This window comes from Streptomyces sp. NPDC058145, assembly GCF_042884245.1.
Lineage (GTDB): Bacteria > Actinomycetota > Actinomycetes > Streptomycetales > Streptomycetaceae > Streptomyces.
Map to the genome: position 1 here is coordinate 56,655 of NZ_JBHVUH010000019.1, position 57,671 is coordinate 114,325.

Here is a 57,671-nt window from a genome sequence, read left to right on the forward strand (position 1 = left end):
ACCTGTTCGAGTCGTACGCCGTCACCCTGGTGGCCGCGCTGATCCTCGGCAAGGCCGCCTTCGGCGACTCAGGGCTCGCCTTCCCGCTGCTGGTGCCGGCGATCGGTGTGCTCACCGCCATGATCGGCATCTTCGCGGTGGCGCCGCGCCGGGCCGACCGCAGTGGCATGACCGCGATCAACCGCGGCTTCTTCATCTCGGCGGTGATCTCCCTCGTGCTGGTCGCGATCGCGGTCTTCGTCTACCTGCCCGCGAAGTACTCCGAGCTGAGTGGCGTCACCGACGCGGCGATCCGCGCCAAGGACGGCGATCCGCGGATCCTCGCCCTGGTGGCGGTGGCGATCGGCATCCTGCTCGCCGCCGTGATCCAGCAGCTGACCGGCTACTTCACCGAGACCACCCGCCGCCCGGTCAGGGACATCGGCAGGACCTCTCTCACGGGCCCGGCCACCGTCGTCCTCGCCGGCGTCTCGGTGGGGCTGGAATCGGCCGTCTACACCGCCCTGCTCATCGGGCTCGGTGTGTACGGCGCGTTCCTGCTCGGCGGCACCTCGATCATGCTCGCGCTGTTCGCGGTCGCCCTGGCCGGCACCGGTCTGCTCACCACGGTCGGCGTGATCGTCGCCATGGACACCTTCGGGCCGGTCTCGGACAACGCACAGGGCATCGCCGAGATGTCGGGAGACATCGAGGGTGCGGGCGCTCAGGTGCTCACCAACCTGGACGCGGTCGGCAACACCACCAAGGCCATCACCAAGGGCATCGCCATCGCCACCGCCGTCCTCGCGGCGTCGGCGCTCTTCGGGTCGTACCGGGACGCCATCACCACCAATGTGCAGGACGTCGGCGCGAAGCTCACCGGTCCCGGCTCGCCGATGAGCCTGTCGATGGACATCTCGCAGCCCAACAACCTCGTCGGCCTCATCGCGGGCGCCGCGGTCGTCTTCCTCTTCTCCGGACTCGCCATCAACGCCGTGTCGCGCTCGGCCGGTTCGGTGGTGTTCGAGGTGCGGCGGCAGTTCCGCGAGAAACCCGGGATCATGGACTTCACCGAGAAGCCCGAGTACGGCAAGGTCGTCGACATCTGCACCAAGGACGCCCTGCGCGAGCTGGCCACACCTGGTCTGCTCGCGGTCATGGCGCCGATCTTCATCGGCTTCACACTCGGCGTCGGCGCGCTCGGCTCCTACCTCGCGGGCGCGATCGGCGCGGGCACGCTGATGGCGGTGTTCCTCGCCAATTCCGGCGGCGCCTGGGACAACGCCAAGAAGCTGGTGGAGGACGGCCACCACGGCGGCAAGGGCAGCGAGGCCCACGCCGCCACGGTGATCGGCGACACGGTCGGCGACCCCTTCAAGGACACCGCGGGGCCGGCGATCAACCCGTTGCTGAAGGTCATGAACCTGGTCTCGCTGCTCATCGCGCCCGCGGTGATCAAGTTCTCCTACGGTGACGACAAGAACCTCGGCGTGCGGATCGGGATCGCGATCCTCGCGCTGCTGGTCATCACCGTCTCGGTGTACGTCTCCAAGCGGCGCGGGATCGCCGTCGGCGACGACGAGAGCGCCGAGCGGGTCGCCAACTCACCGGACGCGGCGGTGGTTTCGTAGCCCGCTTCCACCGGGCCTGCGCAACGGGCGGGCGGGCGGCACGTGCTGACGTGCCGCCCGCCCGCTGCGTGTGCCGTGCCGCTCCGGCCGTGAGCCTTCTCTCCCATGGTGCAAAGAATCACAAAAGAAGACTTCTGGGGCCTTCGGCATGTGGGGGGTGTCGGTATGCCGTGTAGATTCCGGGGGCCGAGAGCCATGGAAGGGACCGATCCGGTGAACAAGAAGCTCACGGCCGCACTGTCCGGCGGTGCGGTACTGGTAGTGGCGTTGTCGGGATGCGGCAGCAGCAAGGACAGCGGGCCCGACCCCAAGCTGGTGGCCTGGGCCAAGACGGTGTGCGACGCGGTGCCTGGGCAGGACGCCAAGATCAGGGAGGCGAACGCCTCGATCGCCAAGATAGCCACGGACGGCAACCTGCCGCCCAAGACCGCCAAGAGCACGTACGCGTCGGCCTTCCAGGACATGGCCGACGGCTACAAGGGGCTGGCCGCCGCCATCAACAGCGCCGGAGCGCCTCCCGGGGTGGACGGCGGTGCCAAGCGGCAGAAGGACGCCGCCAAGAACCTCGCCGACCTGGCCACGGCCTACGGCGACCTGAAGAAGAAGGTCGACGGGCTCGACACCAAGGACCAGGGCAAGTTCGCCAAGGGCCTGCACGAGGTCGCCGACCAGACGAAGCAGATCGGCGAGCAGAGCAACAGCGGCACGCAGGCGCTGAAGCGGCTGGAGCAGGGCGATGTGAAGGAGGCGATCGCCAAGCAGCCCAGCTGCAAGGTCGCCGCATCGGGCTCCGCCCCCGCGTCGGCCACTACCGGCTGACCTCGCCGACCGCCCGCTCGATCGCCCGCCCGACCGCCCGACGTGGGCGGGCGGCCGGCGTCCGTGGCCGACCGGCACCGGCGCTCCGACGGGCATCGCGGGTCGGCGGACATGGGCGGCCCACCCGCGCGGAGGCGGCCCCGGCCGGCCGCGCCGGGCCACAATGGGGGTGTGACTGACTCCGGCCTCGCCCCCCTGCCCGCCACCGACCGGCCCGACGTCGCCGCACGCCTGCGCGACGCCCTGCTCGCCGCCTCCTTCACCGCCGACGGGCTGCTCGATCTGCTCGGCGCCCCCGCCTACGCGGCGCTGGCCCGCAGTGAGACCGTGCCCGCGCTCCGGGCCACCCGCGGCGACACGCCGCTGGAGACGCTCGTACGTCTCTTCCTGCTCCAGCAACCGGTGCCCCGCGCGCGCGTGGCGGCCGTTCTGCCGGTCGCGGAGGCGCTGGAGGGCGGCTGGCTCAGGCCCGTGGCCGGCGACGAGGTCGCCGCGACCGTGGACGTACGGCCCTACGGCGGCCCCGGCGGCGAGGACTGGTTCATCGTGTCCGACCTGGGATGCGCGGTCGGCGGCGCGGGCGGCATCGGCCGCCGGGACCAGGGAGTGGTCCTGGGCGTCGGCGGCGCCTCCATGACCCTGGCCGGCATCACCGTGCGCACGCCCGTCGCCTCCGCGCTCGACCTCGGCACCGGTTCCGGCATCCAGGCACTGCACGCCTCCTCGCACGCCACGCGCGTGACGGCGACCGACGTCAACCCGCGCGCGCTGCACATCACCGCGCTCACCCTGGCGCTCTCCGGAGCGTCCGCCGCCGACCTGCGCGAGGGCTCGCTGTTCGAGCCGGTCCGGGACGACGAGACGTACGACCTGATCGTGTCCAACCCGCCCTTCGTGATCTCGCCGGGCGCGCGGCTGACGTACCGCGACGGCGGCATGGGCGGGGACGATCTGTGCCGCTTGCTCGTTCAGCAGGCGGGGGAACGGCTCAACGAGGGCGGGTTCGCGCAGTTCCTCGCCAACTGGCAGCACGTCGCGGGAGAGGACTGGCAGGACAGACTCAGGTCGTGGGTGCCGCGCGGGTGCGATGCCTGGATCGTGCAGCGCGAGGTGCAGGACATCACGCAGTACGCCGAACTGTGGCTCAGGGACGCCGGCGACCACCGCGGTGACCCGGCGGAGTACCAGGCACGCTACGACGCCTGGCTGGACGAGTTCGAGGCGCGCAAGGTCAAGGCGGTCGGCTTCGGCTGGATCACCCTGCGCAGAACCGGGGCGCCGGAACCCTCGGTCACCGTGGAGGAGTGGCCGCACTCGGTCGAACAGCCGCTCGGGGAAGCGATCCGGGCGCACTTCGACCGCCTCGACTACCTCCGGGACCACGATGACGCCGCCCTGCTCGAAGGCCACTTCAGGCTGACCGCCGAGGTGGTCCAGGAGCAGGTCGGGCTGCCCGGCGCCGAGGACCCGGAGCACGTGGTGCTGCGCCAGCACCGCGGTATGCGCCGCGCCACGAAGGTGGACACGGTCGGCGCGGGCTTCGCGGGCGTGTGCGACGGCACGTTGAGCGCCGGCCGCATCCTCGACGCGATCGCCCAGCTCGTCGGCGAGGACGCGGTCCTGCTGCGCGACCGCACCCCCGCCCAGATCCGACTGCTGGTCGAGCAGGGCTTCCTGGAACCGGCGCGTTAGACGACCACGGGGCGCGACCGGTGGCCGTGACGGGGCGCGGTCACGTCCACGCGCCCCGCTGCCGCATGCCCGCTCCCCGAGCCGTCGTAGCCGCGTCCGGACCGTCGTCGTATGCCGGTGGCACGGGCCGGAACGCGTCGGTGCCGATAAAACGGCCGGAAAAATACGGGTGCGGTCCCGGCCGAGGTCTGTTCGTGCGTGTTCGATGGCCCAGGAGCCCTCCGTTCACCCCGATGTCGCCGGCCCGTCTCCCGCGCGTGCCACCCTCCCCGCGCTGGGTACGGCGGACGGCGTGGAAGGGGCGGGCGGGGTCATGGAGAGCGGACCGGCGATCTTCGCGGGAGTGGTGTTCGCCCTGTTCGGGGGCGCCCTGCTGGTGTGGACCGGCACTCGGGTACGGCACCGCGAGCCGGTCGCCCAGGATGTGAGCCCGGTCGCATCGGCCACCCTCGCCGGTGCCGTCGCAGTCGTCGCGCTGGGCCTCGCCGCGTACTGCCTGACCCGCCTCTGACGTCGGCGGCCGTGGTACCGCCCCGGTAATGGGAGCGTCACGCTCCGGACAGAGGAGCGGGGGCCGCCGAGGAGTCCGGGCGGCAGGAATGCCGGTAGTCGGGTTACCGTTCGAGTGGCCGTTGTGGGCTTTTCCCGTTTGACACGGGGGCGGGATGTACCGTCACACTCCGCAGCGTCACACGAGCCAGAAGCGCGCCGCGACCCCGGGACGAAGACCGGGGGAGTGGCCGGCGTCGACCGGAGAGAAGAGCGAAGTTGTCCCCGACCAGCGAGACCGCACAGGGCGGCCGCCGACTCGTCATCGTCGAGTCGCCTGCCAAGGCGAAGACGATCAAGGGCTACCTGGGCCCCGGCTACGTAGTCGAAGCGAGCGTCGGGCACATCCGCGACCTCCCGAACGGTGCCGCGGAGGTACCCGAGAAGTACACCGGCGAGGTGCGCCGGCTCGGCGTGGACGTCGAGCACGACTTCGAGCCGATCTATGTCGTCAACGCGGACAAGAAGGCCCAGGTCAGGAAGCTAAAGGACCTGCTGAAGGACTCCGACGAGCTCTTCCTCGCCACCGATGAGGACCGCGAGGGCGAGGCCATCGCGTGGCACCTCCTGGAGGTCCTGAAGCCCAAGGTCCCGGTCAAGCGGATGGTCTTCCACGAGATCACCAAGGACGCGATCCGCGAGGCCGTCGCCAACCCGCGCGACCTCAACCAGCGCATGGTCGACGCCCAGGAGACCCGCCGCATCCTCGACCGCCTCTACGGCTACGAGGTCTCGCCGGTCCTGTGGAAGAAGGTCATGCCGCGTCTGTCGGCCGGCCGCGTCCAGTCCGTAGCGACCCGGCTCGTCGTCGAACGCGAACGCGAGCGCATCGCCTTCCGCTCCGCCGAGTACTGGGACCTGACGGGCACCTTCGCGACCGGCCGCGCCGGAGACCTCTCGGACCCGTCGTCACTGGTCGCGCGCCTGCAGACCGTCGACGGCAGGCGGGTCGCGCAGGGCCGCGACTTCGACTCGCTGGGTCAGATCAAGAGCGCGAACACCCTGCACCTCGACGAGGCGAACGCCCGCGCCCTCGCCGTCGCGCTGGAGAACACCCGCTTCTCCGTGCGCTCCGTCGAGTCCAAGCCCTACCGCCGCTCGCCGTACGCCCCGTTCCGTACGACGACGCTGCAGCAGGAGGCCAGCCGCAAGCTCGGCTTCGGTGCGAAGGCGACGATGCAGGTCGCCCAGAAGCTGTACGAGAACGGCTACATCACGTACATGCGTACGGACTCCACGACGCTGAGCGAGACCGCCGTCGCGGCCGCCCGCGCCCAGGTCACGCAGCTCTACGGCGCCGACTACCTGCCGGACCGGCCGCGTACGTACGCCGGGAAGGTCAAGAACGCGCAGGAGGCGCACGAGGCGATCCGGCCCTCGGGTGACCGTTTCCGCACCCCGGCCGAGACCGGGCTGACCGGCGACCAGTTCAGGCTCTACGAGCTGATCTGGAAGCGGACCGTCGCCTCCCAGATGAAGGACGCGACCGGGAACAGCGTGACCGTGAAGATCGCTGGCGCCGCCGCCGACGGCCGGGACGTCGAGTTCAGCGCGTCCGGCAAGACGATCACCTTCCACGGTTTCCTCAAGGCCTATGTCGAGGGCGCCGACGACCCGAACGCCGAGCTGGACGACCGCGAGCGCCGGCTGCCGCAGGTCGCCGAGGGCGACGCGCTGTCCGCCGAGGAGATCACGGTCGACGGCCACGCCACCAAGCCCCCGGCCCGCTACACCGAGGCCAGCCTGGTCAAGGAGCTCGAGGAGCGGGAGATCGGCCGCCCGTCGACGTACGCGTCGATCATCGGAACGATCCTCGACCGCGGCTACGTGTTCAAGAAGGGCACGGCCCTGGTGCCGTCCTTCCTGTCCTTCGCCGTGGTCAACCTGCTGGAGAAGCACTTCGGCCGGCTCGTCGACTACGACTTCACCGCCCGGATGGAGGACGACCTCGACCGCATCGCCCGCGGCGAGGCACGGGCCGTGCCGTGGCTGAAGCGGTTCTACTTCGGCGAGACGGTGCCGGACAGCGGCTTCACCGCGGGCGCCACGGGCGGCGCGGCCGACGCCGGCAACGGCGACGGGGACCACCTCGGCGGCCTCAAGGAGCTGGTGACCGACCTGGGCGCGATCGACGCGCGTGAGGTTTCCTCCTTCCCGGTGGGCAACGAGATCGTGCTGCGGGTGGGCCGCTACGGCCCCTACATCGAGCGCGGCGAGAAGGACACCGAGCAGCACCAGCGCGCCGACATCCCGGCCGACCTGGCGCCGGACGAACTGACCGTCGACCTGGCCGAGGAACTGCTGGCCAAGCCGAGCGGCGACTTCGAGCTGGGCACCGACCCGGTGAGCGGCCACGAGATCGTCGCCAAGGACGGCCGCTACGGCCCCTACGTCACCGAGGTGCTCCCCGAGGGCACCCCGAAGACCGGCAAGAACGCGGTGAAGCCGCGGACGGCCTCCCTCTTCAAGTCGATGTCGCTGGACACGGTGACCCTCGACGACGCGCTGCGGCTGATGTCGCTGCCGCGTGTCGTCGGCGCGGACGCGGAGGGCGTGGAGATCACCGCGCAGAACGGCCGCTACGGCCCCTACCTGAAGAAGGGCACGGACTCGCGCTCGCTGCAGGCCGAGGAGCAGCTCTTCACGATCACGCTGGAAGAGGCGCTGGCGATCTACGCCCAGCCGAAGCAGCGTGGCCGGGCCGCCGCCAAGCCCCCGCTGAAGGAGCTGGGCGAGGACCCGGTCTCCGGCCAGCCGGTCGTGGTGAAGGACGGCCGCTTCGGGCCGTACGTCACCGACGGGGAGACCAACGCGACCCTGCGCTCCGGCGACAGCGTCGAGGCGATCACCCCGGAGCGCGGATTCGAGCTGCTCGCCGAGAAGCGGGCGAAGAGCCCCGCGAAGAAGACGGCGAAGAAGGCCACCGCGAAGAAGGCCGCTCCCGCGAAGAAGACCACCGCCAAGAAGACGGCGGCGAAGAAGACGACAGCGGCCGCGAAGACCACCGCCAAGAAGACCACGGCCAAGAAGACGACCGCGAAGAAGGCGACGACCTCGAAGGCGACGGCTTCGGGCACGGAGGACTGACATCCGCCGGGCCGCCGGCCGGACCGTCACTCCGGCCGGCCCACGGCTTCGCGAAACGAACGCCCCGGCATCACTTTGGTGTCGGGGCGTGCACACGTCAGGAGTGGTGGGTGTGGTGTCGGCGCCTGCGGATAGGCTGAACGCATGACGCGAGCCGAGCAGCCAACGGCCCCCACGCCCGCACCGGACGACGCCCTGGTCGCGGACTCCCGCGAGCGCGCCGTCCGCTCACTGCTGCGCCGACCGCAGGTGAAGCGCCTGTGGAGCGCGCAGCTCGTGAGCGGTGTCGGTGACTGTCTCGCCCTTCTCGTGCTGATCGTCCTGGTCCTCCAGGCGGCCGTCGCGGAGGGCTCCTTCGGCGGCGGGTACCGGGGCGCGGCGTTCGCAGTGGCGACCGTCTTCGCGGCGCGCATCCTCGCCACCCTGCTCTTCGGCGCCGTCCTCCTCGGCCCGCTGACCGCGCTGACCGCCCAGGAGGGCCCGCTCGACCGCCGCTGGACCATGGTCGGCGCCGACGGCCTGCGGGTCGCGCTGCTGATCGTCGCGCCCCTGTGGATCGACTGGATCCCGGACAACGCCCTCGCCGTCCTGCTGGTGACCGTCTTCGTCACCGGCGTCGCCGAGCGGCTGTGGACGGTGTGCCGGGAAAGCGCGGCCCCCGCCCTGCTGCCCGCCCCGCCCCCGGAGGGAGCGACGGTACGGCCGCTGCCGGACCACCTGGACGCCCTGCGCCGGCTCGCACTGCGCACCGCCTTCCTGGCCGTTCCGCTGGCCGCCGCCGCCCTGGTCGCCGCCGCCCTGCTGAACAACCTGCTCGGTACCGGCGTGGCCTGGTTCGACCAGCACCAGGCGGCCCTCGGCTCCTATGTCGCGGCCGGCCTGTTCGCCGCGTCCCTGTCCGTGCTGACCTCCCTGGAGCTGCCCGACACGCGCACCCCGCGCGCGCGGTCCCCGCTGGAGGGGCTGCGCCGCCCGCGCACCGGCACCGGTGTCGACAAGGGCCGCACCGGCGCCATCCCGCTGCTCGTCCCGGCCTGCGCCGCCGTCGCCGGAGCCATCGCCGCCGCCGTCGCGGTGTGCGTGCTGCACGCCAGGGACCTGGGCGGCGGCCCGGTCCTCTACGGCCTGCTGGTCCTCGGCCTGACCGGCGGAGTCGCCGTCGGCATCCGCACCGCGTCCTCGGTGCTGCCGTCGCTCTCGCGCCGCCGGCTCCTCGCGCTCGCCATCGCCTTCACCGGCATCGCCCTGCTGGCCGCCGGGCTGGTCCCGGACGTCACCACCGTGCTGTTGATCGTCACGCTGGCGGGCGTCGGCGCGGGCATCGCCGCCAACACCGGGCACGCCCTGCTCGACCAGGAGACCGAGGAGTACCGCAGGGCGCGCACCACCGAGCACCTGCACGCGGTCGTACGGGTCTTCATAGCGCTCGGCGCCCTGATCGCGCCCGTCGTCGCGGGGCTGATCGGCCCGCACCGGCTGGAGAACGGCAAGTTCGTCTTCGCACACGGCGGGGCCTCGTTCACGCTGATGCTGGTCGGCGCGCTGCTGCTGCCGGTGGCCGTGATCGTCCTGGCCAAGGCCGACGACCGCTCCGGCGTCCCGCTGCGGCACGACCTCAAGGACGCGCTGCTCGGCGGCGACGACCCGGCCACCGCTCAGGCGGCGGGCGGTTTCTTCATCGCCCTGGAGGGCGGCGACGGCGCCGGCAAGTCCACCCAGGCCGAGGCCCTCGCTGAGTGGATCCGGGCCAAGGGCCACGAGGTCGTGCTGACCCGCGAGCCGGGCGCCACCCCCGTCGGCAAGCGGCTGCGCTCGATCCTGCTGGACGTGTCCTCGGCCGGTCTGTCGCACCGCGCGGAGGCGCTGCTGTACGCGGCCGACCGCGCCGAGCACGTGGACACCGTCGTACGGCCCGCCCTGGAGCGCGGCGCGGTCGTCATCTCGGACCGCTACATCGACTCGTCCGTCGCCTACCAGGGCGCGGGCCGCGACCTGTCCCCGACCGAGGTCGCCCGCATCAACCGGTGGGCCACCAACGGACTCGTCCCGCACCTCACCGTCCTGCTGGACGTCTCGCCGGAGGCCGCCCGCGAGCGGTTCACCGAGGCCCCCGACCGGCTCGAGTCGGAGCCGGCCGAGTTCCACGCGCGCGTACGGGCCGGATTCCTGACCCTCGCCGCCTCCGACCCCGGCCGCTACCTGGTGGTGGACGCCGGGCAGGAGCCCGAGGCCGTCACCACCGTGATCCGGCACCGGCTCGACACCGTGCTGCCGCTGTCCGAGGCCGAGATCAAGGCCCAGGAGGAGGCGCGGAAGAAGGCCGAGGAGGAAGCGCGCCGCAAGGCCGAGGAGGAGGCGGCGCGCAAGGCCGAGGAGGAGCGCCTGGAGCGTGAGCGCCAGGAGCAGCTCGCCAAGCTGCGCGCCGAGGAGGAGGAGCGCAAGCGGCGCGAGCTGGAGGAGGCGCAGCGCCGCGAGGCCGAACGGCAGGCTGAGGAGGCCCGGCAGCGGGCCGAGGACGCCGCCCGACGGGCCGAGGAGGAGCGGCAGCGGCTGCTCGCCGAGGAGAGGGCCCGCGCCGAGGAGGAGGCCCGCCGACGGGCCGAGGAGGAGCGTCGGCGTCGGCAGGCCGAGGAGGAGGCCCGGCTGCGCGCCGACGAGGAAGCGCGGCAGGCCCGGCTGCGTGCCGAGGAAGACGCACGGCGCCTGGAGAAGCAGCGGAAGGCCGAGGAGGCGCTGCTGCGCGCCGAGGAGGCCCGTCGGCAGGCGGCCGAGGCGGCCACGGCGGCAGACACCGCGGCCCGCCGGCCCGGCTCGCCGCAGCCGAAGGTTCCGGGCATGACGCCCGACGCGGCGACCGTGGCGACGCCGGTGGTCTCGCCGGGCACCGACGAGACGGCGGTGCTGCGGCCGGTGCGCGAGGAGCGCGCCGAGGACGCGCGCACGGCCGGCCGTACCCACGACTCCGACGTGACGGCCGAGATGCCGCGACCGCCGGTCGCCTCCGGTGCCGCGGACGAGACGGCAGTGCTGCCGCCGGTGGGCCCGCGCGCGGCGGACGAGACCGAGGTCCTGCCGCCCGTGTCCGCCGACGAGACGGCCGTACTGCCGCCCGTGTCGTCCGGTGCCGCCGACGAGACCGCCGTGCTGCCGCCGGTCCGGGGCGACGACCCCGCGCACCGGGTGCCGCCCGGCTACTTCCGGGACGAGCGGAGCGCCGCCCGTCCCGACGGCACCGAGGACCGCACGCGGGAGATGCCCCAGATCGACGCCGACGGCACACCTCGCCGCCGCCCCCGGCCCGACTGGGCCGAGGAGACCCCGCTGGACGACCTGCCCTCTCTGGCGGACGAACTGCTCGGGTCGTACGACGGCCGGGAGCCGGAGCGGGACGAGTCCGGCGACGACGAGCCCCACCGGCGGCGTGGCCGCGGCCGGCGCGGCTGACCGCGGAGGCCGAGGGCCGCACCGAACGGGCCTGCCGAACGGGCACGCCGAGCGAGGAACACCGGGCGGCGCCCGCCGGACCCCACGGGGTACCGGCGGGCGCCGCCGTAGTTGTCAGTGCCCGCCCGCACAATGGAGGGCGGAACGCGGAGTGTGACGGAAGGACGGCGTGACCCATGACCGTGTGGGACGACCTCGTCGGACAGGACAAGGTGAGCGCGGCGCTCGACGCCGCCGCGCGGGACGCCGACGCCCTCGTCACGGCCGCCGCCGCGGACCGGCCGCCGCCGGAGGCGTCGAGGATGACGCACGCGTGGCTGTTCACCGGCCCGCCCGGAGCCGGCCGGAACCAGGCGGCACGGGCCTTCGCCGCGGCCCTGCAGTGCGTGAGCCCCGACCGGGCCCTCGGTGGCGTCCCGGGCTGCGGTTTCTGCGACGGCTGCCACACCGCGCTGCTCGGCACCCACGCCGATGTCAGCACGGTCGCCGCGGTGGGCGCCGAGATCCTGGTGAGGGACATGCGGGACACGGTCCGCAAGTCGTACACCGCCCCGGCCAACGGCCGCTGGCAGATCATCCTGGTCGAGGATGCCGAGCGGCTCAACGAGAAGTCGGCGAACGCCGTCCTCAAGGCCGTGGAGGAGCCCGCGCCCCGCACGGTGTGGCTGCTGTGCGCCCCCTCGGTCGAGGACGTCCTGCCCACGATCCGCTCCCGCTGCCGCCACCTGAACCTGCGCACGCCCTCGGTGGAAGCCGTCGCCGACATGCTCATGCGCCGCGACGGCATCGAACCCGAGGCCGCCATGGCCGCGGCGCGCGCCACCCAGGGCCACGTCGACCGGGCCCGCCGCCTGGCCACCGACCCCGCCGCCCGTGAGCGCCGGGCCGCCGTGCTCAGGCTCCCGCTGCGGCTGGACGAGGTCGGGGCCTGCCTCAGAGCGGCTCAGGAACTGGTCGACGCGGCCGCCGAGGACGCCAAGCAGCTGGCCGAGGAGATCGACGGCAAGGAGACCGAGGAGCTGAAGGCGGCTCTGGGCGCGGCCCAGGGCGGCCGGCTGCCGCGCGGCACGGCGGGGGCGGTGAAGGACCTCGAGGAGATGCAGAAGCGCCGTAGAACCCGCACCCAGCGCGACAGCCTCGATGTCGCCCTCGGCGACCTCACCGGCTTCTACCGCGACGTCCTCGCCCTCCAGCTCGGCTCCCGGGTCGCGATCGCCAACGGCGACACCGAGGACGCCCTGGACCGGCTGGCCCGGGGCAGCAGCCCGGAGTCCACGCTGCGCCGCATGGAGGCGATCGCCGCCTGCCGTGAGGCCCTGGACCGCAATGTGGCCCCGCTGCTCGCCGTGGAGGCGATGACGATGGCACTGCGGGCGGGGTGAGCCGGGCGTACGGTGGTTGACGGACTCCGTCCCCCGTACGAGGCCACACTCCGTACGCCGCGTACTCAGCACGTCGCTCAGCGTTACGATCGCCTGATGCACACCTGGCCCTCCCTCCGCCGGCCCCACCGGACCGGCCGGACCCGCAGCGGAACGCGCACCCGAACCCGATCCCGGGCCCCGGCCCGTGTCACGGGTGTCCTGATCGCGGCCGCCGCACTGCTCGTGTCCGCCTGCTCCGCCGGGAGCTCGACCACGACGTCCACCGGTGCGGCGGAGGCGGCGCTGGCCGCGCTGCCGCCGGCCACGCCCTCGGCGCTGGCCCCGTACTACAGCCAGCACCTGCGTTGGCGGGCCTGTGGTGTCCCCGGCTTCCAGTGCGCCACGATGAAGGCGCCGCTGGACTACGCCGACCCGGGCGCGGGCGACATCAAGCTGGCCGTCGCGCGCAAGAACGCCACCGGCAAGGACAAGCTCGGCTCGCTGCTGGTCAACCCGGGTGGCCCGGGCGGCTCGGCCATCGGCTACCTGGAGCAGTACGCGGGGATCGGCTACCCCGCCGAGGTCCGCGCGGCCTACGACATGGTCGCGATGGATCCGCGGGGCGTCGCGCGCAGCGAGCCGGTCGAGTGCCTCGACGGCCGCCGGATGGACACCTTCACCCAGACCGACATGACCCCCGACGACCAGCAGGAGGTGAGCACGCTGGTCGGGCAGTACCGCAAGTTCGCGGAGAGCTGCGGGGCGCGCTCGGCGCGGCTGCTGCGGCACGTGTCCACCGTCGAGGCGGCACGGGACATGGACATCCTGCGGGCGGTGCTCGGCGATCCGAAGCTGAACTACGTGGGGGCGTCGTACGGCACCTTCCTCGGCGCGACGTACGCCGGCCTGTTCCCGGACCGGGTGGGCCGGCTGGTCCTGGACGGCGCGATCGACCCCTCCCTCGACTCCCGCAGGGTGAATCTGGACCAGACGGCCGGCTTCGAGACGGCGTTCCAGGCGTTCGCGAAGGACTGCGTGCACCGGTCCGACTGCCCGCTCGGCGGCAAGGGCACGACTCCCGCGCAGGTCGGCGACCATCTCAAGGCCTTCTTCCGCAAGCTGGACGCCCATCCCGTCCCGGCGGGCGACGCGGGCGGCCGCAAGCTCGGCGAGTCGCTGGCCACCACGGGGGTGATCGCGGCGATGTACGACCAGGCGGCATGGGAGCAACTCCGTCAGGCGCTGACCTCGGCGATGCGGGAGAACGACGGCGCCGGCCTGCTCGCTCTCTCCGACAGCTACTACGAACGCGACCCGAAGGGCCAGTACACCAACCTGATGATGGCCAACGCCGCCGTGAACTGCCTCGACCTGCCGGCCGCCTTCACCGGCCCCGAGCAGGTGGAGAAGGCGCTGCCCACATTCGAGAAGACGTCCCCGGTCTTCGGCGCCGGCCTGGCCTGGGCCTCGCTGAACTGCGCGTACTGGCCGGTGAAGGCCACCGGCGAGCCGCACCGGATCGAGGCGAAGGGCGCCGCTCCCATCGTGGTCGTCGGCACCACCCGTGACCCGGCGACCCCCTACCGCTGGGCCCGGTCCCTGGCCGGCCAGCTCTCCTCGGCCCGCCTCCTCACCTACGTCGGCGACGGCCACACCGCCTACGGCCGCGGCAGCTCCTGCATCGACTCGGCGATCAACGCCTACCTCCTCGACGGCACCCCGCCGCCCCCCGGAAAACGCTGCTCATAGCCCTCGCAGCCGCCCCGGAGCCCCCGCTCCGGGGCGGGTACGAAGCAGCCCGCGAAACTGTGTAGACTTACCGACGTTGCTGATCGCACCATAGTGTGCGCAGCGCGCCGCTTTAGCTCAGATGGCCAGAGCAACGCACTCGTAATGCGTAGGTCTCGGGTTCGAATCCCGAAAGCGGCTCTTCTGGGACCCCGGGTCAGTTGTCGACTGATCCGGGGTTTTCCGTTGTCCCGGCACAGCACGGGGCGGGGCGTGCCGTGTCGGCGGTCCGGCTCCGGCTGATCTGGCATGTTCACGGACGAGGTCGTGACCCACCGGGTCGCCCGCGTGACTGGGGTACATGTTCGACCCCAATGCCCGCATGGATGCCGAATGGCCAAGATTGCAAGGCTGTCGGTATGAGTGGATCTTCTCTAAGGTCCCTTCAAGTAACCGCAAGCGGTTGCGACTTGGGGGAGCGGGGGAGTCGATCGTGAAGAGCGGTCCGCTGTGGATGGAGCGCGTCTGACGTCCTGAACGGGACCCTGCCGGACTCGGGGAGGCCGTGACGGCAGTGTCGCTCACCCAAGGTTCTGACCATTCGATGCCGGCTGCACTGAGGGGAAACCACACACATGCGTAGGACCATCGCGACCCTGGCCACACTCGGACTCACGGTCGCAGGCCTGAGCCTGGCCACGGCCACCACCGCCTCCGCCGCGGGCTACGGCTGTTCGGGGTCGCAGATCGACTCGTACAACACGACCGCGAACGGCGAGGTGTGGGCCACCGCCTACCTCTACTACTCGTCGGCGAACGGCGGCACCAACTGTGCCGTCCTGGTGGCCAAGAAGTACGCCGGCGTGTCCCACTACATGACGGTGGCCATCAACAAGTCCGGCAGCAGCACGTGGAAGGGTGACGACGGAGCGTTCAGCTCCTACGCGGGGCCGGTCACCGTGACGGGCACCGACGGCCACTGCCTCAACCTCAAGTTCGCCGAGGACAACGGCGGTCTGTGGGTCGGCCGGGACGTCAACAACGTGCACTGCGGCTGAGCGGTCCCCGCCGCGAAGAGGGCGGGACAGGACCCCGGTCGTTCACCTCCGCCGACCGGGGTCCTTCTGTGTCCCCGGACCAGGCCTGCGGCGACACTCCCCCGAGTTACGCGTGCGACGCGCGCGCCGTCGGGCCGGATCCGATGGAATGATCAGATCAGGGCTCGCCAACAGATCGCTAACATGTGGCCAACGGTTCGTCCGCAAGCCGCCGATCGGCCGGCCGGAAGCAGAACCGCGGGAAGGCAGTGGGCAGCGTGAAGCGGCGGTACGAGCTGCGGTTCGGACTGCTGGGGCCACCCGCCCTGTACGACCGACCGCCGTACGGGATTTCGTACGGCCCCTACGCCGATCCGCAGGGCGAGCCCCATGGTGATCCCGGCACCTACGACACTGCCCCCGATGGCACCGCTGACACCCATCCGCACGGGATCGGCAGCCCCAAGATGCGCGCGCTGCTCGCCGCGCTGCTGCTGGAGGCCGGCCGAGTCGTCTCGACCGAGTCGCTGAAGGACGCCCTGTGGGGCGGGGCGCCCCCCGTCTCCGCTCGGGCCTCGCTGCACAACCACGTCACCCGGCTGCGCCGGCTTCTGGACGACCCCGAGCGGCTCAGAACCGTGGCGCCCGGCTATCTGCTGCGCGTCGACGAGGGCGAGCTGGACGTGCACGTGTTCGACGCCGAGGTCCTCGCGGCGCGTGCCGCCCACGCCCGGGGGGACTGGCGGAATGTCGTACGTGCCGCCACGTCCGCACTCGCGCTCTGGCGCGGCGCTCCGCTCGGCGGACTCTCCGCCGACCTCGGCGGCCACGCCCTCGTGCAGCGCCTGGAGGAGGCCCGGCTGCTTCTGCTGGAGTGGCGGTACGACGCCGAACTCGCGCTCGGCGGAGCACGGTTGATCGACATCGTGCCGGAGCTGGCGGCCCTTGTCGCCGAGCATCCGCTGCGTGAGGCCTACCACCGCCGGCTCATGCTCGCCCTGCATCGCACCGGCCGGCAGGCCGAGGCCCTCGCCGTCCATCGCGATCTGCGCGCCCGCCTGATCGAGGAGCTCGGCGTCGAGCCCGGTCCGGCGGTCCGCGAGGCCCATCTGGAGGTTCTGCGGGAGTTCTCGGCACCGGCGCGGGGGGAGGCGGGTGACCCTGGAAGCGCCCCTCCGCACGGTCACGCCTACGCCCCGCCCGACAGCGGGCCGGCCGCTCGTGGCGCTCGGGTACCGGTCGAAGGAGGGCCGGTCGTCCGTGTCCTCCGCGGCACACCGGCACTCGCCAGCGGCGCCTGCGCCCCGCAGGGGTCACAGGTGCTCGACGGCGGGGGCGACAGCGCCACCGCTGACGTGCGGGACACGGGTGGTGCCGACACGGCCCCGCATCCGTCCGAGGACCCGGCGTCCCCCTCGCCCCAGGCCCCCGTCCCGGCCCAACTGCCACCCTCACCACCGCACTTCACCGGCCGGACCGCCGAGTGCCATGACCTGCGGCAGGTCCTCACCGCCCGGCGCGGCCGCCTGGCCGTGATCAGCGGTATGGCAGGCGTCGGCAAGAGCGCCCTCGCGCTCCATGTGGCCCACACGCTGCGGGATCGTTTCCCCGATGGCCAGCTGTACGTCAACCTGCACGGCGCCACACCCGGCATGACCCCGCTCACCCCGGCACAGGCGCTCGCCGCCCTGCTGCGCGACCTCGGTGCCGAGCCCCGGAGCATCCCCGAACACCCGGACGCCGCAACCGCGTTGCTCCGCTCCCTGCTCGCCCCGTCCCGCGTCCTGCTGATGCTGGACGACGCGGCGAGCGCGGCCCAGGTGCGGCCCCTGCTGCCGGCCGGGTCCGGCTGCGCGGTGATCGTCACCAGCCGGTCGCCGCTGACCGCCCTCGACGGCGCCCGGCGCTTCCCGCTCACCACGCTGACCGGGGAGGACAGCGCCGCGCTGCTGCGGGCCGTGAGCGGACGCGAGGACCTCGACGCCGGCCACGCCCTGATCGAGCTGACCGGGAGGCTCCCGCTCGCGCTGCGGGTGGTCGCCGCCCGGCTGGCCGCCCGCAGCGCCCTCACCCCGGACGTACTGGCCGGTCAACTGGCCGCCTCGGGCAGCAGGTTGCCCCATCTCGAGTACGACGACCTGAGTGTCCGCCGGTCCCTCGCCGTCGCCCACGACGCACTCGCCGCCGCCGAACGCGAGGCCGACCGGGACGCGGCCCTCGTGCTGCGCCGCATCGGAAAACTCGACCTGCCGACCTACGGCGCCCTTCTGGTCGCCCGCCTCACCGGTACCGACGAGCGCCGCGCCGAGGCCGCCCTGGACCGGCTGGTCGACGTGGCCCTGCTGGAGGAGACGGAGTACGGCCGCTACGCCCCGCACGACCTGGTCCGCGACTTCGCCCGCGAACTGGCCGGTGCGAGTGCCTGGCCGGCCACCGGCGCCGATCCGGACCTCACCGCCCTGCGCTGGTACGCGGCGGCCGCCGAGCGGGTGCTGACCGCCGTCGTGGAGCCCGGTCTCGACCAGGACGACCGCCGCCGGCCCACCTCGGCGCAGCCGCCGGGACACGCGGCGGACGTGGCGGCCCTGCCGGTCTTCGAGTCCGCCGATCAGGCCTTCGCCTGGGGCGACATGGAACTGGAGAACGTCGTCGCGCTGGTGGAGCGCAACGCCGGCACGGCCGACGAGCAACGGGCCGCCGGTCTCTCCGTGCTGGTGCGGCTGTTCTTCCCCTATGTGCGGCTGCGCGGCCGGGTGGCCGAGATGGAGGTGCTGGGGCGGGCCGCGCTCGGCGCGGCGCGCGGGCTCGGGGACGCGGCGGCGGAGGCGCACGCGCTGGGCGACCTCGCCGGACTGCACTTCCTGACCGGCCGGCAGAACGACGCCCTCGCCCTCACCGACCAGGCCCTCGCGATCTGGCGTCGGCTCGGCAGGGTCTCCTGGATCCGGCGCAGCCTGAACAACCGCGGACTGCTGCTGGAGGGGCTCGGCCGGTTCGCGGAGTCCGGGGACGCGCTGCGGAAGAGCCTCGCGTACTCCCGGCAACTGAACGACCCCTACGGGGAGGCCGTCACCCACAGCCATCTCGGCAACCTCTACGAGCACACCGACCCGCGCGCGGCGATCGAGCGGCACCGGCGCTCGCTGGCGATCGGGGACGCGATCGGCGCGGTCATCGTGCGGCACTCGGCCCACTGCAACATCGGATACGCCCACCTCACCCTCGGGGAACCGGCGGCGGCCGCACGGCACTTCGAGGAGAGCCTGCGCATCCTCGGCGGTCACGGCGACTGGCACGGCGAGTCGCAGACCCGGCTCGGTCTGGTCCGTGCGCTGCGGCGGCTGGGCGAGACCGAGCGGGCCGCCCGCGAATGCACGGAGCTGCTGCGCCGGGCCGACGCCCGCGCCGACCGCTACATGGGCGGCCTGGCCCGCCACCAGCACGGGCTGCTGCTGCGCGAGCAGGGGCGGCGAACGGAGGCGCGCGACGTCTGGCACGCGGCCCTCGCGGCGCTGGACGGCACCGACGAGCAGGCGGTCCTCGAGGAGCTGCGGGAGCTGGTGGCAGGCACCCCGGTGTGCTGACCGGCCCTCATTTGGCGTCGGCGTAGCACTCCACCACCGCGGTCGTGAACGGGAAGCGCACCGGTGTCTCGCCGAAGGTCAGCCGCCCGGCGAGGCGCGAGGCCTCCTGGATCGCCTCGACGACCGTGCCGGCCTCGTCGGCGGGACAGTGCACGATCACCTCGTCGTGCTGGAAGAAGACCAGCTCGGCCTCGAGATCCGCGCAGGCCCGGCGCAGCCCGGCGAGCAGCAGCAGCGCCCAGTCGGCGGCGCTGCCCTGCACGACGAAGTTCCGGGCGAAGCGGCCGCGCGCGCGGGAGTTGCCCGAGGCGTGACCAGGGCCCCAGCCCGGGCCGTCCGTCTGGTGCTCGGTGTCGTCGTCGCCGACCGGGATGCCCGCCTCCTCGGCCGCGTCCTCGCCCAGGCCGGCGGCGGGCGGGCAGGTCCGGCCCAGCCAGGTGCGGACGAGCCGGCCCTCCTCACCGGCCCGTGCGGCCTCGTCGACGTAGGCCACGGCCTTGGGGAAGCGGCGTCTGAGGGCGGCGAGGTTCTTCAGGCCGTCACCGGAGGTCTGGCCGTAGATCGCGCCGAGCACGGCGAGCTTGGCCTGGTTACGGTCGCCGGAGAAGGCGCGGTCCGAGACGGACTGGTACAGGTCGCTCTCGCGCCCGGCCACCTCCATCAGGCCGGGATCGCGGGAGATGGCCGCCAGGACGCGCGGCTCCATCTGGTCGGCGTCGGCCACGACGAGCCGCCAGCCGGGGTCGGCGACCACGGCCCGCCGGATCACCTTCGGGATCTGCAGCGCGCCCCCGCCGTTGGTCACCCAGCGCCCGGTGACCGTGCCGCCGGCCAGGAACTCGGGCCGGAAGCGTCCGTCGCGCACCCAGTCCTGCAGCCAGGACCAGCCGTGCGCCACCCAGATGCGGTACAGCTTCTTGTACTCCAGCAGCGGCTTCACCGCCGGGTGGTCGACGGAGGCGATCTCCCGGCGGCGGGTGGACCGCACCTTGATCCCGGCCCCGGCGAAGGCCTTGACCACGTCGGCGGGCAGGTCGGGCCGCACCCGGCGGCCGAAGGCGGCCGACACCTCGTCCGCCAGCTCGGCCAGGCGCCGCGGCTCGCCACCGCCCGCGTACCGCTCGCCGAGCAGGTCGCGCAGCAGCTCGCGGTGGACCTCGGCGCTCCACGGCAGGCCGGAGCGGTTCAGTTCGGCGGCCACCAGCATCCCCGCCGACTCGGCGGCGGTCAGCAGCCGCATACGGTCGGGGTGGGCGGTCCGCTCGTGCCGCCGCTGCTGCTCCGCGTAGACGGCGAGCAGGTCGGTGAGGGGCAGGCGGCTGCCGGCCGGCTCGAACAGCGGGGACTGGGCGCCCGGTTCGGCCTGCCGCTGCGGTGGGTCGGGCGGTACGGGGCCGCCGCGGAGGCGGGCCAGGGCGGCGGCGGCCGAGCGTGGCTCGCCGTACCGGCCCTCGTGGCCCAGCAGGAGTGTCTCGGCGTCCTCGATGTCGTAGCACCGCTCCACTCGCACCCCCGTGGCGAGCAGACGCGGGTAGACGTCGGCGGTCGACCGCCACACCCAGCGCGTCACCTCCGGACGGCTCCGCACCGCCGCGGCGAGATCGCTCTCCCGCCGCACCGGCCCGGCGGGCAGCCCGTCGGGGCCGAGGGGGGCGACGTCCACGCCACCGTCCTCGGCCGCCGCGAGAGCCCACCGGCCGGCCATGGACAGGAGTCTGGCAGGCGGCACTGACAATGGCCGTGACCTGCGGGTTCATCCGGCGGAGCCGTGTGTTGCGCCGGGGGTCAGTCCGCCGCCGCCTCCTCCGCGTCCGCTGCCGCCTTCTTGTGCTCCAGCAGCGTCGCCAGCACCTTGCCGACGAACTCCTCGGTCGCCGCCTTGGTGATGCCGAGGCCGCTGAGGACGCCCGTGCCGTTCTCGTGCTCCAGCAGGGCCAGCAGGAGGTGCTCGGTGCCGATGTAGTTGTGGCCGAGCCTGAGGGCCTCGCGGAAGGTGAGTTCCAGGACCTTCTTGGCCTCGGGGCCGTAGGGGACGAGCTCGGGAGCGTTCTCGGCGGCCGGCGGGAGCGCCGCGGTCGCGGCCTGGCGCACCGTGTCCAGCGGGACGCCCTGCGTGGTGATGGCCTTCGCGGCCAGGCCCTCCGGTTCGGCCAGCAGGCCGAGGACCAGGTGCTCGGGGCGGCCCTCGGAGTGGTGGGCGGCCACGGCCTCGTTGTGCGCGGACATGACCACGTTCCGCGCGCGCGGGGTGTAGCGGCTGAAGCCCTGGCTGAGGTCGAGGTCGGCCGACTCCTTGGGCACGAACCGCTTCTGTGCCGCCTGCCGGGTCACGCCCATGCTCTTGCCGATGTCGGTCCAGGAAGCGCCCGAACGGCGGGCCTGGTCGACGAAGTGACCGATCAGATGGTCGGCCACGTCATCGAGGTGATCGGCGGCGATCACCGCGTCCTGGAGCTGGTCGAGGGGTTCGGGATGAACCTTCTTGATCGCCGCGATGAGGTCGTCGAGGCGTACGGATGCCGTGATGTTCGGGTTGGTCGCCATGTGTCAACCGTAGGTTGCGCCCCAGGTAGTGTCAACCACTAGTTGACACTCGATGGTCGCCGGGTCCCGCCGTTGTCCACAGGCTGTGGACGACTTCTGCCCGCTGTCGGTGGCGCGTGGCACGATCGACGGGTGAACAGCACTGCCGGCACCGTCGAACGGGCCTTCCGCGCCGCCCTGTACGAAGACGGCGACGCCGGACTCGACACGGGTGCCTCCCTGCTCGCCGCCGACCCCGCGGCGGACACCGAACTCGCGCTCCGCGGCGAGGAGTTCGTGGCGGCTGCCTGGCGGCGCGGCTGGCAGCCCGCCGATGTCGTACGACTCGTGCGGCGCGAGCTGGACGAGGTCCACCTGGCGCTCGTCTCGGGGCTGATCCGGGCGCAGTCCGGGCAGGACCGCCCCCGCGGGCGCCGCTGGGCCGCCCAGTTGGAGGCCCTCCCGGAGTCCACCGCGCGAGCGGGCGACCGCTTCTCGCACGCCACCGCGGTGCTGGAGCTGTACCGCCTGCTGCTGCGCCTGCCCGCCCTGGAGGTCATGGTGGAGCCCCGCCGTGATCCAGGACCCGGCGCCTCCCGCATGCTCACCCGCATCCGCGCGCTGCTCGCCAAGGCCGAGGCCACCGGCTACCCCGAGGAGGCCGAGGCGCTCTCGGCCAAGGCACAGGAGCTGATGGCGCGGCACAGCGTCGACGAGGCGCTGCTGGCCGCCGAGGCCCCCGCGCCGGACGCGCCCGGCGCCTGCCGCATCGGTGTGGAGCCGCCGTACGAGCAGGCCAAGGCGGTGCTGCTGGACGCGGTGGCCACCGCCAACCACTGCCGCGCGGTGTGGAACGAGGCGCTCGGCTTTTCCACGGTCGTCGGCTTCGAGGCGGACCTGGAGGCGGTCGAACTGCTCCACACCTCGCTGCTCGTGCAGGCCACCCATGCGATGACCAAGGCCGAGGCCGCGCAGCGAGCCGGCGGCCGCAAGCGCACCAGGACGTTCCGGCAGTCGTTCCTCGCGGCCTACGCGCACCGTGTCGGCGACCGCCTCGCGGCCGTGGCCGGAACCCAGGTGACCCAGGACCTGCTGCCGGTCCTCGCCACCCGGGAGACAGCCGTCACCGACCGTCTCGAGCGCATGTTCCCCGAGACCACCACGACACGGCTGCGCGGGGTGAGCGACGCGGCGGGCTGGACGGAGGGCGCGCGGGCGGCGGACCAGGCCCAGGTCAGGGCCCGCCCCCGGCTCGGCTGACCCCTCGGACCCGGCCCGCCGCACTACGCGAACGTCAGTCCCCGACCTGCTGGAAGGCGCTGACGGAGGCGTCCGGGGTGTCGGCGGAGCCCTTGGTCGCGACGGGCCCGTAGGACCACGGGAAGCTCCGGGCGGTGTCCGTGCCGGGCAGGCTGATCTTCACCGACTTCGCCGCCAGACCGGCCTTGCCGCCCGCCCCGCCGCGCACGTAGGTGATGGTGAAGGTCGCCGAGTCGCCCTTGGCGAGCTTCAGCTTCTGTGCCTTCGCCCCCTCCTGCGTGGGCAGCTTCACCTCGCCGCCGCCCGTGCTCAGCGCGGCACCGGGGAAGTGGTCCAGGGTGCAGGGCGTGCTCTGGTTGGTGATGCTGACGGGCACCTCGCCGGTGTCACCGGCGGACGGGGCCACGCTCGCCGACCCGATCTGCACCGAGACCCCGCCGATCTCGCAGGCGGAGCCGCTCTTGCCGTTCTTGCCTCCGCCGCCGTCGTCGCAGGCGGTCAGCAGGAGGGCGGCGGCGAGGGCGGTGACGGTGAGCGGAATGGCGCGCATGAGCAGGTCCCATCGAGGTCGTGACGGTCTCCTCGCATCATGGCGCCTGCGCCGGGGACTCGCTCACGCACCCCGCCGAATTCACCGCTTCAGGTTCGTCGGCATCCCCGAGGGCAGCTTGCCGCCCTCGGCCTTGGTGTACGTCTCCTGGCCGAGCTTGCCGGACCAGGTCACCTTCAGGGCGTCCTTGCTCGCCGAGTCGACCATGCCGTTGACCCGGTCCTTGCTGCCGTCGGTGCAGTTCAGATGGATCATCCGCATGCCCGACTCGGTGCCGGCGGTGCCGTTGCACACGGATCCGCCCGTCGCGAAGAGCCCGGCCTGCTTGCCGGTGATCACCAGGGCCACGATCGACCCCTTGGCGGTGGTGACCCAACTGCCCTGGAGTGTGCCGGAAGCGCCCGTGACGGTCCCCGCGGGGCCGCTGCCGGACTCCGAGCCGGCCGTCGGTGCCGGGGCCGGTGAGGAGTCGTCCTTGGCGCCGCCCCCGCTGCACGCGGTCAGCGCGAGCGCGCCCACCAGCCCCGCCGCCGCGGCCGCCGTCCGCACCCTTGCAGTCGCCGTAGTCACGTCAAGCTCCCAAGCTGTAGCGAACCGGCCGCCCCGGGGCCGTCGTCCCGCTCGGGACGGCACCCCCGAACCGGAGGGACCGCAGCAAGTTACCAGCCGTTACCCCGAACACTTCCGGACGTCGTGCGGAAATCTCTACGCGCCTGCTCACCCGGCACAGGTAGGAGATCCCCTACGGTTGACGCGTAGGAAAACACCTACCTATCCTGGTGGCATGACCATCACGCACGCCTCCTTCGTCACCCTCCCCGTCTCCGACCAGGACCGCGCCCTGCGCTTCTATCGCGACGTCCTCGGCATGGAGGTCACCGCCGACCGGCAGCTGCCCCAGGGCCGCTGGCTCCAGGTGGCCCCCGAGGGCGCGCAGACCGCCTTCACACTCTCCGGGCCGGGGATGGGCGGTTTCACGCCCGGCTCCGCGCGCGGGATCATGTTGGTCACGACCGACGTCGACGCGGACTGCGCCAGGCTCACCGCTGCCGGAACCCCCGTGCAGGGGCCGGACGAACTCCCCTGGGGGCGCATGGCCTCCTTCGCGGACCCCGACGGCAACGGTCTGATGCTGCTGACGGAGAAGGAAGGCTTCTGACGCCCCATGAACCGGACCGCCCTGTGAAACCGGCCGCTCCATGACCGGGACGGGTACCGCCGCCGAGGACCGTGTCTTCGCCGCGCTCGCCAACGCCACCCGCCGCGAGGTGCTGCGACTGCTGCGCGAGCGCGGTCCGCAGGCCGTGCAGGCCTTGGCCGATCACTTCGACATGCGCCGTCCGAGCCTGTCCGAGCACCTCAAGGTGCTCCGGGACGCCGGCCTGGTCTCCGAGCAGCGCTCCGGCCGGCAGCGCATCTACCGCCTCGAGGCGGCCCCGCTCGCCGAGGTGCAGGACTGGCTCCATCCGTACGAGCGGTTCTGGCGCGACCGCCTGAAGGGCCTCGGCGATCTGCTCGACCGCATGCCCGACGATGAACGTCCATGAGCACCGCACCGTCCGGTGACGCCGACGACCTCACCACCGTCCGCGTCGACCAGTTCTTCCCGCATCCGCCCGCCAAGGTCTGGCGTGCCCTGACCGAACCCGCCCTGCTGGCCCGCTGGCAGATGCCCGGCGCCGAGGACTTCCGGCTCGAGATCGGTCACCGGTACCGGATGACCTCGGTCCCGCGTCCCGGCACCCGCTTCTCCGGCGTCGTCGAAGTGCGGGTCCTCGCCTACGTCCCCGAGCGGATGCTGTCCCTCCGCTGGGCCGACGCGGATCCCGCCGGTCCCACGGACTGGACCATCACCTGGACCCTGGAACAGGAAGGGCGCGGTACGCGTCTGTTCCTAGTGCACGAGGGATTCGATCCGGACGACCCGGCGCAGATGATGGCGCGGAAGATCATGAACGGGGGCTGGAGAGGGCATGTGCTGCCGTCTCTCGGACAGACGCTGGAACGGCTTCGGTAAAGCGGACGTCAAAGCTGTAATCGCGGCAACACAGCCCGTGCACGTGCATCTGCTCATGCATCTGCACAGGGACGCAGCTATGATCCGGATCAGTTGACCAAGACATCCATGGCCACATCAGCCAAGTGCACCACCGGGGAGCGACCTGTGGACCGCGACGTTGACGGCGTGTACGGGGGGTACGACGTGTACAACGGCATGGCTGCCACGCAGCTGGTCGGAGTGGCCTGGCAGAAGAGCAGGCACAGCAACTCGCAGGGCTCCTGCGTGGAGTTCGCACGCCTGCCCGGCGGCGATGTGGCGGTGCGCAACTCGCGTTTCCCGGACGGCCCCGCGCTCGTCTACACGCGCGCGGAGATCGAGGCGATGCTCCTCGGAATCAAGGACGGCGAGTTCGACCACCTCGTAGTCGGCTGAAACGTCTCAGCGGCTCACGGGCCGGCGACGACCCGGTGTACGCGCGTAGACACCGGGCGTGACTGGGCCCCGTGCCGCATCAGTCGGTCGGCCGGAGCCGGAACAGCGCCCAGACGACCTTGCCGCTGAGCGTGCCCGCGAGCGGATGCCAGCCCCAGCCGTCGGCGAAGGAGTCGACCAGGAACAGCCCCCGGCCGGACTCGGCCGAGAAGTCGTCCGAATCGCGTGGCGCCGGCGTCTCGTCGCTGGGGTCGCGCACCGCGCACACCAGCCGCTCGGTCCAGCGCAGTAGATGCAGCCGCACGGCGGGCGGCTGCGGGGAGCGGCCGGCGTCGGCCGGGCCGGATGGCGCGGACCGCCGGGTCTCGCCGGACGGGCGCTGGTGAGGAATGGGCAGTCCATGCCGCAGGGCGTTGGTGACGAGTTCGGAGACGACGAGACATATGTCGTCGAAACGGTCGCCCACGTCCCACTGGTCCAGGGTGCGGCGGGTGAAGCGCCGGGCCTCGCCCACCGCCTCGTAACGGGCCGGCAGGGCGCAGGAGGCGGCATCGGAGACGGCTGCGGGGTCCAACGGCGGAAGGCCCTGCCGTAACGGCTTGAGCATGGTCGATCCATTCGTCCCCATGCGAGGCACTCCCGGTAATTCGCGGTCGTAGCGATGCAGCGGTGGCGCGGCACCATGGTTTCGGATGGGACTGGCAGATGCAAGGGCAGATGCACGTGCACGTGACCGAAATGATCCTGCCCGTACCGCTTCTTGGCCATTTTTTCTGCCACATTGGACCATGCGACTGTCAGAGGTCCGTACCTCTGCCTGCGGAAAACGGCTGACCTCTTTCCGTTTCCGTAACCGGACGAGTACTGCTCGAAGTGTTTTAGTGGCAGACTGCGGCCCCTGAAGACGGTTGGGGAGGCTGGCGAAGGTGAGCGCGGGAGAGCCCGGATCGGTGGTGCGGCGCATGCTGCTCGGCTCGCAACTCAGGCGGCTGCGTGAAGCACGGGGGATCACGCGCGAGGCGGCGGGCTACTCGATCCGCGCGTCCGAGTCGAAGATCAGCCGGATGGAGCTGGGCCGGGTGAGCTTCAAGACCAGGGACGTCGAGGATCTGCTGACGCTGTACGGCATCAGCGACGAGGCGGAGCGCGAGTCGCTGCTCTCCCTCGCCCGGGAGGCCAACGTGGCGGGCTGGTGGCACAGCTACACCGACGTACTGCCGAGCTGGTTCCCCACCTACGTGGGCCTGGAGGGCGCCGCCTCGCTGATCCGGGTGTACGAGGTGCAGTTCGTGCACGGCCTGCTGCAGACCGAGGAGTACGCCCGCGCGGTGGTCCGGCGCGGCATGAAGGGCGCGAGCCCGGCCGACGTGGAGCGGCGGGTCGCGCTGCGCCTGGAGCGGCAGAAGCACCTGCTCGCCGACAACGCCCCCGAGCTCCACATCGTCCTGGACGAGGCCGCCCTGCGCCGTCCGTACGGCGACCGTGACGTGATGCGCGGCCAGCTCCAGCATCTGATCGACATCTCCGAGCGCCCCAACGTCCGGCTGCAGGTGATGCCGTTCAGCTTCGGCGGGCACTCCGGCGAGAGCGGCGCCTTCACCATCCTCAGCTTCCCCGACGCGGACCTGTCCGACGTGGTCTACCTGGAGCAGCTGACCAGCGCCCTGTACCTGGACAAGCGCGAGGACGTCGCCCAGTACGAGCAGGCGCTCAAGGAGTTGCAGCAGGACAGTCCGGGGCCCGACGAGAGCCGGGATCTTCTCCGGGGTCTCCGTCAACTCTCTTGAAACACAAGTACGATGACGTGTGATCAGACCGCGACGTGGCTCCTGTGTCTGCTACCGATTGAGGGATCACATGCCGTCCTACTTCAGCGACCTGGCCCAGCAGTACATCGACGGTGAGTGGCGCCCGGGCACCGGTTCCTGGGACGTCATCGACTTCAACCCGTACGACGACGAGAAGCTGGCCTCGATCACCGTGGCGACGGTCGACGAGATCGACCAGGCCTACCGCAGTGCCGCTCGCGCGCAGAAGCAGTGGGCCGCGACCAACCCCTACACCCGCCGCACGGTGTTCGAGCGGGCGCTGCGGCTGATCGAGGACCGGGAGCAGGAGATCGCCGACCTGATCGTCGCGGAGCTGGGCGGCACGCGCGTGAAGGCCGGCTTCGAGCTGCACCTCGCCAAGGAGTTCCTGCGCGAGGCGGTCAACCTGGCGCTGCGCCCGGAGGGCAGGATCCTGCCCTCCCCGACCGACGGCAAGGAGAACCGCGTCTACCGGGTGCCGGTGGGCGTGGTGGGCGTGATCAGCCCGTTCAACTTCCCGTTCCTGCTGTCGATCAAGTCCGTCGCCCCGGCCCTCGCGCTCGGCAACGGCGTGGTGCTCAAGCCGCACCAGAACACCCCGATCGCGGGCGGCACCCTGGTGGCGAAGATCTTCGAGGACGCGGGGCTGCCGGGCGGCCTGCTCAACGTCGTCGTCACCGACATAGCGGAGATCGGCGACGCCTTCATCGAGCACCCGGTCCCCAAGGTCATCTCCTTCACCGGCTCCGACAAGGTCGGCCGGCACGTCGCCACCGTCTGCGCCTCCCACTTCAAGCGCGCGGTGCTCGAACTGGGCGGCAACAGCGCGCTGGTGGTCCTGGACGACGCCGACATCGACTACGCGGTGGACGCGGCCGTCTTCAGCCGCTACGTGCACCAGGGCCAGGTCTGCATGGCGGCGAACCGGGTCCTCGTGGACCGCTCGGTGGCCGAGGAGTTCACCGAGAAGTTCGTCGCCAAGGTCCGGACGCTGAAGGTCGGCGACCCGCGCGACCCGCAGACCGTCATCGGCCCGGTGATCAACTCCCAGCAGGCGAGCGCCGTCTCGGGCGTCGTGGACCAGGCGCTCGCCGAGGGTGCCACCGCCCTCGTGCACGGCACCACCACCGGCAACCTGGTCGAGCCCAGCGTGCTCACCGACGTCCCCGCCGGCTCCGCCCTGCTCCAGCAGGAGATCTTCGGCCCGGTCGTCTTCCTCGTCCCCTTCGACGGCGAGGAGGAGGCGGTCCGGATCGTCAACGACACCCCCTACGGCCTCAGCGGCGCCGTCCACACGGGCGACATCGAGCGCGGGGTCGCGTTCGCCAAGCGGATCGACACCGGCATGTTCCACGTGAACGACGGCACCGTGCACGACGAGCCGCTGGTGCCGTTCGGCGGGGAGAAGCACTCCGGCCTCGGCCGGCTGAACGGAGAGACGACCGTCGAGGCCTTCACCACCATCAAGTGGATCTCGGTGCAGCACGGCCGCAGCGGCTTCCCCTTCTAGGGGCGCCTGAATCGCCCCGCGCGTGCCGGGCCCTTGCGGACAGAAGCTGACCGCAAGGGCCCGTAGCTTCGTCGGTGTCAGGCAAGAGGACCCGATGAAAGGCGGCCGGTCATGGTCACACACGTGGCGGCGGAGACGCAGGGCGACGAGCGCGGGGCGCTGCTCGCGTTCCTGGGGGAGCAGCGAGGCGGCATCCGCAGGGCGCTGCTGGGGCTGACGGAGGAGCAGGCCCGCTCCCGTCCGAGTGCCAGCGAGCTGTCGCTCGGCGGTCTGCTCAAGCATGTCGCCGAGGTCGAGCAGAGCTGGCTGGCCCGGGCCCGGCAGGAGCCGCCGACGGTCCACCGCGACCAGTCGAACTGGCACGAGTGCTTCCTGCTCACCGATGACGAGACGGTGGCCGGGCAGCTCGCGTACTGGGAGCAGGTCGCCGGCGAGACGGAGAAGTTCATCCGTTCCGCGCCCAGCCTGGACGACACCTTCCCGCTGCCGCCCGACCCCTGGTTCCCGCCGGAGGGACGTGTCTCCCTGCGCTGGCTGTGTCTGCACCTGATCCGCGAGACCGCCCGGCACGCCGGCCACGCCGACATCATCCGGGAGTCCCTGGACGGGAAGACCGCCTTCGAGCTGGTGGCCCTGGAACAGCGGGCCTGAGCCGCGGCCATAACCTGGACGGCATGTCAGCGATCCGACTTCTCGTGCTGGGCGCGGTCCGCCAGCACGGGCGGGCCCACGGCTACCAGGTGCGGGGCGACCTGGAGTACTGGGGCGCGCACGAGTGGTCCAACGCCAAGCCGGGCTCGATCTACCACGCCCTGAAGCAGATGGCGAAACAGGGGCTGCTGCGCGCGCACGAGATCGCGCCGTCCACCGCGGGCGGCCCACCGCGCACCGAGTACGAGATCACCGACCCGGGCGAGACGGAGTTCTTCCGGCTGCTGCGCGAGTCCCTGGTCTCCTACGACCAGAAGATGGACATCCAGTCCGCCGCCATCGGCTTCCTGGTCGAGCTGGAGCGTGCCGAGGCGCTGGACCTGCTCCGGGAGCGGATCCGGCGCATCGGTCAGTGGCGGTCCGCCGTCACCGGGCACTACATCCCCGAGGACGGCCCCGGACAGCTCGGGCACATCGGCGAGATCATGAACCTCTGGGTGCACACGGCCGACTCCGACGCCGCCTGGACCCAGGGGCTCATCGCCCGCCTGGAAGGCGGCGCGTACACCTTCGCGGGGGAGGGCGAGCCGTTCGTGGGCGTCCTCTCCGAGGGCCAGGACAACCCGTACGCGACGGGGGAGCGGCACCCGGGGGACGACCGCTGATCCGGCATGCCCCCGTGCGGCCCCGGGGCGGGTCCGCGAAGTCACGCCCGCGCCGCGACGCCCGGCACGCTCCCCCGGAGGGGGCACCCCCACTCGCCGCACCGGCCGAAAGCCCGAGTACGCCCGGTACGAGGGCATCCGGCCGTCACTCCCCCGTCCTCCGGCCGGGGGGACCCCCAGAGCACGCACCGGACGCCGCGAGGCCCGCCCCGCGGGCGAACGACGCGACTTCACGGACACGACCTAGTGATGGAAGCTGGTGGCCCCCTCCCGGTCCTTGGTGAGGGGATGCGGCTGCCGGCGCAGCTCCGGCAGCAGGCGGCCCAGGTCGTCCACGAACAGGTCGGCCAGGTCGTGGGAGAAGCCGTTGCGGCACACGATCCGCAGCACCGCCAGGTCCTCGCGGTTCGGCGGGAAGGTGTAGGCGGGCAGCAGCCAGCCGTGCTCGCGCATCCGCCGGGAGACGTCGAAGACGTCGTAGGGCAGGCCGCCCTGGGTGGTGAAGGCGAACACCGGCAGCTCGTCCCCGCGCGTCAGCAGCCGGAAGTCGCCGAGCGCCTCGATCTTCCCGGCGAGCGCGCGCGCCACGTCCCGCGTGGTCTGCTGCACCGCCCGGTAGCCCTCACGGCCCAGCCGCAGGAACGTGTAGTACTGCGCGACGACCTGGGCGCCGGGGCGGGAGAAGTTCAGCGCGAACGTCGGCATGTCACCGCCCAGGTAGTTCACCCGGAAGACCAGCTCCTCGGGCAGCGCCTCCTTGTCCCGCCACAGGGCCCAGCCGACGCCCGGGTAGACCAGGCCGTACTTGTGCCCGGAGGTGTTGATCGACGCCACGCGCGGCAGCCGGAAGTCCCACACCAGGTCCTCGTCGAGGAACGGTGCGATCATCGCTCCGGAGGCCCCGTCCACGTGCACCGGAATGTCCAGCCCGGTGCGCTCCTGGAGGGCGTCCAGTGCGGCGCACAGCTCCGCGATCGGCTCGTACGACCCGTCGAAGGTGGAGCCGAGGATGCCGACGACACCGATGGTGTTCTCGTCGCACAGCTCGGCCGCCGCCCGCGGGTCCAGGTGGTACCGGTCGCCGTCCATGGGCACCAGACGGGCCTCCACCTCCCAGAAGTTGCAGAACTTCTCCCAGCAGACCTGGACGTTGACGCCCATGACCAGGTTCGGGCGTGCTCCCGGGTAGCGGTCGGCGTTGCGCTGCGCCCAGCGGCGCTTGAGCGCCATCCCGGCCAGCATGCAGGCCTCGCTCGAGCCCGTGGTCGAACAGCCCACGGCGGCCGACGGGTCCGGGGCGTTCCACAGGTCGGCGAGCATCGCCACACACCGCCGCTCCAGCTCGGCCGTGCGCGGGTACTCGTCCTTGTCGATCATGTTCTTGTCCCGGCACTCACCCATCAGCACCCCGGCCTGCGGCTCCATCCAGGTGGTGACGAAGGTGGCCAGGTTCAGCCGCGCGTTGCCGTCCAGCATCAGCTCGTCGTGCACCAGCTGGTACGCCGTGGACGGTGGCAGCGGGGTGTCGGGGAGCCGGTGCGTGGGAGGTGCCTCGGTCATCCCGCCGACCGGATTGGCCTCTCCGAAGAACGGGTTGACCGACATCAGGCGCTCTTCGTGCTTCTCCGGACCTTTGTGCAGGGCCATGACATGCCTCCAGACGGGGGGGGAACGAGGTCAGCGGACGGGGGTGCCGTCGTCGCGCAGCTGCATCTGCGGCCGCCCGGTCACCAGCAGCCAGGCCGGCAGTGAGGCGATGCAGAGCAGGGCGATGACGGCGGGGGAGGCCACCAGGACGGCGGCCGTGAACAGGCTCACCCAGCCCTGCCGGGTGATCGCCAGGAGCATGCCCAGCACGCTCGCGGAGACGCCCAGTGCGGCGGGTACGGCCGGGACGAGCGCGTGGGCGCACAGACCGAGCGCGGAGCCGATGAAGACGGCGGGGAAGATCCGGCCGCCCCGGAAGCCGCAGGAGGCCGCGACCAGCAGCGCAGCCAGCTTCACCACGGCCATGGTGGCGAACTGCCCGGCCGACCAGCCCGCCGGGTCACGCGCCAGCTCCCCCACCTCCGACAGCCCCTTGAAGAGGGTCAGATGACCGCCGAGGGCGGCCAGGGCGCCGAGCACGACACCGCCCGCCGGAAGCATCAGCATCGGGTGCCGTAACCGCTGGAAGGCCGCGTGGACGTAGGGGAAGGCGCGTACGGCGCACATACCGAGCACGGCGGCCACCGAGGCGAGCACCAGGGCCGCCAGCAGGTCCGTCCAGCGCGGGCGGCCCAGGGGCGGCAGGCCCAGGTCGAAGCCCGGGCGGTACAGCAACGAGGTGGTCAGCGCCCCGACCGCCGCCGCGGTCAGCGGCGCGAACAGGTTGTCCCACAGCAGCCCCCGGACCGGCCGTCCGGCCAGCGCCTCGGAGATGACGAGGGCCGCCGCCACCGGGGTGCCGAACAGCGCGCCGATCGTCGCCGCCTCCGCCAGCATCGGCCACAGGGCGCCCGGCATCCGGGACAGGAATCGCCCGCCGAGCCAGGCCGCCAGGCCGACGTTCACGGCGATGATCGGGTTCTCCGGGCCCAGGCTCGGCCCGCCCGCCAGCATCAGCCCGGTCGCCAGCACCAGACCCGGCAGTACCAGGGGCGGCAGCACCGGGGCGTCCAGACCGGTGGTCGCCGGATCCGGCCCGGCATGGCCCGGCACCTTCCAGACGACCAGCCCGACGGCGAGGCCGGTGGCCACCAGCATGACGAACATCCACAGCACCGAGTAGCGGCCCACGCCGAGCGCGTCCGGCAGCGGCCCCCACAGCACGTGCTGCAGTTGCTCCGCCGCCACGCTCAGGCCGACGTAGACGAGGCTCGCGGCCACGCCGACGGCGACGGCGGGCAGGATCAACGGCAGCAGGGCCCGCGCCGGGCTCGCCGGCCGGGTCGAGCGAGCCTGCTGCCCGGTGTCCTGGGTCACGTCGTCACGATAAGCGGACCCAACGCCGCGAACATCCGGAGCGCGTCCGGCTTGCACCTCACGTGGCGTGAGGCCGCAGCGTGGTGGCCGTACCGACGACAAGGAGCGGAAAGTGAGCTACTCCGTGGGACAGGTCGCGGGGTTCGCCGGAATCACGGTGCGCACCCTGCACCACTACGACGAGATCGGCCTGCTCGTACCCAGCGAGCGCACCCACGCCGGCCACCGGCGCTACAACGACGCCGACCTCGACCGGCTCCAGCAGATCCTGTTCCACCGCGAACTCGGCTTTCCGCTCGACGAGGTCGCGGCCCTGCTCGACGACCCGGACGCGGACCCGCGCGCGCACCTGCGCCGCCAGCACGAGCTGCTGACCGCCCGGATCGAGAAGCTGCAGAAGATGGCCGCGGCCGTGGAGCACGCCATGGAGGCACGCACGATGGGCATCAACCTCACCCCCGAGGAGCGGTTCGAGGTCTTCGGGGACAACGACCCCGAGAGGTACGCCGAGGAGACCGAGCGGCGCTGGGGCGGCACCGAGGCCTACGCCGAGTCGCAGCGCCGCGCCGCCCGCTACACCAAGGACGACTGGCGGCGCATGCAGGCCGAGACCGACGACTGGACCGGACGCTACGTCGCCCTGATGGCCGCCGGCGGGCAGCCGACCGACGAGGCGGCCATGGACCTGGCCGAGGAGCACCGCCGGCACATCGGCAAGTGGTTCTACGAGTGCCCGCACCCCATGCACCGCTGCCTGGGCGCGATGTACGTCGCCGACGAGCGCTTCAAGGCGTTCTACGACTCCACGCGGCCCGGCCTCGCCGAACACCTCAGCGAGGCGATCGCCGCCAACGCCGACCGCCACACGGCGTGATCCCGGGGCCCGGGAGGGCTACTCCCGGGCCAGCACGACGGCCGTGCCGTAGGCGCACACCTCCGTGCCCACGTCGGCCGCCTCGGTGACGTCGAAGCGGAACATCAGCACCGCGTTGGCCCCACGCGCGCGTGCCTGCTCCACCAGCCGCTCCATGGCCTGGTTGCGGGTCTGCACGAGCGTCTTCGTGAGCCCTCTCAGCTCGCCGCCGATCATCGACTTCAGCCCGGCACCGATCTGGCTGCCGATGTGCCGCGAGCGCACGGTCAGCCCGAAGACCTCGCCGAGCACCTGCTGCACCCGGTAACCGGGCACGTCGTTCGTGGTCACGACCAGCACGTCCGGCTGGGGCCCCTGGCCGCCGCCGTAGTCATCGAGTCCCATGAGTCACAGCTTTCTCCCGGTCGCACCACAGTGCATCCTGGAGACACCGGTGGAACCTGGGGCGGTCACGTCACGTTGGTAGCTTTGTGCGGCCCCCCCATGGACGCCGTAGCCGCCTCACCCCCTCAGGAGCCCGGACCCGTGACGACACTCGCCCTCGGCCCGAGCTGGCTGGACCCCCAGTACCTGCTGGACACCTACAGCATCTGGGGTCTGCTGCTCATCGTCTTCGCCGAGTCCGGCCTGCTCATCGGCTTCTTCCTGCCGGGTGACTCGCTGCTGTTCACCTGCGGTCTGCTGATCGCCACGAACCAGCTGGACTTCCCGCTGTGGGGCGCGATCGCCCTGATCTGCCTCGCCGCGATCCTCGGCGACCAGGCGGGCTACATGTTCGGCAAGAAGGTCGGGCCCTCCCTGTTCAACCGTCCGGACTCCCGGCTGTTCAAGCAGGAGAACGTCGCCAAGGCGCACGAGTTCTTCGAGAAGTACGGCCCGAAGTCCCTGATCCTGGCCCGCTTCGTGCCCGTCGTGCGCACCTTCACGCCGATCGTCGCCGGCGTCAGCGGTATGCGGTACCGCTCGTTCCTGACCTTCAACGTCATCGGTGGTGTCCTGTGGGGCGCGGGCGTCACCCTGCTGGGCTCCTGGCTGGGGCGGCACGCGCTCGTCAGGAACAACATCGAGGCGATCCTCATCCTGATCGTCCTCGTGTCGGTGATCCCGATCGCGATCGAGTACCTGCGCGCGCGGAGCAAGAACAAGAAGGCCGGGCAGCGGGAGGCGGCCGAGGCGCAGCCCGCACAGCAGCACCCGGTTCCCCGGTTCCAGCAGCAGCCGGTCATGGACGACGCGACGACCCGGCTGCGCCGCATCGAGCCGGAGGAGCCCTACCAGCAGCCCTACCGGCAGCAGCCCCAGCAGGAGCAGCAGCACTGGAACCAGGGCGGCTACGACAGCGACCAGTACTACGACCAGGGTCAGCACCAGCAGCCGCGGTACGACCAGAGCGGGCAGGGGTACGCCCAGAACGGACGCCAGTACGACCAGAACGGGTACGACCCGAACCAGTACGACCCGAACCAGTACCCCTACGGCAACCAGGGCGACTACCGCGGCCGCTGAGGCCGTCAGAAACCGCGGGTCCGCTTCGCCGCCCGCCGCTTGCCGGCGGAGCCGACCCGCAGGGTCAGCCGGGAGATCTCCGACCCGAGGTTGACCCCGATCGCGATCGCCATGGCCAGGGACGCCGCCTTGGCCAGCGACACCAGCCCCTTGTCGACCTCGTTCTGCGCCATGTTCAGCAGCCCGAAGTACGTGGCCGAACCCGGCAGCAGCGGCCCGATGGCCGCGGTCGTGTACGGCAGCGCCGACGCGAACCGGTACCGGGACAGCAACTGCCCGAACAGCCCCACCAGCCCCGCCGCCACCGCCGTGGAGGCCACCGGCGAGATCCCGCCCGCGTAGTGCATCGCGCCGTACACCGACCACGCCACGCCCCCGTTGAGCGTGACCGCCAGCACGGTGGACCGCTCCTGCTGCAGCAGCACGGCGAACGTCAGCGACAGCAGCATGGACGCGGCGATCTGCACCAGTGGCCGCTCGGAGATGCCGCCCAGCGCCGCGTCGGGATCCAGCTTGCCGCCCACCTTCACCCCGAAGTACAGGACGACCAGCACGCCGACGACGATGCCGACGAAGAAGTACATGACCTCCAGCAGACGCGCCGACGCTGTGATGTAGAAGCCCGTCAGGCCGTCCTGCACCCCCGCCACCAGCGCCCGCCCGGGCAGCAGCGCGAACAGCCCACCGGTGACCACCGCGGACGCGTTGACGCCGACATGCGTCAGCGAGAACGCCACCCCGATCGCCGCCGGCGGCATCGCGGCCACCGTGAACTGGTAGAACTCCGGAAGCCCGCGCCCCGCGCACAGCCAGGCCAGCCGGTCGCCGAGCATCGCGCCGAGCGCTGCGGCGATGAACACGATCAGATCACCGCCGACCAGTACCGAGGCCGCACCGGCCAGCAGCCCGCCGGCCAGCGTCAGCGCCCAGCCGGGGTACGGGTGCCGGTTGCGGCGGATCTCGGCCAGCCGCCGGTAGGCCTCCTCCAGGGAGACATGGGTCTCCGGGTCGGTCAGGTCGTCCACCAGATGGAACACGGCCGCGAGCCGGGTGTAGTCGGTGCCCCGCCGCCGTACCGTGCGCGAGGCCGTCACCGGGTCGTCCACCAGCGAGGGCTGATAGGAGATCGACAGCAGGGTGAAGGTGACGGTCGGCTCGCAGCGGTCCAGGCCGTAGGACCGGCACACCGCGAACATCGCGGCCTCCACGTCCTCCGCGCCCTCACCGCCGGCCAGCAGCAGCTCGCCGATACGCAGGGTCAGGTCGAGCACACGCGGAACCGCCGGGCCCTCGTCCTCGGCCCGCTGCACGGACTCGGGCGCCGGCCGCTCGGTCACCGGCATGCGCAGCATCGTGCGCATCCGGTCCTGCCACGGCGCGTCCTTGATCAGGCTGACCACGGGCACACCCGTCGCCGGGGTGAACGCCACCAGCGAGTCCTTGGCGCCGTAGGTGCGCGGCAGACTGAACGCCGACCCCTCCGGCTCGGCGCTCGACGGCGGCGGCGCCTGCAGCCCCTCGGGCACCGCGAACTCGGACGTGGTTTCCGACTCCACCCCGCCCCTGGGAACCGCCAGTCCCTCGGGAAGGGCGAACTCGGACGTGATCTCCGGGTCGTATGTGGTCCGCGCCTCGTCCGACCGGGGCTTGCGGTCCTCCGCCTCCGTCACCTCACACCGCTCCCTGAACGACACCTTCCGTAGGCCTCAGTATGCGCACGCGTACGCAAACGGGCCGCGCCACCCCACCAGGGTGCCGCGGCCCGCCTCGGGCAAACCGGCCGGTCAGTGGCCGCCCTGCTCCTTGAAGCGCTTGTACGACCGCTCGATCTCCGTCTCGGCGTCCGTGCGGCCCACCCAGTTGGCGCCCTCGACCGACTTGCCGGGCTCCAGGTCCTTGTACACCTCGAAGAAGTGCTGGATCTCCAGACGGTCGAACTCCGACACGTGGTGGATGTCGCGCAGGTGCTCCACGCGCGGGTCGGTGGCCGGAACGCACAGCAGCTTGTCGTCGCCGCCCGCCTCGTCCGTCATCCGGAACATTCCGATCGCGCGGCACTTGATCAGACAGCCCGGGAAGGTCGGCTCGTCAAGAATGACGAGCGCGTCCAGCGGGTCGCCGTCCTCGCCGAGGGTGTTCTCGACGAAGCCGTAGTCGGCCGGGTAGGCGGTCGAGGTGAAGAGACGACGGTCCAGGCGGATCCGACCGGTCTCGTGGTCCACCTCGTACTTGTTGCGCGAACCCTTCGGGATCTCGATCGTGACGTCGAACTCCACCGGTGGCTCCTCCATGATCAACACATAGTTCTGGTGATTAAGTGTCCCTCACGCAGGTGTGTGATCGCGAAAGGGGCTGGTGGTCGTGCCTGAGCAGAGGCCTTGGCGAGTCGCGGGACCGCATGTGCGGCGGATCGCGAACGCCGTACGACCGCGCCTGGCGCGTGCCGCGACGGCCGCGAAACCGCGGATCGCTCGGCTGACGAAGGCCGTGCGCCCCGAACTCGCGCACCTCCCCCGCCGGCGGACCGTCAGGACCTGGCAGTACACCGCGGGCGCCGCCACCGCCGGGCTGGCACTGGCCGCAGCGGTGGTGACCGCCACCGGTCCCTGGGACGCCAACGGTCAGCGTACGGCCGAGCGGGACCGGGCGACCGCCCTGGAGCGATCAGGTGGCGCAGATCACGGCGACTCCGGCACGAGCGCACAGACCCCCCAGGCCGCGCCGAGCGCCGCGGCCGTCCTCGCGGGCCTGGGCGGCACCACCGGCACCGTCACCACCAAGAAGGCCCCGCCCGGCCGGCAGGCCCTCACGGACGTCCTCGGACCCCTCCTGGACGTCCCGGCGCTCGGCTCCGGCCGCGGCGCGGCCGTCGTCGACGTCACCACCGGCACGCGGCTGTATGCCGCCGGGGCCGACCAGGCCCTCACCCCCGCCTCCACCACCAAGATCGCCACCGCGGTCGCCGCGCTGTCCGCCCTCGGCTCCGACCACCGCTTCACCACCCGCGCCGCGCTCGAACCCGACACCGGGGAACTGATCCTGACCGGCGGCGGCGACCCCACCCTCACCGCGCGCCGCGACGCCGGGGACTGGGCGAGCCTGCGCACCCTCGCCGCCGACACCGCCGCCACCCTCGCGAAGCGCGGCACCCACAAGATCACGCTGTCCTATGACACCACGCTCTTCTCCGGCCCCGCCCTTCACCCCATCGGCGTCAACGACAACCTCGCCCCGGTGAGCGCCCTGACCGCCGACGAGGGCCGCACCGACGACTCCACCAGCGGCCCCGCGGCCCGCGTCACCGACCCGGCCGCGGACGCCGCCCGCAAGTTCGCCGGCTTCCTCCACGACGCCGGCATCGAGACCACGCCCCCCGGCCCCTCCAAGGCCACCAGCCGCGCCGAGACCCTCGCCACCGTCTCCTCACCCACACTGGCCACCCTCGTCGAGCGCATGCTGACCAACAGCGACAACGACATCGCCGAGACCCTGGCCCGCCAGACCGCCCTCGCGAGCGGCGAGGCGGGCAGCTTCACCGGCGGCGCCAAGGCCATCGCCACCCAACTGCGCAAGCTCGGACTGCCGCTGTCCGGCACCTCCTTCCACGACGGCAGCGGCCTCGACCGCGACGACAGACTGACGGCGAACCTCCTCACCGCCCTCCTGGTCAAGGCCGGCGACCCCGCCCGCCCCGGCCTGAGGCCCGTCCTCACCGGCCTCCCCGTCGCCGGCTTCACCGGCACCCTGACCGACCGCTACACCCACGGCGCGGCCGGCGTCGTACGGGCGAAGACCGGCACGCTCACCGGCGTCAACACCCTGGCCGGCACGGCGGTCGACCGCGACGGACACCTGCTCGCCTTCGCCTTCATGGCCTCCGGCACGACCAGCGCCCAGGAGGCCCAGTCGGCCCTGGACGAGACGGCCACGGTGCTGGCGGGCTGCGGCTGCGGATAGCCCCCGCCGGAACGGGTCGCTGCCTTCCGCGGGCGACCCGGAACGCCCCCGTACGGCCTGCCCGAAATGGGACCGCTCACGTACCGTTGACGCATGACGAGCTTCGGTGGCACCGCATCTCCCGGGATGGTCGACTGGAACCTCGCGGTGGCGACCGCGACACGGCTCGTACGACCGGGCCCCGAAGTCAGCCGCGACGAGGCGAGGGACGTCGTCGCGGAACTGCGCCGGCACGCCAAGGCCTCGGAGGAACACGTCCGGGGCTTCACCCGGCTGGGCACCGAGGAGACACACGACACCCCCGTCCTGGTCGTCGACCGCCCCGGCTGGGTCCGGGCCAACGTCGCCGGCTTCCGGGAACTCCTCAAGCCCCTCCTGGACAAGATGCAGGAACGGCGCGGCGGCAACCCGGGCAACGCCGTCCTCGGCGCCGTCGGCGGCAAGGTCACCGGCGTCGAACTCGGCATGCTGCTGTCCTTCCTCGCCTCCCGCGTCCTCGGCCAGTACGAGACCTTCGCCCCGGCCTCCCGCGACCTGCCCGCCGGGGAGAACGGCGGCGGCCGGCTGCTCCTCGTCGCGCCCAACATCGTCCACGTGGAACGCGAACTCGACGTCGAGCCGCACGACTTCCGGCTCTGGGTGTGCCTGCACGAGGAGACGCACCGCACCCAGTTCACCGCCGTGCCCTGGCTCCGCGACCACCTCGAGGGCGAGATCCAGTCGTTCTTGGCGGAGACCGACGTCGACCCGATGACCGTCCTGGAACGCGTCCGGCAAGCCGCCCAGTCCCTCGCCGGCGGCCGTCCCGAGGGCGAGGAGGACGACGGCGGGCGCTCCTTCGTCGAACTGGTGCAGACCCCGGCCCAGCGCGAGATCCTCGGCCGCCTCACCGCCGTCATGTCCCTGCTCGAGGGCCACGCCGACTTCGTCATGGACGGAGTCGGCCCCCAGGTCGTGCCGAGCGTCGCCGAGATCCGCGAGAAGTTCCAACAGCGCCGCGCCAAGGGCGCCTCCCGGCTCGACCTCGCCCTGCGCAAACTGCTCGGCCTGGACGCCAAACTCAAGCAGTACCGGGACGGCGAACGCTTCGTGCGCGCCGCCGTCGACCAGGTCGGCATGGATGGCTTCAACCGCGTCTGGACCTCGCCCAACACCCTGCCCACCAAGGCGGAGATCGCCAAACCGGCGGACTGGGTCGCACGGGTGCACCGCAAGGCCGAGTCGTGAACCACGCCGCGAGGCCGTGACACGAATCCGGCCGACGGCAGGCGAACGCCCCTTCAATCACCCGTCCGAGGGACCGTGAGCCATGGGTAGGCGTGCAATGCTCGGGGAACGGCCCGCTTCTGTCACCATCGACACACTCTGAGTGACCGATCCTCGGGCTCACCCCCCGAAAACTTCATGAAGGGAACCGGACATGGGTCCCCATCCATCGGTCGCGGCGATACGCCTGGCGGTCCGCCGCGTCCTCCACGACATCCTGACCGACCACAGCAGCACCATCGGACTAAGCACCGGGCACATCCGGACCGCCGCCGGGCGGGGTCCGGCCGAGCGGCCCCCCTCCCCGCTCGTGCTCGTCGCGTGCTCCGGCGGCGCCGACTCCATGGCGCTCGCCTCCGCCCTCGCCTTCGAAGCCCCCAAACTCGGCGTCCGCGCCGGCGGCATCACCGTCGACCACGGCCTCCAGCCAGGCTCCGGACTACGCGCCGACGAGGTCGTGCTCAAGCTGCGCGGACTCGGCCTCGACCCCGTCGAGTCCATCGCCGTGACCGTCGGCCGCGAAGGCGGACCCGAGGCCGCCGCCCGCGACGCCCGCTACGCTGCCCTGGACGCGGCGGCCGAACGCCACGGCGCCACCGCCGTCCTGCTCGGCCACACCCGCGACGACCAGGCCGAAACCGTCCTGCTCGGCCTCGCGCGCGGCTCCGGCATCCGCTCCTTGTCCGGAATGGCCGCGGTCTCGGGGGCCGGCGGCCGTTACCGGCGCCCCTTCCTTTCCCTGGACCGGCAGACCGCCCGCAAGGCCTGCATGGCCCAGTCCCTGTCGGTCTGGGACGACCCGCACAACGCCGACCCCGCCTACACCCGCTCCCGGCTCCGGCACGAAGGCCTGCCCGCCCTGGAGAAGGCCCTCGGCAAGGGCGTCGTGGAAGCGCTCGCCCGCACCGCCAAGCTCTCCCGCGACGACGCCGACGCCCTCGACACCTGGGCCAGTCAGGCCGAAGCCTCCGTACGCGACGCCACCGGTCTCCTGGAGTGCGCCAAGCTCTACGCCCTCCCGCCCGCTGTACGCCGCCGCATCCTGCGCCGCGCCGCCATCGAGGCCGGTGCCCCGGCCGGATCGCTCTTCGCCCGCCACATCGAGGAAGTCGACCGGCTCATCACCGGATGGCGCGGCCAGGGAGTCATCAATCTCCCGGGCAAAGTCGTCGCCCGGCGCCAGGGTGGCAGACTGGTGATTCGGCAGGGCTGACATCGCGGCTCCGGAGGAACCCCTCCGGCAGGCCGGGCAGCCGGAGGCACGCGAGTGCGGCCGTAAGTGCGGGACGACCGAAAGTGATGCGGGTGGACGCGAACGACATGGGTGCCGACCTTCAGCGGGTACTCATCACCAAAGAAGAGATCGACGCGAAGCTGGCCGAGCTGGCCGCGAAGATCGACGCGGAGTACGCGGGCAAGGACCTGCTCATCGTCGGCGTCCTCAAGGGCGCGGTGATGGTCATGGCGGATCTGGCCCGGGCGCTGTCCACCCCCGTCACCATGGACTGGATGGCCGTGTCCTCCTACGGCGCGGGCACCCAGTCCTCCGGTGTCGTCCGCATCCTCAAGGACCTCGACACCGACATCAAGGGCAAGCACGTCCTGATCGTCGAGGACATCATCGACTCCGGCCTGACCCTGTCCTGGCTGATCAACAACCTCGGCTCGCGCGAGCCCGCCGCCCTCAAGGTGTGCACGCTGCTGCGCAAGCCGGACGCCGCCAAGGTCGCCATCGACGTCGAGTGGGTCGGCTTCGACATCCCGAACGAGTTCGTCGTCGGCTACGGCCTCGACTACGCCGAGAAGTACCGCAACCTGCCGTTCGTCGGTACGCTCGCGCCCCACGTCTACGGCGGCTGAGCCAACCGGGCCATTCCCTGTAGGACGATCGGGAACCCCAGCGGGTTTCTCCGCGTTGGAGCATGCAGAGACGGGATTGCCGGCCGTCGATGCCGCTCCGTGCGGCTTCGGGCAACAATGCTGGGGTACCGTCAGAAGAACTGTCTTATCAAACTCACTATGGCAGGAGGGACGGGGCGACACCGCTCCGTATGGATGGACGTGAAGCGATACTTCCGTGGGCCGGTCATGTGGATCGTGCTGGCCGTCCTTGCCGTGGTCGTGTTGATGCAGGTCGTCGGCTCGTCCGGCGGCTACAAGACGGTTGACACCGGCCAAGTCGTGGCGGCGATCAACGACAACAGGGTTCAGTCGGCCAAGCTCACCACCGGTGACGAGCAGACCGTCAAGGTCGAGCTCAAGGATGGTCAGAAGGTCGACGGCAGCTCCAAGATCCAGGCGAGCTACATCGGCGACCAAGGCGTGACCATCGCCAGCACGCTGCAGAGCAAGTACCAGGAAAAGCAGATTCCGGACGGCTACACGGTGTCGCCGTCCAAGCAGAACCCGTTCCTCGGCGTCCTGCTCTCCCTGCTGCCCTTCGTCCTCATCGTGGTCGTCTTCCTGTTCCTGATGAATCAGATGCAGGGCGGCGGCTCCCGGGTCATGAACTTCGGCAAGTCCAAGGCCAAGCTCATCACCAAGGACACCCCGAAGACGACGTTCAGCGACGTCGCCGGCTGTGACGAGGCCGTCGAGGAACTCCACGAGATCAAGGAGTTCCTGCAGGAACCGGCCAAGTTCCAGGCCGTCGGCGCCAAGATCCCCAAGGGCGTGCTGCTGTACGGCCGTCCGGGTACCGGCAAGACCCTGCTCGCCCGCGCCGTGGCCGGCGAGGCCGGAGTCCCCTTCTACTCGATCTCCGGTTCCGACTTCGTCGAGATGTTCGTCGGTGTCGGTGCCTCCCGGGTCCGCGACCTGTTCGAGCAGGCGAAGGCCAACGCCCCGGCGATCGTCTTCGTCGACGAGATCGACGCGGTCGGCCGCCACCGCGGCGCCGGCCTCGGCGGTGGACACGACGAGCGCGAGCAGACGCTGAACCAGCTGCTCGTCGAGATGGACGGCTTCGACGTCAAGGGTGGCGTCATCCTCATCGCGGCCACCAACCGGCCCGACATCCTCGACCCGGCCCTCCTGCGCCCCGGCCGTTTCGACCGGCAGATCGCGGTCGACCCGCCGGACCTGCAGGGCCGCATGGAGATCCTCAAGGTCCACCAGAAGGGCAAGCCGGTCGCGCCCGACGTCGACCTGGCCGCCGTCGCCCGCCGCACGCCCGGCATGACGGGCGCCGACCTCGCCAACGTGCTGAACGAGGCAGCCCTGCTCACCGCCCGCGGTGACCAGAAGCTGGTCGACAACAAGGCGTTGGACGAGGCGATCGACCGCGTGGTCGCGGGCCCGCAGAAGCGGACCCGGATCATGTCGGACAAGGAGAAGAAGATCACCGCGTACCATGAGGGCGGTCACGCCCTGGTCGCCGCGGCCTCACCGAACTCCGACCCGGTCCACAAGATCACCATCCTGTCCCGGGGCCGCGCCCTCGGCTACACGATGGTGCTCCCGGACGAGGACAAGTACTCGACCACCCGCAACGAGATGCTCGACCAGCTCGCCTACATGCTGGGCGGCCGGGCGGCGGAGGAACTGGTCTTCCACGACCCGACCACCGGCGCCGCCAACGACATCGAGAAGGCCACCAACCTGGCCCGCGCGATGGTCACGCAGTACGGCATGACCGAGCGGCTCGGCGCGATCAAGTTCGGCGGGGACAACAGCGAGCCCTTCCTCGGACGTGACATGACTCACCAGCGCGACTACTCCGAAGAGGTCGCCGCGCTGGTGGACGAAGAGGTCAAGAAGCTCATCGAGACCGCTCACAACGAGGCCTGGGAAATCCTGGTCGAGAACCGCGACGTGTTGGACAACCTCGTCCTGGCTCTCCTCGAGAAGGAGACCCTGGGCAAGGAGGAGATCGCCGAGGTCTTCGCCACGATCCACAAGCGCCCGCCGCGGCCCGCGTGGACCGGCTCCTCCCGCCGCACCCCCTCCACCCGCCCGCCGGTGCTCTCTCCCAAGGAGCTGGCACTGACCAACGGTGCGAACGGCGCGACGGCGGCCATCAGCACGGCCAAGTCCACGGTCTCGGACACCGTCCCGGTGACCGAGCAGACACCGGAGGACCGCCCCGAGAGCTGACCCGCTCCGGCCAACGGGCCCGGAATGAATGCCGCACCCCCCAGGTTCTAGCCTGGGGGGTGCGGCATTTTCGTATGCCCGCGGGCAAGACGTACAGGAACGAGGCACCAGATGACCGACCCCGTGACGCTGGCCGGCGAAGGCTTCATCGGCGAGTTCGATGAGAAGCGCGCCGAGAACGCCGTTCGGGAACTCCTGATCGCGGTCGGCGAGGACCCGGACCGCGAGGGATTGAGGGAGACGCCGGCGCGGGTGGCGCGAGCGTACCGGGAGCTCTTGGCGGGGCTCTGGCAGAAGCCCGAGGACGTACTGACGACGACGTTCGACCTGGGGCACGACGAGATGGTCCTGGTCAAGGACATCGAAATCGTAAGCTTGTGCGAACATCATCTTTTGCCATTTCATGGCGTGGCGCATGTCGGCTACATCCCGGCCGAAACAGGCAAGATCACCGGTCTGTCGAAGCTGGCCCGCCTGGTCGAGGTGTTCGCGCGCCGCCCGCAGGTGCAGGAGCGACTCACCACCCAGATCGCGGATTCCCTCGTCCGGATCCTCGAAGCCCGTGGCGCGATCGTCGTCATCGAGGCCGAGCACATGTGCATGTCGGTACGGGGCATCCGGAAGCCCGGCGCCAAGACCACCACATCGGCGGTCCGTGGCCAGCTTCGGGACGCTACGACCCGTGCCGAGGCGATGAGCCTGATACTGGCGCACTGACCCGATCGGCAGCGGTGCCCGACACCGTCCCTTGATCAGTGATGTGATCACTGATCAAGGGGGATCGAGTGCAGTACGGCTTACCGAGCAAGCGGACGGTGTACGCCGTGGGTGGAAGTCTGCAGGCCCGCGAGGTCGCCGAGGTGGTGACCGGCCACCTCACCTTCAGCCACCGCCTGGACCCGGCGCTCCCTGGCTTCCTGGTCGACGGTCACCTGGCCCGTCAGCCCTGGTGAACCCTCAAGCCACCGGCTCCGCGCCGGTGTGGTTCTGGTCGTCTTCCTCGGGGAGTTTGCAGACCCGTTCGAGGAACAGGGCCGACGCTATGACGGCGATGCCGGCCAGGACCGAGAAGCCGGCGTAGAGGGCCTGGTCGCGGCGGGCGGGGATGTCGAGGAGTTCCAGGAGGAAGACGCCCGTGCCGCCGTACATACCGGCGACGAGGGCGGCCACCAGGGCGCTGGCCTGGCCGAAGACGACTGCTCGGGCTGCCATCAGGGGGTCGACCCCCTTCGCGCCGGGGCGCCGCTCGCGCTGGGCCTTGAAGCGGGCGCGCAGCGAGAGTGCCGTGGCGAGCAGGACCACCGCGATCAGGGCGAGCACGACGGGGGCGGCCAGGGGGACGCCGGGCAGGGTCCCGATCGAGTTCCAGAGGCGGGCGCCCGCCCAGGACAGGACTCCGGCCACGACGAACACGCCGGCCAGCACCCTGATGCGCAGCTGTTTCACGGTGTCCCTTCAGCTCCCCCGGACCGTCCCGGACTGTGGTCGTCTTGACCTTAACGACTACTCGGGCAGTCGGAGTTCCAGGTCCGTGCGTGCTTCTACGCCGTGGCGGGTGACGCCCGACAGCAGATCGGCCACCGGGCCCAGGCCGGGGAGCTGTGCCTCCGGGTCGACGTCGTGCCAGGGCGCGAGCACGAAGGCGCGTTCGTGGGCGCGCGGGTGGGGGAGGGTGAGCCGCGGGTCGTCGGAGGTGACGTCGGCGTAGGCGACGATGTCGACGTCCAGGGTGCGCGGTCCCCAGTGCTCGTCGCGGACCCGGTGGAAGGCCTCCTCGACGGCGTGGGCCCGCTCCAGCAGGGAGGACGGGGGCAGCGTGGTCTTGAGGACCACTACCGCGTTGAAGTAGGAGGGCTGCGAACCCGGTTCGACGCCCCACGGTTCGGTCTCGTAGACGGGGGAGACCGCCTTCACCCGGACGCCGGGGGTGTCCTCGAGGGCGTCGACGGCCCCCTGAAGGGTCTCCAGGCGGTTGCCGAGGTTGGAGCCGATGGAGATCACGGCCCGTTTGGGGTTGCTCAGCGTGGTGTCGGCGGCGTCGACCTGCTCGACGACCGCGGCGGGCACCGGCTGGACGGTCGGGTCGCTGTGACCCTGGGTGAAAGGTCGGGTCATACTCGGCTCCGGGTGATGGTGACGGTCACGTCGTCGAAGGGCACGGTGATCGGGGCGTCCGGCTTGTGGACGCAGACCTCGACCTCCTGGACCGCTTCGTGCTTCAGGCAGGTCTGGGCGATCCGCTCGGCGAGGGTCTCGATGAGGTTCACCGGCTCGCCCTCGACCACGGCCACGACCTCCTCGGCGACGATGCCGTAGTGCACGGTCCTCGTCAGGTCGTCGTCGGCGGCGGCCGGCCGGGTGTCCAGGCCGAGGACGAGATCGACGAGGAAGGTCTGGCCCTCCTCGCGTTCCTTGGGAAACACGCCGTGGTGCCCGCGGGCCTTCAGGCCGCGCAGCGCGACACGATCCACGCGAATCACTCCTGCAATCGTCGGGAACGGCCGGGCGGTGCCACGTGCGGACGGCACACCGGCCTTGGACGAATCTACCTGCGGGCGCTGACAGAGCCGGGGCAGCGGGGCGCGGGCCGGGCCGGGACCCGGAGGTTTCATCGCGTGTTCTCCCCGGGAACCCGGCCGTGTCATGGGCTGGTAGCCGCTCCTACCCCCGGTTCGTGATTCCAACCACTTCTCGGCTCCCGTGGGGCGCGCGGCCGTTCAGAGCAGGGGATCGTCGTCCGGATTCACGCCGTTGATCCCGTCCTGCCCGTTCTCGTCATCCTCGTCGCTTTCGGTCAGCACGGGTGATGCGTGGTGCGACCAGAGCTTCCAGCCGGTGGGCGTGCGGCGGAAGACGTTCGTGGCGACGACGAGCTGGCCGAGCAGGGGGCCGAGCTCGGCGCCGTCCTCGGGGGCCGGGCCGCCGCTGAGGATGTTCTCGGTGCAGGTCACCAGGGCGGTGTCACCGGTGACCGAGACATGTACGTCGGTGAGGAAGAACTGGATGTAGTCGGTGTTCGCCATGATCAGCGCGTACGACCTGAGGACCTCGGCGCGACCGGTGAGCACCGGCCAGCCGGGGTGGACGCAGGAGACCACGCCGGTGTCGGCCGGGTCGTGGTACTCCTCGTCGACGCCCAGGTCGGTGGGCACGAGCCAGAGGGAGGACAGTTCCTCGAAATCTCCGCGCTCCATCGCCTCGTAGAAGGCGGTGTTGGCGGCCTCCACCTGTTCGACGTCGGTGTGGGGGGCGCTCACCGGGCTCCTTCCGCCCCGAGCTCGCCGCCCGCGCCCCGCGCGGACCGTTTTGTGCGCGCTCCCTCCACGGCGCGCGCGACCCGTACCGCGTCCGCGCTGGCGTGTACCTCGTGCACGCGTACCGCCCAGGCGCCGGCCTGTGCGGCGAGCGCGGAGACGGCGGCCGTGGCGGCGTCGCGTTCCCGGGCCGGCGGCGGAGCGCCCTGCGGGCCGGCGAGGACGCGGCCGAGGAACCGCTTGCGGGAGGCGGCGACGAGCAGCGGGTGGCCGAGGGCGCGCAGACGGTCGAGGTGGGCGAGGAGGGCGAGGTCGTGCTCGGCCTCCTTGGAGAAGCCGAGGCCGGGGTCGACCACGATGCGGTCGGGGGCGATGCCGCCCGCCAGCACGGCCTCCACGCGCGCGCGCAGTTCGTCGACGACCTCGGCGACGACGTCCTCGTAGGCGCCCTGGACGTTGCCGCCCTCGAGGAAGCCGCGCCAGTGCATGACGACGAAGGGCGCGCCGGTGGCGGCGACCACGGGGATCATCGCGGGGTCGGCCAGGCCGCCGCTGACGTCGTTGACGAGGGCGGCGCCGGCGGTGAGGGACTGTTCGGCGACACGCGCGCGCATGGTGTCGACGGAGACGACGACGCCCTCGGAGGCGAGGCCGCGGACGACGGGGATGACGCGCCTGAGTTCCTCGGCCTCGTCGACGCGGGTGGCGCCCGGGCGGGTGGACTCGCCGCCGACGTCGACCAGGTCCGCGCCCTGGGCGACCAGCTCCAGGCCGTGCTTGACGGCGGCGGTCGTGTCGAACCAGCGGCCGCCGTCGGAGAAGGAATCGGGGGTCACGTTCACGACTCCCATGACCGCGCAGCGGTCCCATGCCGGAAGCCCTGCCACTCGGCCGCGCCCGCTGAGGTTGTTCATACCTTCAGCGTAGGCCCAGGGGGGTGCCGTGAACGCGCGGCGGCGCCCCCGCCCGTGCCGGGTGGGGGCGCCGCGGAAGGCCGGGGCGCCCGTCGCGCGGCTCAGGCCGCCCGGATGTCGCGTTCCACGACCGCGTGCGCGCAGGGGCGCTCGACGGCCGCCCCGCGCCGGCGCAGGAAGCGCGGCAGCGGCAGGGCGAGGTCGAGGAAGCCCTCGGCCTGCATGGTGGCGAAGCCGATGCGGGGCAGGTCGGCCGAGGCGCGGTAGACGACGAAGCGGGGCTCCCAGCGGGGCTGGAACTTGGCGTTGAACTTGTACAGCGACTCGATCTGGAACCAGCGGGAGAGGAAGACCAGCAGCCCGCGCCAGGCGCGCAGCACCGGGCCCGCGCCGATCTTCTCCCCGCGCGCGAGGGCGGAGCGGAACATCGCGAAGTTCAGTGAGACCCGCGTGACGCCGAACTTCGGGGCGGCCTGCAGGGCGGCGACGATCAGCAGTTCGTTCATGCCGGGGTCGGCGGCCCGGTCGCGGCGCATGAGGTCCAGCGAGACGCCGTCCTCGCCCCAGGGCACGAAGTGCAGGATCGCCTTCAGGTCCCCGTACTCGCCGGGCTCCTCCTCGGCCTTGTGGGCGGTGGCGATCAGGCAGTCGCCGTCGGCGGCGTCCCCGATGCGGCCGAGCGCCATGGAGAAGCCGCGTTCGGTGTCGGTGCCACGCCAGTCCTCCGCCGCCCGGCGGATACGCTCCAGTTCGGCGTCGCCGAGGTCACGGATGCGCCGTACCCGGGTCTCGTAGCCGGCCCGCTCGATGCGCTTGACCATCTGGCGCACATTGCGCATCGCGCGTCCGGCCAGTGAGAAATCCGCCACGTCGACCACCGCCTCGTCGCCCAGCTCCAGGGCGTCGAGTCCGGTCTCGCGGGTCCACACCTCGCCGCCGGTCTCGGAGCAGCCCATGACGGCGGGCGTCCAGGAGTGCGCCCTTGCCTCGTCCATGAAGCGTTCGATGGCGCCGGGCCAGGCCTCGACGTCGCCGATCGGGTCACCGCTGGCGAGCATCACGCCGGAGACGACGCGGTAGGTGACGGCCGCCTTGCCGCTGGGGGAGAAGACGACCGCCTTGTCGCGGCGCAGCGCGAAGTGGCCGAGGGAGTCACGCCGGCCGTGCCGGTCCAGCAGCGCGCGGAGCCTGGCCTCGTCCTCCTCGGTGAGGCGGGCGGCCGGGTGCTCGGGGCGGAAGGCCAGGTAGACGGTGGTGGCCGTGGTGAGCCAGCCGAGCGCGCCCAGGGAGAAGGCGACGGTCCACGAGGTGTTGCCGGCGTAGTCCACCGGGCCCTCGAAGCCGAACAGGCCGTACAGGACGTGGGTCAGGCGGTCGGCGAGACTCGGGTCGCCGATCGTCCGGCCCGGGTGGACGCTGACGATGACCAGGCCGAGGGCGAGCGAACCGGCGCTCATCAGGACGAAGTTGGCGAGCGCGCGCCAGCGGCTGCGGGGGTCGGGCAGGGCGGCGAACTCGTCGCGGTGGCGCAGCAGCGGCACCAGCAGCGCCACCGATATGAGCATGCCGATGAGGGAGTGCCGGTAGACGAACTGGGCCACCGCGCCTGCCGGGAGGAGGGCGACCGCGGCACGCCATGCCCGGCGCTTGCGCCGCCTCAGCCCGTGCGCGAGCAGCAGCAACAGCACGCCGGAGCTCAGCGACAGGGCCGCGGCGAAGGGTCCGAAGGAGCCGGGCAGCACCTCGGCCATGGCGTGCATACGGCTGTGGCGAAAGCGCGGGAAGACACCCGCGGCGATGTCCAGAACGCCCACGACGGCGCACGCCCTGGCGACCAGGGTGGGAACGGCCTCGGGGCGCGGGCCGCGCAGGATGCGCCGCGCCCGGCTTGATCGGCTCGGAACCTCGCCCGACATTTCCCCATCTATCCTGACAGACATCGCATCCCGTAGTTCTGCGAGAGACCTTGAACCCGGTGCCGATCGGGGCATCCGGCGACATTGCGCCCTCTAGGACGGTGTCTCGGGGAGAGAGGTTCACTCCCCTCCGGAAAGCCGGGTCAAAGGCCAAGGAAAGCCCCGGGCAAGCCCTCGCGACGATGTGTGGGCGGCGCACGGGCGGAAAGCGCAGGCGGAAACAGCCCATGGGTCTCACGAGCAACAAGGTGCTGCTGCTGGCGATCGTGCTCGCCGCGGCTCTGTTCGTCGCCACGGTGTGGCTGTGGCCACGGCTGGCCCGGCGGAGCTGGCGGTCCGTCAGCGGACGCGTCGGTCTGCTCCTCGCCACGCAGCTCGCCCTCTTCGCCTCCCTCGGGATCGGCGCCAACCAGGCCTTCGGCTTCTACGCCGGCTGGGCGGACCTGTTCGGCCGGGAGACCGAACAGGGGATCGTCGTCGACCACACCTCGGGCGGCGGCTCGGGCGGCCCGCTGCAGGTGCTCTCCACCTCCCCGGTGCCGGGCGTGACGGGTTCCCGGCCGCGGACGGCCGGGCAGATACAGAAGGTCGACATCGTGGGCCGCGGATCCCGCATCGCCTCACCGGCGTACGTCTACCTGCCCCCTGAGTACTTCCAGGCGCGGTACCGCACGCGTACGTTCCCGGCGGCGGTCGTGCTGACCGGTTACCCCGGTACGGCGCAGGCGCTGGTGAACAAGCTCAACTATCCGCGTACGGCGCAGGAGCTGGCCAAGGACGGGCGGATGCAGCCGATGATCCTGGTGATGCTGCGGCCGACCGTGGCGCCGCCGCGGGACACCGAGTGCGTGGACGTCCCGGGCGGGCCGCGGACGGAGACGTTTTTCGCCAAAGACCTCCCCGAGGCCGTGCTGGCCCATTACCGGGTGGGCAAGCGGCCCGGGAGCTGGGGCGTCATCGGCGACTCCACCGGCGGTTACTGCGCGCTGAAGCTGGCCATGCACCACCCGGACGTGTACGCGGCCGGAGCGGGCCTGTCGCCGTACTACAAGGCGCCGATCGACCCCACGACCGGTGACCTCTTCCGCGGCGACCGGAACCTGCGCGACGGCGCCAACCTGTGGTGGGTCCTCAAGCACGCCCCCGCGCCCGACACCTCACTGCTCGTCACCAGCAGCCGGGTCGGCGAGCACAACTACCGGGACACGCTCAGGTTCATAGAGCGGGTGAAGGCCACGAAGACGACCCGGATCTCGTCGATCATCCTGGACAGCGGCGGCCACAACTTCAACACCTGGCGACGGGAGATCCCGCCGACGCTGCAGTGGATCAGCGGAAGGCTGAGCGACCGCTGACCCCTGGTACCGCCGGGGCAGGCGAGCTGTCGGTGTGGCCGTGTTTTTACGGGGCGGGGACCCATGATTCGCCTACGCGCGGTAAGTTTCTGGCCATGCCACGTGGACGCCACCGCCATTCCCCGCCTCTGCACCGGCTGTTGCCACCGTCGGCGATCGCCGGAATCTCCGTCGTCTGCGCGCTGGGTCCCTGGGTGTTCTCCGAGGCCACGGTGTTGCGCGTGCTGGCCGCGGTCGCCGCGGCGACCGCCGTCGCCGGCGCCGTCGTGATGCGCCGCTGGGACACCCATGCGGGCAAGCGGGTCGCCGACCTCACACGCGCGCGTGCCAGCGACGAGTGGCGCTTCGAGGAGCGGCTCGCCGAACTGGAGACCGACCTGGAGGAGTCGCGGGAGCTGCGCACCAAGCTCGAGCGGCGGCTGCGCGCCAAGCGCGCGGAGCTGGCCGGGCTGCGCAACGAGCACGCGGCCCTGCTGCGCCGCTACGCGACCGCCGAGACCGAGCGGGCGAGCGCCCTGGAGGGGCGCCGGCTGCTGGAGATCGAGGCGGGCGAGCCGTCCGGCGCGCTCGCGCTGCCGCCCGCCCGCGGCGCCGAGCCCGAGGCCCCTGACGCCCTCGATGCGGCGGAGACGGCCGACGAGGAGAAGCCGGAGCCCGGCGTGGTGTTCTCGCCCGAGGGCTCGCGGCTCTACCTGCGGGCCGCGACGGCACTGGCCCGGTTCGACGCCGAGGCCCCCGCGAAGCCCGACGCCGAGGCTCCCGCCGAGCCCGGCACCGAGGCTCCCGCGAAGCCCGGCACCGGCGCTCCCGGCAGGCCTGCCGCCGGCGTCGGCTCCGTGAAGCCCGCCGCCGAGCCGTCGGCCGAATCCCGGGCCGCCGGGTCCGTGCCGCCCGGGGCGGCCGCCAAAGGAGAGGGCGCCGCGGACGGCGTGACCGAAGCGGCCGACGCTCCCCGGAGCGAGGGCGCCGTCCAGGAGGACGAGGCGCAGGGGAAGCCCGGGGCGGCCGGGGAGCACACCCGCCCGGCCGCCACCCCGACGGGAACGGCCGAGGCCGCCAAGTCCGCCGGGCAGCAGCCCGCGGGGCACTTCACGGTGCCGACCGCGGTGGCCGTCGTACCGGCCGCGCCCGCCCGGCGCCCCGTGATCGAGGGTGGGTTCGACTTCTTCGGCACTCACAAGGACGCCTCGTCCGAGGCGCTGGAGTCCGTGCAGAACGAGGACCTGGCGGACGTCGTCGGACAGGAGGCCCTCGCGCTGCACAAGGCCGAGGCCGAGGCCGAGTTCAAGACCGCCGACGACCGGGCGCGCGGCGTCGGCCAGGTCATCGACCTGACCGCGCACGACGAGACGGAACAGATCGACGTCCAGGGGCTGCGCAGCGCGGCCTCCTGAGCCGGCACGGCGAACCCACGGGAAACGGAGCCCGGCGCCCCATGAGGGGAGCCGGGCTCCGTCGTACCCGGCGGCCGACCCGCTCAGGCCATCCAGCGGTCCGGGCGGGCGTCCCGGCGGCCGGTGCGGGAGCGCTCCGCCTGGGCGAGCAGCAGCCGGGCGGCCTCGTCCGCGTCGCGCAGCCGCGCCGTGACGGTCCTGCCGGCCCCGGTGTCCACATGCACGTCGGCGAGCCGCCACAGCCGGCCCCAGGGCCCCTGGGTGAGCCGTACGCTCTGCACCTTGGCGTGCGGGACCAGGGACAGCCGGCGGCGCAGCCGGCCGTGCCGGGCGGCGAACACCGCGTCCGTCACCGCGAGGCCGTGCCCGCGCCACCACACCGGTACGCACCAGCGGGCCCGTCGCGGCGGCCGGGCCGGCGACGCCGGTACGGTCACGCCGGGCAGCACGCGCGCTATGACCGACTCGGCGACCGCGCGCGGGGCGACCGGCACCAGCACCGAGTTGTCGGATCCGGCCACGTCCAGTTCCACCCGCACCCAGCCCAGCCGCCGCCACAGCAGCGGCTCCACGATCCGCACCGTCTGGACCCGGCCCGGCGGGACCGTCTCGTGCGCTCGGTCGAGCAGCCCGTGGTCGATGCGCAGCCCGTCCGGGGACTCGCCCACCGACCAGTCGTACTCGGTGACGAACCGGCCCGCGCTGCTCGCGCCCGCGGCGCCCAGCAGCGGCAGGGCGGTGGCGAGGACCGTCCACACGCTGTGCGTGGCGAACCACAGCAGGGGCGGTACGACCAGGGCCGCGGCCAGCGAGCCCCAGGTGGCGCCCGTCAGCAGCAGGGAGAGCACCAGCGCGCGCGGCGGCACGTGCAGCAGTTCCCGCGCCGGTGCCTCGCCGACCTCGCGCGCCGTCTCGGGCGCGAAGCCCGCCGCGCGCGCGAGCAGTTCCGCGCGCAGGGCACGCGCCTCCCGCTCGCCCAGGAAGGCGAGTTCGTCCTTCTTGGCGGCGCCGACGACGTCGATGCGGAGCTTGGCCACCCCCGCCACGCGCGCGAGGAGCGGCCGGGTGACGTCGACCGCCTGGATGCGCTCCAGGCGGATGTGCGCGGTGCGCCGGAACAGCAGCCCGGTACGGATGCGCAGTTCGCCGCCGGTGACCGCGAAGTGCGTGAACCACCAGGACAGGAAGCCGTACAGGCCGGCCGCCGGGACCAGCACGCTGAGCCCTATGAGCAGCATGGTGCCGGTCAGCCTCGTCAACTGCTCCTGCGCCGCGTTCGGGTCGTGCACGGCCCAGCCGGCGAGTACGGCGACCGGCGCCCAGGCCCGGCGGAACGGCGTGACGGGGTGCAGCCGCCGCTCGGCGACCGGCGGACGGTCCGGCACGCCGCCGGGGACCGGGGCCGTCACAGCCCCGCCGACCGGGCCTCGCCCAGCTCGGTGAGCCGGTCGCGCAGCCGTTCCGCCTCGGCCGGGTCCAGGCCCGGGACGACCGCGTCGGTCGCCGCGGCCGCGGTGTGCAGCTGGACGCTGGCCAGCCCGAAGTACCGCTCCAGGGGGCCCGAGGTGACCTCCACGAGCTGCATGCGCCCGTACGGCACCACGGTCTCCTCGCGCCACAGCACGCCGCGGCGGATCAGCAGGTCGTCGGCGCGCTCGGTGTATCGCCAGGAGCGCCAGTTGCGGCCCAGCAGCCGCCAGAACCACGCGGCCAGGGCCAGGGGGACCAGCGCGAAGGCGCCCCAGGCCGGTCCCGCGAGCAGTCCGGGCAGCAGCCCCGCCGCCAGGGCGAGCACGCCCGTCCACACCACCAGCAACAGCCGGCGCATGCGCAGCAGCCCGGGCGGCAGCCCCCGCCACACCGGTTCGTCCCCCGTCACCCCGGTCTCCGCCGGGCTCCCCGTCTCCATGGGGCCAGCGTACGTAGGGGAGACTGGGTCCATGACTGCGACGGAGACCACGGTCGGCGTCGGCGGCGCCGCCGAGAGCACCGACATGGTGCTCAACATCGGCCCCCAGCATCCGTCCACGCACGGCGTGCTGCGGCTCAAGCTGGTGCTGGACGGCGAGCGCATCCAGCGCGCGGAGCCGGTGATCGGCTACATGCACCGGGGCGCGGAGAAGCTCTTCGAGGCGCGCGACTACCGGCAGATCATCATGCTCGCCAACCGCCACGACTGGCTGTCGGCGTTCTCCAACGAGCTGGGCGTGGTCCTCGCCGTGGAGCGGATGCTCGGCATGGAGGTCCCCGAGCGCGCGGTGTGGACGCGCACGCTGCTCGCCGAGCTGAACCGGGTGCTGAACCATCTGATGTTCCTCGGGTCGTACCCGCTGGAGCTGGGCGGGATCACGCCGGTGTTCTACGCGTTCCGGGAGCGCGAGGTGCTCCAGAACGTCATGGAGGAGGTCTCCGGCGGGCGTATGCACTACATGTTCAACCGCGTCGGCGGCCTCAAGGAGGACCTGCCGGCCGGGTGGACGGCACGCGCGCGTGCCGCCGTCGCCGCCGTGCGTTCCCGCATGGACGTCTTCGACGACCTGGTGCTCGGCAACGAGATCTTCCGGGGGCGCACGAGGGGCGTGGGGGCACTCGCGCCGGAGGCCGTGCACGCCTACGGCGTGAGCGGGCCCATCGCGCGCGCCTCCGGCGTCGACTTCGACCTGCGCCGCGACGAGCCCTATCTGGCGTACGGCGACCTCCAGGACACCCTGAGGGTCGTCACCCGGGACGAGGGCGACTGCCTGGCCCGCTTCGAGTGTCTCCTGGAGCAGACCCACAACGCCCTGGACCTCGCCGACGCCTGCCTGGACCGGCTGGCCGAGCTGCCGCCGGGGCCGGTCAACCAGCGGCTGCCCAAGGTGCTGAAGGCGCCCGAGGGGCACACGTACGCGTGGACCGAGAACCCGCTCGGCATCAACGGCTACTACCTGGTCAGCAAGGGTGAGAAGACCCCGTACCGGCTGAAGCTGCGCTCGGCGTCGTACAACAACATCCAGGCGCTGACCGAGCTGCTGCCGGGGACGCTGGTGGCGGACATGGTGGCGATCCTGGGGTCGCTGTTCTTCGTGGTGGGGGACATCGACAAGTAGCGCCCGGGGAGCCGGCGGGGCTCAGGCGAGCGGGTCCGGGACGCCGACCGGCTGGAGCAGCCAGCCGAAGCCGCCGAGCCCGTCCGGGGCGGTGAGTTCGGCGGCCTCCCCGGCGCTCGCGAGGGCGCGCACGTAGGCCGTCGGGTCCGTGGAGGCCAGTGCGAGCGGGGGGCGCGCGCCGGTGAGGTCCAGGGCGTGCAGGGCGTCGCGTTGCGTGAGCAGGCGCGCGGGCGGGGAAGCCTCCGCGCGTGCCGCCGCGCACGCGTCCAGCGCGACATGCGCCGTGATGTCGCAGGAGCCGTCCGGTACGGGCGCCGTCTCGCGCCCCTCCCGGAACCCGGTGAGGGTCCCGAACAGCGGGCGCGTGCCGGCGGTGTGCGCGTAGTCCACGGCCACCGCGAGCCCGCGTTCCACCCGCTCCACCGCGGCCGCCCAGGCCAGGTCCCTGGGCCGTCCGATCTCCGCGCGCAGCCCCTGCTCGGCGGGCAGCGGCCACCACCGGGCCAGCCAGTCGGCGTCCGCCCCCGACACCGGCTCCCCGAGCCGCTCCGTGCCGTCCGCCGTGACGAGCACCAGCCTGGGCACTCCCGCCGGGTCCACCTCGGCGACGTCCACCGGCACGTTGTCCAGCCACTCGTTGGCGAACAGCAGCCCGGTGACCGTGCCCGGGGGCTCGCTCAGCCAGGTGATCCGCTCGTCCAGCGCCGCCGGACGCGCGGCGAGCTCGACGGCGTACCCGCGCGCGCGGGCTGCCACGCCGGCCGGCAGCGCC

50 protein-coding genes and 1 tRNA gene (2 of these 51 cut by a window edge) are annotated in these 57,671 nt (G+C 72.0%); 32 read left to right on the forward strand and 19 right to left on the reverse strand.

What is annotated here, in order from left to right; all coding sequences use genetic code 11:
* The 11 genes from ACFVVO_RS33915 to ACFVVO_RS33965 all read left to right on the forward strand — a co-directional run.
* Positions 1–1,610: the 3' portion of a sodium-translocating pyrophosphatase gene (locus ACFVVO_RS33915; RefSeq protein ID WP_390060154.1), read on the forward strand. It extends 796 nt beyond the left edge of the window; 1,610 of the gene's 2,406 nt are visible here — the last part of the coding sequence; the start codon falls outside the window, past its left edge; the stop codon is at positions 1,608–1,610.
* A 213-nt stretch (positions 1,611–1,823) separates the two neighbouring features.
* Positions 1,824–2,429, forward strand: a complete 606-nt coding sequence (locus tag ACFVVO_RS33920) for a small secreted protein (RefSeq protein ID WP_390060156.1) — start codon at positions 1,824–1,826, stop codon at positions 2,427–2,429.
* 171 nt (positions 2,430–2,600) lie between these two features.
* Complete coding sequence (locus tag ACFVVO_RS33925; protein WP_390060157.1) at positions 2,601–4,121, forward strand: methyltransferase; 1,521 nt, start codon at positions 2,601–2,603, stop codon at positions 4,119–4,121.
* Positions 4,122–4,434: 313 nt separating this feature from the next.
* A complete protein-coding gene (locus tag ACFVVO_RS33930) occupies positions 4,435–4,632 on the forward strand; it encodes a hypothetical protein (protein ID WP_390060300.1) in 198 nt (65 codons plus the stop codon).
* 257 nt (positions 4,633–4,889) lie between these two features.
* Complete coding sequence (gene topA / locus ACFVVO_RS33935; protein ID WP_390060159.1) at positions 4,890–7,757, forward strand: type I DNA topoisomerase; 2,868 nt, start codon at positions 4,890–4,892, stop codon at positions 7,755–7,757.
* 144 nt (positions 7,758–7,901) lie between these two features.
* A complete protein-coding gene (gene tmk, locus ACFVVO_RS33940) occupies positions 7,902–11,201 on the forward strand; it encodes a dTMP kinase (RefSeq protein ID WP_390060161.1) in 3,300 nt (1,099 codons plus the stop codon).
* Between the two features lie 176 nt (positions 11,202–11,377).
* Entirely contained in the window at positions 11,378–12,583 is a 1,206-nt protein-coding gene (locus ACFVVO_RS33945) for a DNA polymerase III subunit delta' (protein WP_390060162.1), read from the forward strand.
* A 96-nt stretch (positions 12,584–12,679) separates the two neighbouring features.
* A complete protein-coding gene (locus tag ACFVVO_RS33950) occupies positions 12,680–14,314 on the forward strand; it encodes an alpha/beta hydrolase (protein WP_390060163.1) in 1,635 nt (544 codons plus the stop codon).
* A gap of 106 nt (positions 14,315–14,420) precedes the next feature.
* Positions 14,421–14,494, forward strand: a tRNA-Thr gene (locus ACFVVO_RS33955).
* Between the two features lie 434 nt (positions 14,495–14,928).
* Positions 14,929–15,351, forward strand: a complete 423-nt coding sequence (locus ACFVVO_RS33960; protein WP_390060164.1) for a hypothetical protein — start codon at positions 14,929–14,931, stop codon at positions 15,349–15,351.
* 248 nt (positions 15,352–15,599) lie between these two features.
* Complete coding sequence (locus ACFVVO_RS33965) at positions 15,600–18,914, forward strand: BTAD domain-containing putative transcriptional regulator (protein WP_390060166.1); 3,315 nt, start codon at positions 15,600–15,602, stop codon at positions 18,912–18,914.
* 7 nt (positions 18,915–18,921) lie between these two features.
* Here the strand turns inward: ACFVVO_RS33965 and ACFVVO_RS33970 are convergent, their stop codons facing one another.
* Positions 18,922–20,619 (reverse strand): bifunctional 3'-5' exonuclease/DNA polymerase, encoded by a 1,698-nt coding sequence (locus ACFVVO_RS33970; RefSeq protein ID WP_390060167.1) that lies wholly within the window; start codon positions 20,617–20,619, stop codon positions 18,922–18,924.
* An 80-nt stretch (positions 20,620–20,699) separates the two neighbouring features.
* Positions 20,700–21,458 (reverse strand): Clp protease N-terminal domain-containing protein, encoded by a 759-nt coding sequence (locus tag ACFVVO_RS33975; protein ID WP_390060169.1) that lies wholly within the window; start codon positions 21,456–21,458, stop codon positions 20,700–20,702.
* Between the two features lie 132 nt (positions 21,459–21,590).
* Here ACFVVO_RS33975 and ACFVVO_RS33980 point away from each other — a divergent pair, with 132 nt between their 5' ends.
* On the forward strand, positions 21,591–22,697 hold the full coding sequence (locus tag ACFVVO_RS33980; protein WP_390060171.1) for a DUF2786 domain-containing protein: 1,107 nt from the start codon (positions 21,591–21,593) through the stop codon (positions 22,695–22,697).
* A gap of 34 nt (positions 22,698–22,731) precedes the next feature.
* Here the strand turns inward: ACFVVO_RS33980 and ACFVVO_RS33985 are convergent, their stop codons facing one another.
* Together ACFVVO_RS33985 and ACFVVO_RS33990 are read right to left on the reverse strand one after the other, a co-directional pair.
* Entirely contained in the window at positions 22,732–23,247 is a 516-nt protein-coding gene (locus ACFVVO_RS33985) for a DUF4232 domain-containing protein (protein ID WP_390060173.1), read from the reverse strand.
* A gap of 81 nt (positions 23,248–23,328) precedes the next feature.
* Positions 23,329–23,817: a hypothetical protein gene (locus tag ACFVVO_RS33990; protein WP_390060175.1), complete on the reverse strand. Its 489-nt coding sequence runs from the start codon at positions 23,815–23,817 to the stop codon at positions 23,329–23,331.
* A 214-nt stretch (positions 23,818–24,031) separates the two neighbouring features.
* On the opposite strand from ACFVVO_RS33990, the gene ACFVVO_RS33995 reads away from it, so the two are divergent.
* The 4 genes from ACFVVO_RS33995 (at position 24,032) to ACFVVO_RS34010 (ending at position 25,681) form a co-directional block, all read left to right on the forward strand.
* The gene (locus ACFVVO_RS33995; protein WP_390060176.1) at positions 24,032–24,406 is read left to right on the forward strand and encodes a VOC family protein; all 375 of its coding nucleotides are present in this window, start codon (positions 24,032–24,034) and stop codon (positions 24,404–24,406) included.
* 40 nt (positions 24,407–24,446) lie between these two features.
* Positions 24,447–24,794, forward strand: coding sequence for an ArsR/SmtB family transcription factor (locus ACFVVO_RS34000; RefSeq protein WP_390060178.1), 348 nt, complete (start codon positions 24,447–24,449; stop codon positions 24,792–24,794).
* Positions 24,791–25,264, forward strand: a complete 474-nt coding sequence (locus ACFVVO_RS34005) for an SRPBCC domain-containing protein (RefSeq protein ID WP_390060179.1) — start codon at positions 24,791–24,793, stop codon at positions 25,262–25,264. The genes ACFVVO_RS34000 and ACFVVO_RS34005 overlap by 4 nt, the downstream gene beginning before the upstream one ends.
* Positions 25,265–25,411: 147 nt before the next feature.
* Positions 25,412–25,681, forward strand: a complete 270-nt coding sequence (locus ACFVVO_RS34010) for a DUF397 domain-containing protein (RefSeq protein WP_390060181.1) — start codon at positions 25,412–25,414, stop codon at positions 25,679–25,681.
* Positions 25,682–25,760: 79 nt separating this feature from the next.
* Here ACFVVO_RS34010 and ACFVVO_RS34015 read toward each other — a convergent pair whose 3' ends face one another.
* Positions 25,761–26,288, reverse strand: a complete 528-nt coding sequence (locus tag ACFVVO_RS34015) for an ATP-binding protein (protein ID WP_390060183.1) — start codon at positions 26,286–26,288, stop codon at positions 25,761–25,763.
* Between the two features lie 355 nt (positions 26,289–26,643).
* Between ACFVVO_RS34015 and ACFVVO_RS34020 the strand changes: the two genes are divergently transcribed.
* The 4 genes from ACFVVO_RS34020 (at position 26,644) to ACFVVO_RS34035 (ending at position 30,315) form a co-directional block, all read left to right on the forward strand.
* Entirely contained in the window at positions 26,644–27,468 is an 825-nt protein-coding gene (locus ACFVVO_RS34020) for a helix-turn-helix domain-containing protein (RefSeq protein WP_390060302.1), read from the forward strand.
* A gap of 70 nt (positions 27,469–27,538) precedes the next feature.
* Positions 27,539–28,999, forward strand: coding sequence for an aldehyde dehydrogenase family protein (locus ACFVVO_RS34025; protein WP_390060185.1), 1,461 nt, complete (start codon positions 27,539–27,541; stop codon positions 28,997–28,999).
* A gap of 111 nt (positions 29,000–29,110) precedes the next feature.
* Entirely contained in the window at positions 29,111–29,650 is a 540-nt protein-coding gene (locus ACFVVO_RS34030; protein ID WP_390060187.1) for a DinB family protein, read from the forward strand.
* 23 nt (positions 29,651–29,673) lie between these two features.
* Positions 29,674–30,315, forward strand: a complete 642-nt coding sequence (locus tag ACFVVO_RS34035; RefSeq protein WP_390060189.1) for a PadR family transcriptional regulator — start codon at positions 29,674–29,676, stop codon at positions 30,313–30,315.
* A 243-nt stretch (positions 30,316–30,558) separates the two neighbouring features.
* On the opposite strand, the gene ACFVVO_RS34040 is transcribed toward ACFVVO_RS34035, so the two are convergent.
* A complete protein-coding gene (locus ACFVVO_RS34040; protein WP_390060190.1) occupies positions 30,559–31,962 on the reverse strand; it encodes a glutamate decarboxylase in 1,404 nt (467 codons plus the stop codon).
* A 30-nt stretch (positions 31,963–31,992) separates the two neighbouring features.
* Entirely contained in the window at positions 31,993–33,279 is a 1,287-nt protein-coding gene (locus ACFVVO_RS34045; RefSeq protein WP_390060192.1) for an ion channel protein, read from the reverse strand.
* Between the two features lie 112 nt (positions 33,280–33,391).
* Between ACFVVO_RS34045 and ACFVVO_RS34050 the strand changes: the two genes are divergently transcribed.
* Complete coding sequence (locus tag ACFVVO_RS34050) at positions 33,392–34,153, forward strand: MerR family transcriptional regulator (RefSeq protein ID WP_390060194.1); 762 nt, start codon at positions 33,392–33,394, stop codon at positions 34,151–34,153.
* Positions 34,154–34,171: 18 nt separating this feature from the next.
* On the opposite strand, the gene ACFVVO_RS34055 is transcribed toward ACFVVO_RS34050, so the two are convergent.
* Complete coding sequence (locus tag ACFVVO_RS34055; protein ID WP_250402311.1) at positions 34,172–34,537, reverse strand: YbjQ family protein; 366 nt, start codon at positions 34,535–34,537, stop codon at positions 34,172–34,174.
* A 141-nt stretch (positions 34,538–34,678) separates the two neighbouring features.
* Between ACFVVO_RS34055 and ACFVVO_RS34060 the strand changes: the two genes are divergently transcribed.
* Positions 34,679–35,659, forward strand: coding sequence for a DedA family protein (locus ACFVVO_RS34060; RefSeq protein ID WP_390060196.1), 981 nt, complete (start codon positions 34,679–34,681; stop codon positions 35,657–35,659).
* A 5-nt stretch (positions 35,660–35,664) separates the two neighbouring features.
* Here the strand turns inward: ACFVVO_RS34060 and ACFVVO_RS34065 are convergent, their stop codons facing one another.
* The gene (locus tag ACFVVO_RS34065) at positions 35,665–37,329 is read right to left on the reverse strand and encodes a threonine/serine exporter ThrE family protein (protein ID WP_390060198.1); all 1,665 of its coding nucleotides are present in this window, start codon (positions 37,327–37,329) and stop codon (positions 35,665–35,667) included.
* A 114-nt stretch (positions 37,330–37,443) separates the two neighbouring features.
* Positions 37,444–37,935 carry an inorganic diphosphatase gene (locus tag ACFVVO_RS34070; RefSeq protein WP_390060304.1) on the reverse strand — a complete coding sequence of 164 codons (492 nt, stop codon included), beginning with the start codon at positions 37,933–37,935 and terminating at the stop codon, positions 37,444–37,446.
* A 79-nt stretch (positions 37,936–38,014) separates the two neighbouring features.
* Here ACFVVO_RS34070 and dacB point away from each other — a divergent pair, with 79 nt between their 5' ends.
* The 7 genes from dacB to ACFVVO_RS34105 all read left to right on the forward strand — a co-directional run bounded on the left by dacB (position 38,015) and on the right by ACFVVO_RS34105 (position 45,930).
* Complete coding sequence (gene dacB, locus ACFVVO_RS34075; protein WP_390060200.1) at positions 38,015–39,616, forward strand: D-alanyl-D-alanine carboxypeptidase/D-alanyl-D-alanine-endopeptidase; 1,602 nt, start codon at positions 38,015–38,017, stop codon at positions 39,614–39,616.
* 93 nt (positions 39,617–39,709) lie between these two features.
* A complete protein-coding gene (locus ACFVVO_RS34080; RefSeq protein WP_390060202.1) occupies positions 39,710–40,843 on the forward strand; it encodes a zinc-dependent metalloprotease in 1,134 nt (377 codons plus the stop codon).
* Between the two features lie 193 nt (positions 40,844–41,036).
* Positions 41,037–42,095, forward strand: coding sequence for a tRNA lysidine(34) synthetase TilS (gene tilS / locus ACFVVO_RS34085; RefSeq protein ID WP_390060204.1), 1,059 nt, complete (start codon positions 41,037–41,039; stop codon positions 42,093–42,095).
* Between the two features lie 86 nt (positions 42,096–42,181).
* Complete coding sequence (gene hpt / locus ACFVVO_RS34090; protein ID WP_390060206.1) at positions 42,182–42,742, forward strand: hypoxanthine phosphoribosyltransferase; 561 nt, start codon at positions 42,182–42,184, stop codon at positions 42,740–42,742.
* Positions 42,743–42,937: 195 nt separating this feature from the next.
* A complete protein-coding gene (gene ftsH, locus ACFVVO_RS34095) occupies positions 42,938–44,977 on the forward strand; it encodes an ATP-dependent zinc metalloprotease FtsH (RefSeq protein WP_390060208.1) in 2,040 nt (679 codons plus the stop codon).
* Positions 44,978–45,088: 111 nt separating this feature from the next.
* Entirely contained in the window at positions 45,089–45,694 is a 606-nt protein-coding gene (folE, locus tag ACFVVO_RS34100) for a GTP cyclohydrolase I FolE (protein ID WP_390060210.1), read from the forward strand.
* Positions 45,695–45,762: 68 nt separating this feature from the next.
* Complete coding sequence (locus ACFVVO_RS34105; protein ID WP_390060211.1) at positions 45,763–45,930, forward strand: hypothetical protein; 168 nt, start codon at positions 45,763–45,765, stop codon at positions 45,928–45,930.
* 4 nt (positions 45,931–45,934) lie between these two features.
* Here the strand turns inward: ACFVVO_RS34105 and ACFVVO_RS34110 are convergent, their stop codons facing one another.
* The 6 genes from ACFVVO_RS34110 to ACFVVO_RS34135 form a co-directional block, all read right to left on the reverse strand.
* Complete coding sequence (locus ACFVVO_RS34110; RefSeq protein WP_390060212.1) at positions 45,935–46,423, reverse strand: DUF3180 domain-containing protein; 489 nt, start codon at positions 46,421–46,423, stop codon at positions 45,935–45,937.
* Positions 46,424–46,480: 57 nt separating this feature from the next.
* Positions 46,481–47,092: a 2-amino-4-hydroxy-6-hydroxymethyldihydropteridine diphosphokinase gene (folK, locus tag ACFVVO_RS34115; RefSeq protein ID WP_390060214.1), complete on the reverse strand. Its 612-nt coding sequence runs from the start codon at positions 47,090–47,092 to the stop codon at positions 46,481–46,483.
* Complete coding sequence (gene folB / locus ACFVVO_RS34120) at positions 47,089–47,448, reverse strand: dihydroneopterin aldolase (RefSeq protein ID WP_390060216.1); 360 nt, start codon at positions 47,446–47,448, stop codon at positions 47,089–47,091. The genes folK and folB overlap by 4 nt, the downstream gene beginning before the upstream one ends.
* A gap of 246 nt (positions 47,449–47,694) precedes the next feature.
* A complete protein-coding gene (locus ACFVVO_RS34125; protein WP_390060218.1) occupies positions 47,695–48,234 on the reverse strand; it encodes a nuclear transport factor 2 family protein in 540 nt (179 codons plus the stop codon).
* Positions 48,231–49,145, reverse strand: a complete 915-nt coding sequence (folP, locus tag ACFVVO_RS34130) for a dihydropteroate synthase (RefSeq protein WP_390060220.1) — start codon at positions 49,143–49,145, stop codon at positions 48,231–48,233. The genes ACFVVO_RS34125 and folP overlap by 4 nt, the downstream gene beginning before the upstream one ends.
* Positions 49,146–49,246: 101 nt before the next feature.
* Entirely contained in the window at positions 49,247–51,061 is a 1,815-nt protein-coding gene (locus tag ACFVVO_RS34135; RefSeq protein ID WP_390060222.1) for a phosphatidylglycerol lysyltransferase domain-containing protein, read from the reverse strand.
* A gap of 227 nt (positions 51,062–51,288) precedes the next feature.
* Between ACFVVO_RS34135 and ACFVVO_RS34140 the strand changes: the two genes are divergently transcribed.
* Positions 51,289–52,416, forward strand: a complete 1,128-nt coding sequence (locus ACFVVO_RS34140; protein ID WP_390060224.1) for an alpha/beta hydrolase — start codon at positions 51,289–51,291, stop codon at positions 52,414–52,416.
* A 95-nt stretch (positions 52,417–52,511) separates the two neighbouring features.
* Positions 52,512–53,810 carry a hypothetical protein gene (locus ACFVVO_RS34145; RefSeq protein WP_390060226.1) on the forward strand — a complete coding sequence of 433 codons (1,299 nt, stop codon included), beginning with the start codon at positions 52,512–52,514 and terminating at the stop codon, positions 53,808–53,810.
* An 83-nt stretch (positions 53,811–53,893) separates the two neighbouring features.
* On the opposite strand, the gene ACFVVO_RS34150 is transcribed toward ACFVVO_RS34145, so the two are convergent.
* Both ACFVVO_RS34150 and ACFVVO_RS34155 read right to left on the reverse strand, forming a co-directional pair.
* Positions 53,894–55,219 (reverse strand): PH domain-containing protein, encoded by a 1,326-nt coding sequence (locus tag ACFVVO_RS34150; protein ID WP_390060227.1) that lies wholly within the window; start codon positions 55,217–55,219, stop codon positions 53,894–53,896.
* Positions 55,216–55,719 (reverse strand): PH domain-containing protein, encoded by a 504-nt coding sequence (locus tag ACFVVO_RS34155; RefSeq protein ID WP_390060229.1) that lies wholly within the window; start codon positions 55,717–55,719, stop codon positions 55,216–55,218. Before ACFVVO_RS34155 ends, ACFVVO_RS34150 begins: the two co-directional genes overlap by 4 nt.
* A gap of 31 nt (positions 55,720–55,750) precedes the next feature.
* Between ACFVVO_RS34155 and ACFVVO_RS34160 the strand changes: the two genes are divergently transcribed.
* Positions 55,751–56,899: an NADH-quinone oxidoreductase subunit D gene (locus ACFVVO_RS34160; RefSeq protein ID WP_390060231.1), complete on the forward strand. Its 1,149-nt coding sequence runs from the start codon at positions 55,751–55,753 to the stop codon at positions 56,897–56,899.
* A gap of 21 nt (positions 56,900–56,920) precedes the next feature.
* Here the strand turns inward: ACFVVO_RS34160 and ACFVVO_RS34165 are convergent, their stop codons facing one another.
* On the reverse strand, positions 56,921–57,671 hold the 3' portion of the coding sequence (locus ACFVVO_RS34165) for an SAM-dependent methyltransferase (protein WP_390060233.1). The gene runs 269 nt beyond the window's last position; the window shows 751 of its 1,020 coding nt (coding positions 270–1,020); the start codon falls outside the window, past its right edge; the stop codon is at positions 56,921–56,923.

Coding starts and splice junctions, on each gene's coding strand:
- ACFVVO_RS33930 (WP_390060300.1), top strand. CDS start 4,435: ATGGAGAGCGGACCGGCGATCTTCGCGGGAGTGGTGTTCGCCCTGTTC.
- tmk (WP_390060161.1), top strand. CDS start 7,902: ATGACGCGAGCCGAGCAGCCAACGGCCCCCACGCCCGCACCGGACGAC.
- ACFVVO_RS33945 (WP_390060162.1), top strand. CDS start 11,378: ATGACCGTGTGGGACGACCTCGTCGGACAGGACAAGGTGAGCGCGGCG.
- ACFVVO_RS33950 (WP_390060163.1), top strand. CDS start 12,680: ATGCACACCTGGCCCTCCCTCCGCCGGCCCCACCGGACCGGCCGGACC.
- ACFVVO_RS33960 (WP_390060164.1), top strand. CDS start 14,929: ATGCGTAGGACCATCGCGACCCTGGCCACACTCGGACTCACGGTCGCA.
- ACFVVO_RS33970 (WP_390060167.1), bottom strand. CDS start 20,619: ATGGCCGGCCGGTGGGCTCTCGCGGCGGCCGAGGACGGTGGCGTGGAC.
- ACFVVO_RS33975 (WP_390060169.1), bottom strand. CDS start 21,458: ATGGCGACCAACCCGAACATCACGGCATCCGTACGCCTCGACGACCTC.
- ACFVVO_RS33985 (WP_390060173.1), bottom strand. CDS start 23,247: ATGCGCGCCATTCCGCTCACCGTCACCGCCCTCGCCGCCGCCCTCCTG.
- ACFVVO_RS33995 (WP_390060176.1), top strand. CDS start 24,032: ATGACCATCACGCACGCCTCCTTCGTCACCCTCCCCGTCTCCGACCAG.
- ACFVVO_RS34000 (WP_390060178.1), top strand. CDS start 24,447: ATGACCGGGACGGGTACCGCCGCCGAGGACCGTGTCTTCGCCGCGCTC.
- ACFVVO_RS34005 (WP_390060179.1), top strand. CDS start 24,791: ATGAGCACCGCACCGTCCGGTGACGCCGACGACCTCACCACCGTCCGC.
- ACFVVO_RS34015 (WP_390060183.1), bottom strand. CDS start 26,288: ATGCTCAAGCCGTTACGGCAGGGCCTTCCGCCGTTGGACCCCGCAGCC.
- ACFVVO_RS34020 (WP_390060302.1), top strand. CDS start 26,644: ATGCTGCTCGGCTCGCAACTCAGGCGGCTGCGTGAAGCACGGGGGATC.
- ACFVVO_RS34025 (WP_390060185.1), top strand. CDS start 27,539: ATGCCGTCCTACTTCAGCGACCTGGCCCAGCAGTACATCGACGGTGAG.
- ACFVVO_RS34030 (WP_390060187.1), top strand. CDS start 29,111: ATGGTCACACACGTGGCGGCGGAGACGCAGGGCGACGAGCGCGGGGCG.
- ACFVVO_RS34035 (WP_390060189.1), top strand. CDS start 29,674: ATGTCAGCGATCCGACTTCTCGTGCTGGGCGCGGTCCGCCAGCACGGG.
- ACFVVO_RS34040 (WP_390060190.1), bottom strand. CDS start 31,962: ATGGCCCTGCACAAAGGTCCGGAGAAGCACGAAGAGCGCCTGATGTCG.
- ACFVVO_RS34055 (WP_250402311.1), bottom strand. CDS start 34,537: ATGGGACTCGATGACTACGGCGGCGGCCAGGGGCCCCAGCCGGACGTG.
- ACFVVO_RS34080 (WP_390060202.1), top strand. CDS start 39,710: ATGACGAGCTTCGGTGGCACCGCATCTCCCGGGATGGTCGACTGGAAC.
- tilS (WP_390060204.1), top strand. CDS start 41,037: ATGGGTCCCCATCCATCGGTCGCGGCGATACGCCTGGCGGTCCGCCGC.
- hpt (WP_390060206.1), top strand. CDS start 42,182: ATGCGGGTGGACGCGAACGACATGGGTGCCGACCTTCAGCGGGTACTC.
- ftsH (WP_390060208.1), top strand. CDS start 42,938: ATGGACGTGAAGCGATACTTCCGTGGGCCGGTCATGTGGATCGTGCTG.
- folE (WP_390060210.1), top strand. CDS start 45,089: ATGACCGACCCCGTGACGCTGGCCGGCGAAGGCTTCATCGGCGAGTTC.
- folK (WP_390060214.1), bottom strand. CDS start 47,092: ATGACCCGACCTTTCACCCAGGGTCACAGCGACCCGACCGTCCAGCCG.
- folP (WP_390060220.1), bottom strand. CDS start 49,145: ATGAACAACCTCAGCGGGCGCGGCCGAGTGGCAGGGCTTCCGGCATGG.
- ACFVVO_RS34135 (WP_390060222.1), bottom strand. CDS start 51,061: ATGTCGGGCGAGGTTCCGAGCCGATCAAGCCGGGCGCGGCGCATCCTG.
- ACFVVO_RS34140 (WP_390060224.1), top strand. CDS start 51,289: ATGGGTCTCACGAGCAACAAGGTGCTGCTGCTGGCGATCGTGCTCGCC.
- ACFVVO_RS34145 (WP_390060226.1), top strand. CDS start 52,512: ATGCCACGTGGACGCCACCGCCATTCCCCGCCTCTGCACCGGCTGTTG.
- ACFVVO_RS34155 (WP_390060229.1), bottom strand. CDS start 55,719: ATGGAGACGGGGAGCCCGGCGGAGACCGGGGTGACGGGGGACGAACCG.
- ACFVVO_RS34160 (WP_390060231.1), top strand. CDS start 55,751: ATGACTGCGACGGAGACCACGGTCGGCGTCGGCGGCGCCGCCGAGAGC.